Below are 57,195 nucleotides of genomic sequence, written 5' to 3' on the forward strand. Positions count from 1 at the left end.
CCGGCGACGAGCAGTGGCTCGGGGGCCACGCCGCCGACCGGGAGCACCTCGGGCTGGAACCTCCGTTTCGTCGACAACTTCGACGGGTCGTCGCTCAACCGCTCCTACTGGGGCACCTACAGCGCCGGCGCGGGCGGCGGTAACAGCAACCGCCTGTGGCGACCGGAGAACGTCCAGGTCGGCAACGGCAAGCTGACCATCGTCGGTCAGGCGTCCGGCGGCACCATGGCCACCGGCGGTATCTCCAACAGCCAGTACGCCCAGACGTACGGCAAGTGGGAGGTCCGCATGCGGATGGACCAGGGCTCGGCGGTCAAGTACGTCGCCCTGCTCTGGCCGACCTCAGGCTGGCCGCCGGAGATCGACTTCGCCGAAGGTTTCGGTGGGTCGTACGGCAACCGCATCGGGACCAACGCCTTCCTGCACTACGGCGCCAACAACTCGCAGGTCGCGAGCAAGCTGGCCGGCGTCGACATGTCGCAGTGGCACACCGTCGGGGTCGAGTGGACGCCCGGCAAGGTCGTCTACACGATCGACGGCTCGCCGTGGGCAACGGTCACCGGATCGATGGTGCCGTCGCAGCCGATGTGGCTTGCCCTGCAGACCGAAGGGTACGGCGGCACCAACGCCGGCCAGGTCAACATGGAGGTCGACTGGGTCGCGGTGTACTCCCGCGCCTGATCGATCTCACCCGCACACCGCACTACCCGTTCCCAGCGAGGCTGGTCACCCCCGGGGTGACCAGCCTCGCTGGCGTCCTGGTACCCGGCGTACCGGAAGTGCGCGCCGTGAGCGGCCGTTCCGGCGCCACGGGGCACGATGGGCCAGCGTGACCGCTTGTCCCCGAACCGACCGGAGGCGCACCCCATGATCGACGGCGGCCTGTCGGTCCTGCTGCTGCACGCCCACCCCGACGACGAGTCGCTGTTCACCGGGGCGCTCGCCCGGCGACTTGCCGATCGCGGCCACCACGTGCACCTGCTGACCGCGACCGGTGGCGAACTGGGCACGGCGCGCCGCCGCCTGGTGAACCGCAGCCGGGTCAGGCGCCGGCGGCTGGGGGAACTGCGGCGCGCCGCAGCCGTTCTCGGCATCGAGTCGGTCGGTCTGCTCGGCTACCGCGACTCCGGCATGCCGGGCGACCCGGCACACCAGCACGCCGAGGCATTCGTGGGGACAGACCTCGCCGCTGCCGCCACCCGCGTCGTGGCCGAACTCGACCGGGTCCGCGCCGACGTGCTGGTCCACTACGACGACACCGGGATCTACGGGCACCCCGACCACCTGATGGTGCACCGCGTCGGCCGGCTGGCTGTCACGCAGACCGCGATCCCGTCGTACGAATGCGCCCTGGAACGGGAGTACCTCGCCCAGCACGGTCCTCACTACGTCGAGGGCCCCCGGGCTGCCGGCGAGCCGGTCGTGGTCGGGCGGCCTCGTGCCGAGTTGACTGCCGTCCTCGTGCCCAGCCGGGAGGAGGTGGCGGCCAAACGGGACGCGCTGCGGGCCCACGGCAGCCAGCTGGGGCCGGCAGTCGTCGACTACCCGGACTTCGCCGCGCGGTACGGGCCGGAATGGTTCGTCCGGTGCGGTGAGGCGGTCTTCGAGCAACGGCACATCGTCGAAGCCTGCTAGCGGACTTCGGCCGCCACCGGTGACCCGGCCGGGGCACGCAGTCCCCGCCCGTCGAGGATCCGCCGGACACGTATCGCGGTGGGCGGCAGGCACGCCAGCCCGCTGGCGATCGTGGTCGACAGGAACGCCACGCCGACTCCGTTGATCCCCCACGGCTCGATGAGAACCGCGGTGAGCCCGAGCAGGGCGCCCGTGGTCACCAGCTGGATGACCACGAGCAGCCACACCCGACGTTCCAGCCAGACGAACGTCGAGTAGACGACCTCGATCGTCACGAACGGAATGCCCAACATGATCAACCGGAACAACGTGGTGCCGTTGTCGGCGTACTCCGGACCCACCAGCCGCAACAGGAACGGCGCCAGCACGATCCCGGCGGCAGCTCCGCCGATCGACAACACCGCGAGGATGCGCAGGGTGCGCAACAGCAGGCCGCGTAGCGCGGCAGGGTCGGCCGCAGCATGGACCCCGAAGGACAGCGCGACGGAGAACAGCACGCCCATCGCGGTCGTGCCGACCAGCCACGGCAGGTAGAAGTAGGCGCTCTGCGTCGACCCGAGCACCGACAGCACCACCAGCGGTAGCAGCAGACTGCCGGCGGACTCGATCAGGCTGTTGGCGTACTCGGCGACCACGAAGCCCGCCGCCGGCCGCCGCGCCGGCAGCTCGTGTGTGCCACCGCTGGCCCGTTCATGCGCGGGAAGGATCCGCCAGAACAGGACGGCGTTGACCGCCAGCACGGCCGCCAGGGCGGGCAGCAGATAGGCCAGCACCAGCGGATCCGTTGCGGCCGTGGCGCACAGCAGCGGGACCGCGGCCAGTCGGAGTCCCGCCGTGGCGGCGTTCTCGACCATCACCCAGAACGACTCCCGCAAGGCGGTGAGCGCGGCGTCCTGCAGCGCGAACACGGTGAGAATCGGCACTGCCAGAATGAAAGTCGCGATCTCGGCGCCGCCGTGCAGGAAACCCGAACCCCAGCCGACCGCGACGAAGCCGGACGCGACGACGACGGACAGCGCGGCGGTGGCGGCGTACCCCAGCGCGACCAGGCGCCGCGACCGCGGCCCGGCGACCGGCAGGAACCTCGGCAGTATGGTGCCCAGCGACAGCTGCGACACCTTGCTCAGCAACAGCGCCGTCGAGATCTCGGCCGACGCGTCGCCGACCGCCGAGACCGGCAACAAGCGACCGGCGATCGCCCAGAAGACCAGTCCGGCCGCCGCCGTGACGATCGTCGTCAGCATCAGCGAGAAGGCGTTGACCAGGAACGAGGCCCGCCGGACCCGCACCGGTGTCGTCACCGCGGCATCATCTCGCGCCCCGGCCCCGTCATGCCCGTTGCGCGACCGCCCGGGTGAGGAGCGCTTCGGTGCCCTCGACGGTGCGCGACAGCGGATAGCGCGCACGTACCACGGCCGTGCAGCTCTCGCCGAGAGCCGGGTCGGCGCTGCGCCAGGCCAGCAGGTCGGCGATCGCGGTGGCCAACGCCTCGGGGTCACCCGGTTCCACCAGGAGCCTCGACAACGGCCCATCGAGGATCTCCGGGATGCCGCCCTTGCGACTGGCGACCACGGGGAGCCCGGTGGCCATCGCCTCGATCACCACGCGGCCGAAGGACTCCTCCGCCAGCGTGGGAACCGCGACCAGGTCCGCTGCATGCAGGAAGGTCACCGGATCGCGACGCGGGTGGTACCACACCACTCCGGCCGGGGCGGTGTCGCGCAGCGGACCGAGGTAGGACCCTCGATCGGCCGGGTCCGGCGCACCGAGGACGACCAGGACATGGTGCGCCGGATCGAGCCCGAGCCGCCGCCACGCCTCCACGAGAACGTGGACGCCCTTCTGGCGGATCACCCGGCCGTAGCAGAGGACGACGAACGCGTCCGGTGGCAGGCCCAACTCACCTCGGGCCTTCAGTCGCATGCTCTCGTCGGCGACGGCGTACTCGTCCGGATCCACGCCGTTGGGGATGATCGTGATCCGGTCGGGCGACAGCCCGAGCGCGACGTAGCGTTCCTTCAGGAACTGCGAGACCGCCGCGATGTGGTCGACCCCGCTCAGCAGGCGGACCAGCAGGTCCGGCGCGTAGCCGGTCACGTGGTGCAGGTGGCACACCAACGGGATCCTGGCAAACCGGCTCGCCAGCTGGGCCCAGACGATCTCTTCGATCCGGCTCAGGTACAACACGTCGCCGTGCCGGTCGCGGACCCGAGCCACGGCCGGCGCGATGCGCGCGAGGTCGATCACCGCCGTACGACGCGCCACGTCGAAACTCGGCACCACGCTCACCGAGCGGGCCAGCTGGTGGTACTGCGCCGCGAACGGGCCGGTGTCAGACCGGCACAGCACGTCCAGGTCGTGCCCCCGCAGCGCCAGTTCCCGCGCAACCTGGAACAACTGCACCTCGATGCCGCCCAGCGGTGCCAACTCGCGGGTATTCAGGACGATCCGCAATGCTCACCCCCCGGCGCGCCGTTGCGCCGTTGCGCCGACCGTCCGCTGGTCGACCGTCGCCCTACTGAGTCCTACAAACACCAGCGGCTGAGATCTTTCTCAGGACCTGTCGAGCCTAGGGCGCGGTTCGGGATGGTCAACCCACCGTTAGGACGATCGAGCGCTCACCGGTCCGGCCGGTGACGCCGGACGGCCCCGGGCCACAGCGGACGCCGGGCGGTCCAGGGATTGCAGGACGCGCTGCGGCGGCCTGCTGGGCCCTGGGCGAGGCCGGACGCCAGCGGCCGCCGGGCTGACCGGCCGCGCGCGCTAGGACGGTTCGACGACGGTCGCGCGATCGGTGTCCGGCTCGGCACTGACCACGTCGGCCGGCGGCCGGCGCCACAGCTGGCGCAGCCGCTTGCTCACCGGGTAGATCGACGCCAGGCCGAGGAACGTCCAGGTCACGAACAAGGCGATACCGACGGCGTTGATGCCCTGCGAGCCCATCAGCAGGCCGCTGATCGCCAGGGTCGCTCCGGACGCCACGGTCTGCAGGCCCAACAGCCACCAGACCCGCCGCTCGATCCAGGCAAACGTGACGTAGAACGAATAGATGCCGATGAACGGCAGGGCGGCGAGGATGAGGCGGAACAACGTCGTGCCGTTCTCGGCGTACTGCGGACCGAGGATCGACAGGAAGAACGGTGCTCCGATGATGCCGATGACGGTCGCCGGGACGGTCGCCCCGATGATGAGACGCATGGTGCGGCGCGCCAGCGTGCCGGTCTGCTCCGGATGCGACACCGCTTCCACACCAAAGGACATCGCGATGTTGACCAGCAACAGGTTCAACGTCGAGCCGATCAGCCACGGCATGTAGAAGTACGCGCTGGCCTCGCTGCCCAGCACCGTCAGCACGATGAGCGGCAGCAGCAGCGTGCCGAGGCTCTCCACGATGCTGCTGGCGTACTCCGCGGTGACGAACGACGCCATACCGCGCCGGTCCGGCAGTTCGTGTTTGCCCTCACTGCGCGCCTCGTGCGCGGGTATCAGTCGCGAGGACATCAGGACGTGGACCACGACGAAGGCCACGACCAGCGGGATCATCCACGACAGGAAGATCCCGGAGTCGGTCGCCAGCAGGGCGAGGACCGGCAGGAGCAGGAGTTTCGCCACCGAGAACACGGTGTTCTCGACCATCACCCAGACCGACGCCCGCAGTCCGATCAGCGCCGCGGCCTGCAAGGCGAACAGCGTCATCATGGGGACACCGATGACGAAGATGACACGGTTGAACGTCGAGGGCAGGAACTCGTCGCCCAAGCCCACGACGACGAAGACCGTCCCGACGATCGTGCCGAACGCGGCGGTCACGCCGTAACCGCCGATGATGAGCGCCTTGGTCCGCGGTCCTGCCACCGGGACGAAGCGGGCGAAGATCCGGGTGAGATTGAGCTGCGTGAGCGTCGCCAGCAGCGTCGCTGTCGAGATCTCCACCGAACTCTCACCGATGGTGGTGACCGGATAGACCCGGGCTGCCAGCGCCCAGAAGGCGAGCCCGAGGACGGCGGTCAGGATCGTGGTGGCCATCAGGGAGAAGGCATTGACCAGCAACCCCGGTCGCAACCGCGGGATGCGGCTAGGCGTCATCGCCGTCACCCGGCCACGGTGACGAAACGCATGCCGATCAGGAACACCACGCCGGCGGTGCCGAGCAGGGCCAGGCCGGTCACTGCCCACCGCAGCCCCCGCCGCCGCGAACGTGCCTCGCCGAGCGCCATCGCCAGCAGCAACAACGCGAGTACCAGGACCACCGCGGCGACACCGGCCGCTCGATTCGATAACAGGTGCGCCAGGACCGAGTCGTCCACGACCTCGCCGTTCACCGTTGCTCACCGGGCTGCAACTGGCGATGCCCGTAGCGGGCGAAGACGGCTGTCAACGACTGTGCCGGAAGGCCTTCGCGGATACGCCGGCGGTTGGCACGGTCGGTACGGCGGGTGACCTCCGCCGCGATCAGCACCACGACCACGCAGGCATCCAGTACCCACTGCGGCGACCAGACCCCGGCGTAGAGCACGACCAGGCTGGCCACGATGAGGAAGGACGGCCCGACCATGAGCGCCGCGACCACGGCGACCGGGCCCCGCAGTCCCAGCGCGGTCGCCACGGCGATGCCCGGACCCAGTAGGGCGAACGCGGCCACCACCGGCAACCGCAGCACCGGCCCGGCCGAGGTCAGATCGACCAGCACCGCGGCGATCCCCCACACCGCCACCAGGCCCGCAACCAGGACGCCGTGCTGCCGCGGCAACACGATCGGCACCGGCTGCGACCCGGGCTCCGGAACGGCAGCTGAGGCATTGCCGGGCTGGCCACCGGCCGGCGGCGAATGGTGACTGTGCACCGAGGAGTGGTCGTCAGCCACCGCTGGCCTCCCCTGCCGTCGATCGTGCGGCAGTCGATCCGGCGGCCGTGGCCCCGGTCGCCGTCAAGCCGGCCGCCACCGGTCCGGCGACCGGCGCGGTCGCTGCCGCGGCCTGCGCCGGTGTCGACCCGGGCGCCGGGCGCACGTACACCGCGCCGTCGGGGTTGGCGTAGACCTCCTTGAAGCCGGCCTGCGACTCCAGCCTGGCCAGCACCGCGTCGATCTGCTCCGGCGTGGTGTTGGCGTTCTCGTGGGCGAACGCGATGCCGCCGCGGGTGACCACCAGCACGATCTCGGTGGGGATCGTCTCGATCAGCTCCCGCAGCTTGGCCTCGTCGTCCAGTCCGACGTCGAGCAGGCCGGCATAGGTGTGGTCGGCCACGTCGCGGTAGCGCCACGGCATGTACGTCGTGATCCCCGCGATCATGCTGCCCTGCGGCGCGACGTCGTACGCCACGTCGATGGCCTCCAACTCCAAGGCGGTCACCCGCTCGAAGGACTCGTTGCCGTACTTGGCGAGCATGAACCCGGGAGTGAGGGCGAGCAGCACCGCCGCGAGCGCGGCCGCCGACCACCGGCCGAGCACCCGGACCGGGATGAACAGCCGCGCGACCAGCAGGCCGGCACCGGCCAGCGAGAACAGGAAGACCCGCAGCAGTCCTTCGCCGCCGTAGCTCTGCGCGGCGATCATCATCATCGGGGTCGCGAACAGGACCGCGGTCGCCAGATCGATGCTGCCGGCGGACCGCCAGCGCCGCAGGAAGCCCAACGACGCCAGGCCCCAGATCGCCAGCGTGAACAGAATCCGCACCCGGGCGATGTCCAGGTGCTCGGGGCTCCCGACGACGCGGTTCTGGACGCCCTGGTCGATGACGTTCCCCACCTCGCCGACGCCGCCGAAAATCTCGTCGATGTGCCCGACCCAGAATGCTTCGGCGCCGAAGCTGATCCACGCCAGCGCGATGAGGCCCGCGGCGACCCCGAGCAGCCAGGGCCGCAGCCGGCCCACGAACGCCAGGCCGCACAGCGTCGCCGACAGCAGGATCGGCGTCAGCTGGTGGCTGGCCGCCATCGCTGTGAAGACCAGCAGCAAAACCGCCAGCAGCCAAATTCGCGCCGGGGCCGACAGCGGCAGGTCGGCGCGGTCCCGGGAGCGGCCGAGCCAGCCGCTGATCTTGGGAATGCGCGACGTGACCGGTGCGGTCAGCCGGGTGATCCAGCCCGGATCTCGCCGTCGGAAGTACGTCAGGACCAGTGCCATCACGCTCAGGTAGAGCAAGAGGTTCACCGACTGCGGGGCGAAGTAGTCCTGCCCCACCCAGTTGGCGAAGATGAACACCACGACCGCAAGCCAGGCGGCCCGCCAGCCCTCGCTGAGCGCGCGGAACAGGACGTAGACGGCCGGCAGGTAGGCCAGCACCATGGCGATCGGTGCCCACCGCAGCCACGCGGTGGAAGCGTCGAACCCGGCCAGTTCGGTGAGGGCTCCGGCCGCGGAGAAGAAACCCGGCCAGCTGAAGCGGGCGTCCAGCTGGGGCAGGGTCTGGCCAGTCTGGCCGATGTAGTCGGCGAACCCGGCGTGCAGGAAGGCGACGGGGAATCGCGCGACGTCCTCGGCGATGTTGGCGGCGGCATGCAGCAGCACCGCCAGCGTGGTCACGACCAGGACCAGCAACACCGTGGCCTGCGTCGAACGCCGCAGCGCCCAGACCAGCACCACCACCGGGACCGCGATCGTCGGCCAGTAGATCCGCGGCAGCGCATCGACCAGTCCCCGGCCCGCGATCGCCTCCGGATCAACCCGGGTCAAGGCGACCACACCGACCAGGAGGGCCGCCACGACCAGGACCCCCGCGACGGTGGTCGCCCGGTAGCGCAGCCAGCGCAGCACCGGCGCGAGATCCAGGGCTCGCGAACCCGAGGCCGCCGCCGCGGCCGAAGCGGCGGGCGGTGCCGAGGTATCCGGCGCTGCGGTCACGGTCAGGCCGCCGCGCCCGCCGTGGCACGGTCAGGCCGCAGGCCCCGCCGCCGGGCATCGACCCGGGCTCGCACGTACAGCGCGGGGCCGGCCACGAACCCGAACAGTTCCAGCCGGGTCAGTTCCCGGGGGTACTGCGCGCCCTTCTTCTCGTTCTTCGTCGAGCCCGGATCCAGCAACCGCTTCACTCCGGCAGGAACCCGGGCGGCGATCGTGCCGAGTTCGCGCGGCGAGGTCAGGACCCGCTTGGCGAGCATCGCGGTCAGCCCGATGCCGTAGTTCTTCATCTGGGTGCGCAGGGCGTCGTAGTCACTGCGGTGGTAGTGCCGGACCATGGCGCGCGGCTCGTAGACCAGTACGCCGCCGCCCAGCAGCACCGTCAGGTAGGCGTCGAGGTCCTCGCCCCCCTTGGCGAGACTGCCGGCACCCAGGGCGACGTCGAACCCGCCCATGGCCACGAGCACGTCACGCCGGAACGCCATGTTGTTGCCGGAGCCGTAGTAACCGGCGGAGTACGGGAACACCGGGCCGCCGTCACCGGCGGGACCGAGCGCGTCGGTGGGGCCGGTGAGCCGGGGCAGCCGCCATACCAGCCGCTGGTAGCCCCGATCGAAACCGCCGAACTCCTCGAACCACGCCTGCGCCTGGGTCGCAGCCTCGGCCGGCAGGACCAGACCGGTCACGCACGCCACCCGCGGGTCCTCGGCGAACACCGCCGCCACGGTGCGCACCCAGCCGCGGTCGGCGATGGCGTCGTCGTCGGTGTAGGCGACCAGCTCGCCGCGCGCCGCGGCCAATCCGGTGTTGCGGGCCACCGACAATCCGCGACGGGTCTCCGGTACATAGCGCAGCCGGGGGTCGGCCAGTTGCTCGACCAGGGTCCGGGTCGTCGGGTTGTCCGGGGCGTTGTCGACCACGACGACCTCATACGGCTCGTAGTCCTGGGCCAGCAGGGCACGCAGCGAGTCCGGCAGCCGCTTCTCGGTCCCGATCGTGCAGACGACCACGCTGACCAACGGCGCCGGCGTGCCCGGCTCGAGCCGCCGCTGGCACGTGCTCACATCCGATGCCCGGCAGGCCGCCGACAACAGCGCCCAATCTCCCCGGCCGTCGACGGTCGTCCCCTCGACCGGCAGGCCGTCAGCTCGCAGGTGGGCGGCGATCTGCCGGGCGTACGCCGCGGCGATCCGCTCGGCGAGCAGGTCCGCCGGGTCGCCCGCCGGCAGGTCAGCGACTGTCACGCCGCCCAGCGGCTCGCCGTGCAGCCGGACCAGGACCTGCAGGTCCCGGGTGCCGTCGGTCGGCAACTCCGGCCACGGTTCGCTGAGCTCGAGGTCGAGACAGTCGATGGGACGGAACGCCGGCGCAGTGCTGCCGGCGCCGGCCGCCTCGGACGGGGCCACAGTCGCTCCTCTACTGTCGTCACGCAGTCTGGTCTGGTCACGCGGCTGCGTGCCGCGCTACGGCTGTCGTGCAGCTGTCGTGTCGCGCACGGTCCGCGCCACGCCGGAATCGAGCGCACGGCCACCGGTCACTCGGCAGAGCCGATCCTGCCACCGGACCGGAGCCGACGCCGGGCATGTGTCGCTGGCCTGGACGAACGACGGCCAACGGTGATTCCCGGGTCAGGTCCGGATCGGTGGAACGGCCGGCTGCTGCGCCGTACGGCGGAGGCCGCGGTTGCCCGCCACTCGACGATGCTCCGAGCTGTGGCCCTCAGACCCGGGCGGAGCGGCGCAACGTCGCGCTGGCGTAACCGGTCGCGGTCACCACGAGGCCCACCGGGATGGCCGCGGCGCGGGCCAGCCCGGACAGGTCGCCGCGCCGGATCGCGCCGGCGTGGCGCAGCGTCCCGCGTGGCAGCACCTTGGTCGCGTAGCTGCGTTCGGACGACAGGCCGTCGGTGGCGCCCACGGAAGCCGACAGGATCGCCTTGGACCGGCCCTCGTGGTAGCAGCGGCTGACGAAGTAGCGGAATCGGCGGCGGGCAGCCGGCACCCGATGCCGGACCACGGCGGTGGTGTCCCGGACCACGGCGGCGGCCGGCATGGCCTGCCGGACGCGGATACAGAGGTCGGTCTCCTCGCAGCCCACCGGCAGTGCGCCGACCCGGCCGACTGCATCGGAGAACCCGCCCACCGTCTCCAGCGCGGTTCGCCGGATCGCCATGCTGGCGCCGATCGGGTTGCGGATCTGCTCGCCGTCCTCCGGCAGCCCGACGTAGTCGCAGCCCACGACCCAGCCGAACTCCGCCGGGAACCAGCGCGGTGCCGAGCCGGTCTCCCATTCCGCCTCGACCGCTCCCCCGACGGCCACGACATCGGGATCGGCGAACCGGACCCGGAACGCCTCCAGCCAGCCCGCTTCGGGTACGGCGTCGTCATCGAGGAAGACGACGACGTCGCCCCTCGACTGCGCCACACCGGTATTGCGTCCGCCGGACAGCCCCCGCGTCTGTTCGTTGGGCACGATCCGGGTCGCCGGCAACTCCGCCTGGGCACGGGCCAGCAGGTCGTCGTTGTGGTCGATGACCACGACCAACTCGTCCGCTGGCCCCAGCTGCTTGGCCACCGCCGCCGCCGCGTCGGACAGGTCCGCCCAACGACGATCGGTATAGGCACAGACCACGACCGAGACGGTCGGCTGGGTCATCCGGCGAGCTCCTCCAACGGCTGAAGCCGCAGCGTAGCGCCATCGGTGAGGTCGATGACCTGTGCCGGAGCGGGTGCCGGGGTGAGGACCGGACGGGCAGCGGTACGACGGGCCCGGCGCTTCTCGGACAGGATCGTGCGCAGCACGCGCAGTCCGTCGCTGACGGCGTTGAGGTTGCTCTCGCCGTGCACCCGGAGCCGCTCGACGCTCGGCACCTCGCTGATCGTGAGGCCGGCCGCGGCGACGCGGCAGTTGATCAGGGTCTCGATCTCGAAACCGTCGCCCCACAGCATCTCTCCCGCGGCCGCCGGCACGTCGGTGGCCGGCAGGTCCAGGACTGGGATGATGTCGGCCCAGAAAGCGTTGTAGCCGTAGCACAGATCGCTGTACCGGGTACGGAAGAGCACGTTGGTCGTCGTGTTCAGCCCGTAGTTGCCCAGCCGGCGCAGCACCGTGATGTCCTCGCTGCCGCCGCCGTCGCAGAACCGGCTGCCCTTGGCGAAGTCCGCGCCGCAGACCAGGGCATCGACGTACCGCTTGATCTCGGCCGGATCGGCCGAGCCGTCGGCGTCGAACATGACCACGATGTCGCCGGTGACCGCGGCGAAGCCGCACGCCAACGCGTTGCCCTTGCCCTTGCGGGTCTGCTGCACCACCTTGATGGACGGCATCACCCGCTGCGCGGTCGCGATCGTGTCGTCGGTGGAGTGCCCGTCGACGAGGATCACCTCGTGGACATCGGGCAGCTCGGGGAGCACGAGCTCGAGGTTGCGCGCCTCGTTGCGCGCAGGCACCACGACGCTGACGCGCGGCGCGTGGACATTGCGAAGACCGGACGCCTTCCAAACCTTGCGTGACACGACGAACCCCCAAACATTGTCGGATCTCTGGGATCCACCCCTCGGAGGCCGCTCATGTCCGCCCCTCAACGGACATTGGCTGCCGCCCCGAACCGGCCTGCCCGACCGCTAGGAACACTAGGGCATTTGCCGTTACCCCTGCGTAAAACGCGAGGGCCTCGGGGTCGTCCGAACGGGTGAAAAGCCACCACAGCGGGTGAGCGCCACGCCGGTACGCGGCCGAGTGTTGACAGAAGGTGACCGGCAGGCCGCGTTGTCGTTGCGCCGTACGGGTGACGGGCGTCACCTCGGTAACCAGCGCGGAACGAGGGCGTGGCGAAACGGCGAAATCGACTGCGCTGGAAGGGAGTTAGCCGTTCGGTGCTATCGCGGGGGCCGAACAGCCGCGGCGATCAGCCGTTCGGAGGAGGTACGGCTAGGCCGTACGTCGGACGGCAGCCGCCTCGAGCAACTCGGCCGGCTGCTGCACCACACGCGATAGTGCTTGGGCAACAAGGGATCGCTGAAATGTGGACTCGTGGAACGACATCGTGACGTGGAAGTTGGCGCCGTCCTCATGGACCGCGACCATCATCGCTTCCGGCGCCGGGGCCTCGCCGGCGACCAGCCACCACCGGTCCGACTCCGGCGCCGACCACGGCACCGCCGGCCAGGCACGGACGCGGCCCATCGAATTCAGGGAGAGTTCCGGCGCGGCCGGAACCGGGACCCGATCGACGATCCCGGCTTGCGGACGCAGCCGGCTCACTATCGGACGCAGCCGCCATTTGACCGCATCGATGGCGATCCACTCCGCGGCAGCCAGCAGCGGCAGCCCGGACTCCCCTTCGGCCTGCAGATCCTGCTGCACCGCGGCCGGATCGGTGAGATCGGTGAAGCGCCGGCCCGAGGCGGACACCATGTTGCCGTCGACCCGGACCCGCTGGCCGACGTAGCGGCGCAGGTCGAACAGGCTGCCGGCCCGGTCCCAGGCCGGGGCCAGCCCGACCTCGACGAGCGCCTGGCACACCGCCACGTACAGCAGGGACGTGATCGACACGCCGGAAGCATGATCACGCCGCCACGCCTTCATCGCCCGCAGCGCCGGCGCCTGACCGGAGACGGTCTCCACCGCGTACGACGGCTGCCACGGCTGGGACGGCCGCCGTGGCGCGGCGGGCCGGTTACGGGTGGCACGAACGGCCTGGATACGACGCAAGTCCCGGCCGAAGGTCCGGGTCAGCGCCGTCCGCATCGGCTGCGGCTCGCTGGGTTCGAGCAGTGCGCTGGGCGTCCCGTCGGTCGCGGTCGCGTCCAGGATCGCGCCGAAGATGTCGTACGCGGCACGGACGTCGCCGAGCGAGTGAGCGATCCGGAAACCGAGGATGCCGTCGGCCAGCGCGATCCGGAAAGGCACGTCGTCCAGGGGTGCGCGCATCAGGTCCTCGGCGGCGCCGGCAGGTGACGCGGTATCCAACCGGACCACCATCGCCGCCAGGTGCGCGCTGCGCCGAGCCGGCGGAACCGGCACCCACCGGCCCCGATCGCGGTCCAACCGGCAAACGAGCGGATGGTCCGGGTCGGCCGCCATGAGTGCGGCCAGCGCGGCACGGTAGGACGCGGGTTCGGTCGCGGTGACCGGGCCGACCAGCGACACCCATTGGAAGTCACGCCAGACCCAGTCACGCGCCGCGACGGCACGAGACGGGTGCGGGTGGCGCGGCATCGCCGTATTTTAAGCACGCACCACCATCGCCGCCCGGGCTGAAGGCGAACCGCACCAGCCGGTGTCGCCGGCGCCGGAGCAGGGGCTTCCGGACGGCCGGCTCCAGGATAGCTAGCGTCAGAACAGGGCGTTGGCCAACGCCACTCGGGTCGGGGCGACCGCCGGGTGCTCGGATCCCACGACCTCGAACAGCTCCAGCAGTCGCGCCCGCAGCGCGTCTCGGTCCTCGCCACTGGACCGACGTACCGCAGCCACCAACAGGTCGAAGGCCTCGGCCACGCTGCCGGATGCGAGCAGTGCGTCTGCGGCGGACAGCTGCGCCGTGAGGTCCGCCGGCGCGGCCAGCGCGGCGTCACGGGCTTGCTGCGGGTCGAGTCCCTCCGCGCGCCGCAGCACGCCGACCAACGCGCGACCGGACTGCGCGGTCTTGTCGCGCGGGTCGGCGGCCAGCATCGCGGCGTACGCCGCATCGGCAGCATCCCAGTCGCCCCGGTCCACCGCGTCGAACGCGGCCTCCAGCAGCGGGTCGGCCGGCGGCTCCACCTCCGCGGTGGCCGCCGGCGGCGTACCGCCGGCGGCCGCACTCGCCACGACACCGTTCTGTTCGGCCACCCGCAGCAGTTCATCCAGGTAGGCGCGGACCTGCGGCTCGGGCAGTGCGCCCTGGAAGAGCGGGATCGGCTGTCCCTTCAGTACGGCGAACACGCTCGGGATCGACTGGACCTTGAAGGCCGCGGCGATACCGGGCTCGGCGTCGACGTCCACCTTGGCCAGCACGAAGCCGCCCGCGTACTGCTCGGCGAGCCGTTCCAGCACCGGCGACAGCGCCGTACAGGGGCCGCACCAGGTCGCCCAGAGGTCGATGACCACCGGCGCCAGGAACGAGCGGTCGATCACCTCGGCCTGGAAGGTGGCCTCGGTGACGTCGAGAACGACTCCGGCGCCGGCTGCCGGATCCGCGGCGGCGGTCCTGGCCCTCGCAGCTGCTTGTTCCTGCGCCTGCCGCGCGGCGGCCATGGCACCGAGGTCGACGGCGCCTCGCATCGAGAACTGGTTGCTCACCCGGCCATCCTCCCCGATGGCCGCCGGTCAGCACAGAACCGGGACCCGCCGTCCCGGGCGACCTGCCGCCACATCGTGGATTTTGCGTAGAGACCACGTTCTCGCTATTGTCCACTGACCTTGTCTACAACATGTCGATCTGGAGGCGCCCCGATGTCCCGACGAAAGCTCATCCGTTTGGCCGGCGTTGCAGCCGCGGCATCCGCCGTGCTCGCCGTCGCCGCCTGCGGCTCGTCCGGGAGCACCGGTGCCACGCCGACCCAGTTGTCGCTGGTCGGGTTCGCCGTCCCGAAGGCCGGCAACGACGCAGTCCGGGCGCTGTGGGGCAAGACGCCTGACGGTGCCGGAGTCACCTGGACCACGTCGTACGGCGCCTCCGGCGACCAGAGCCGCGCGGTCGCCGCCGGCCTCAAGGCCGACCTGGTCCACTTCTCGATCACGCCAGACGTGACCCGGCTGGTCGACGCCAAGCTCGTGGCCGACACCTGGGACGACGGGCCCACCAAGGGGATCCTCACCGACTCGGTGGTCGTGCTAGTCGTGCGCAAAGGCAATCCCAAGAACATCAAGGGCTGGGACGACATCGTCAAGCCCGGCGTCGGCATCGTCACCCCCAACCCGGGCTCGTCGGGCGCCGCGCGGTGGAACATCCTGGCCGCCTGGGGTCACGTGACCGCCAACGGCGGGAGCGAGGCCGATGCGACGGCGTTCCTGACCAAGTTCTTCCAGAACACCGTGGCGCTGCCCGGCAGCGGTCGCGACGCGACCACCGCGTTCCAGGGCGGCACCGGTGACGTGCTCATCTCGTACGAGAATGAGGCGATCCTGGCGCGCCAGAACAACGCCGACTTCGACTACATCATCCCGGACACCACGTTGCTCATCGAGAACCCCGCCGCCGTCACCGTCGGCAGCAACCCGAAGGCGGCGACCTTCCTGACCTACGCGCTCAGCAAGGACGGGCAGACTGCCTACGCCGAGAAGGGCTTCCGCCCGCTGGACAAGAGCGTGTCGGTCACCGTGACCGGAGCCAACGACCCGGCCAACCCGTTCCCGGCGCCCAAGAAGCTGCTCACCATCGACACCGACTTCCAGGGTTGGTCCGCGGTCAGCAAGAAGTACTTCGACACCACCAACGGCATCATCACCAAGATCCAGCAGCAGACCGGCAAGTCGTGACGACCCAGACGGCTGCACCTCGTGCCGGCCGGAAGGTGCCTCGGCACCATCCGGCCGGCACGGTCGGCTTGTCGCTGCCGTCCCGTGTCGGCCTCGGCGTCGCGCTGATCTGGTTCAGCATCCTCGCGCTGATCCCGCTGGCCGCCGTGCTGGTACAGACCTCCAAGGGCGGCTGGGAGCAGTTCTGGGCGACGCTGAGCAACCCGCAGACACTCTCGGCGTTGCAGTTGACCATTGCGGAGGCCGGCCTGGTCACCGTGATCAACATCGTGATCGGCCCACTGATCGCGTGGGTCCTGGTCCGCGATCATTTCTTCGGCAAGCGAGCGCTGGAAGTCCTCATCGACATCCCGTTCGCCCTGCCGACCATCGTCGCGGGACTGGTGCTGCTGTCGTTGTACGGCCCGCAGAGCCCGATCGGCGTCAACGTCGCCAACACCCGCGCGGCGGTCTTCCTCGCCTTCCTCTTCGTCACGCTGCCGTTCATCGTGCGCACCGTGCAGCCGGTCCTGGCCGAACTGGACCCCGAGGTCGAGCAGGCGGCTGCGTCGTTGGGCGCCAACCGGTTCACCACGTTCCGCCGGATCATCCTGCCGGCGCTCGTTCCCGCGATCGCCGCCGGTGCCGCGCTGTCGTTTGCCCGCGGCGTGAGCGAATACGGCTCGCTGGTCCTGCTGTCGGGCAACCTCCCGATGCGTACCGAGGTCGGCTCGGTCCGCATCCTCACGTACCTGGAGAACGGCGACACCGCCTCGGCGGCCGCCGTGGCGACGGTGCTGCTGGCGGTGTCGCTGCTGGTCATCGTGGTGCTCGACGTGATCCAACGAAGGGTGGCCAAGCGTGGCTGACACCATCGCCGCGCCCCGGCCGCAGGCCGATCGCCCGGCCCGGCGTACGGCGCGCACCCGCCGCCGCAGGGGACCGTTGGCCTACCTGTTGCGGGCGATCGTGATCGTCTATCTGGTCATGCTCGTGGGCTGGCCGGTGCTCATGATCGTGCAACACACCTTCGCGACCGGCCTCGCGCCAGTGTGGGAGGCGTTGACCGACCCGACCGTGCTGTTCGCCTTGCGGCTCACCGTGTTCGTCTCGCTGGCGGCCGTCGCGCTGAACACCGTCTTCGGCGTCGGCATCTCGATCCTGTTGGTGCGCTACGACTTCCGTGGCAAGCGGACGCTGAGCGCCCTGCTCGACCTGCCGCTGTCGGTCTCGCCGATCGTCGTGGGGCTGTCGCTGATCCTCGTCTACGGCGGCCGGGACGGCTGGTTCGGTCCTGCGCTGGAAAGCGCTGGCTTCCAGGTCATCTTCGCCATCCCCGGCATGATCCTGGCCACCGCGTTCGTCTCGCTGCCGTTGGTCATCCGGGAAGTCGTACCGATCCTGCAGGAGATCGGCACCGAGCAGGAGCAGGCTGCGACCAGCCTCGGCGCCAGCGCCGCGCAGACGTTCCGCCGCGTGACGCTGCCGGCGATCAAGTGGGCTGTGGTGTACGGCCTCGTGCTCACCCTCGCCCGCTCGCTGGGTGAGTTCGGTGCGGTCAAGGTCGTGTCGGGCAACTTCCAGAACCAGACGCAGACGGCGACCTTGCTGGTCGAGGAGAAGTACCAGGACTTCCAGCAGGGCGCGGCCTACTCCGTCGCCTTCCTGCTCGCGGCGGTGTCCGTCGCGTGCATCATCGTGGTGTCGTTCCTGCGACCGGACACGTCGAGGCAACGATGAGTGCCGTACCCGGCGGCAGGACCGGCCACAGCCACACCGACCAGCGCCGTACCGATCAGCCCAGCAGCGACCAGCCCAGCAGCGACCAGCCCCGCACCGGCCAGCGCGACAAGGAGCAACCATGAGCATCGAGGTCACCGGGGTCGGCAAGCGCTACGGCGACTTCGTCGCGCTGGACGACGTGTCGGTCTCCATCCCCACCGGCCAGCTCACCGCGTTGCTGGGTCCCAGCGGCGGCGGGAAGTCCACGCTGCTGCGCATCATCGCCGGACTTGAGGACGCCGACCACGGCACCATCGCGATCGAGGGCCGCGACGCGACCAAGGTGCCGGCTCGCAAGCGCAACGTCGGCTTCGTCTTCCAGCACTACGCGGCCTTCAAGCACATGTCCGTCGCCCGCAACGTCGCGTTCGGCCTGGAGATCCGCAAAGCGCCCAAGGCCGAGATCCGCGAGCGCGTGCAGGAGTTGCTGACACTCGTCCACCTGCAGCAGTTCGCCGACCGGCTGCCCGCGCAGTTGTCCGGTGGCCAGCGGCAGCGGATGGCGCTCGCCCGCGCGCTCGCTGTACAGCCCACCGTGCTGCTGCTGGACGAACCGTTCGGCGCGCTGGACGCCAAGGTGCGCAAGGAACTGCGCGAGTGGCTGCGCCACCTGCACGACGAGATCCCGGTCACGACCGTCTTCGTGACGCACGACCAGGAGGAGGCCATCGAGGTCGCGGACGAGATCGTCGTGATCAACGAAGGCAGGATCGAGCAGGTCGGCAGTCCCGATCAGCTCTACGACGAACCCGCCAACTTCTTCGTCATGAGCTTCCTGGGCGCCGTCACCCGGCTCGACGGTCATCTCGTGCGACCGCACGACGTCGAGGTTCATCCGTCGCCGGTGCCGGACGCCCTACCCGGGCGGGTGGTCCGGGCGGTCCGGGTGGGCTTCGAGATGCGCTTCGACGTCGAGGTGGCCGGTGACGTCGTCCAGGTCGTCATGACCCGCGCCGAGGCGAGGGCGGCGGCGCTGGGCGACGGCTCCGCGGTCTGGCTGCGTGCCGCGGCCGGCTCGGTGACCATGCCGGTCCCGCCGGTGGCCACACCGGTCGAGGCGCTCGCCCCAGTTCCCGCCTGAGCGCGCCGCGGCAGGCAACGGTCGGTAGACCAGCCTGCAGCGGTCCGGCCAGCCGCCCGCTAAGACGAAGCCGACGGCACCGTGAGGACCAGCGCGATGCCCTGGCCGCCACCGCCGCAGAGCGCAGCGACTCCGGTGCCACCGCCGCGGCGGCCGAGCTCGAGGGCCAGGTGCAGCGCAACCCGCGCGCCGGACATGCCGACCGGATGGCCCAGCGCGATGGCGCCGCCGTTGACGTTCACGATGGACGGGTCGACGCCCAGCGCACGGGTGGAGGCGATACCCACCGCAGCGAACGCCTCGTTGATCTCCAGCAGATCGAGGTCGGCGACGTCGATCCCCTGCTTGGCGCACGCCTGGCGGGTCGCCTCTGCCGGCTGCTCCTGCAGCGAGTTGTCCGGACCCGCGACACTGCCGTGCGCGCCGATCTCGGCCAGCCACGGCAGGCCCAGCGATTCGGCCTTGGCCTTGCTCATCACCACCACGGCGCACGCGCCGTCGGAGATCTGCGACGCCGAGCCGGCGGTGATGGTGCCGTCGGCGGCGAAGGCGGGCTTCAGCCTGGCGAGCGACTCGACAGTGGTGTCCGCACGGACTCCCTCGTCGTGGGAGAACACGATCGGTTCGCCCCGCCGCTGCGGCACCGACACCGGCACGATCTCCGCGTCGAACAGGCCGTTCTTGGCGGCCGCGGCGGCCCGCTGGTGGGAGGCAGCCGCGAACTCGTCCTGCTCCTCGCGAGTGAAGCGGTGACGCTCGCGATTGACCCGATCGGTCAGCGCGCCCATAGCCACCCCGTCGAAGGTGTCGTCGAGCCCGTCGTAGTTCATCGCGTCGACCAGGGCGGCGTCGCCATACTTCGTGCCCTCCCGCGAGTTCAGCAGCAGGTGCGGCGTGTTGCTCATCGACTCCATGCCGCCGGCGACCACCACGTCGCATTCTCCAGCGCGGATCAACTGGTCGGCCAGCGCGATGGTCTCCAGGCCCGACAGACAGACCCGGTTGACCAGCATGGAGGGCACGGTCAGCGGCAGCCCGCCGAGGACGCCGGCCTTACGGGCGGGCATCTGGCCGGCACCGGCCTGCAGGACCTGGCCCATGATCAGGCGGTCGACCTGGTCCGCGGCGACGCCGGAGCGCTCCAGCGCCGCGGCGATGGCGATGCCGCCGAGTTCCAGCGCCGACTTCCCCTTGAGTGAACCGAGGAGCTTGCCGATCGGCGTACGAGCCCCGTTGACGATCACCGTGCCCGACATGAGCCCCTCCAGGTCCCGCAGCCGCGGGCTGAGACGATATCGACCGGAAACTGTACCGCAGGGTTGACCGACCACGATCCACGACGAGATCCACCGACCAGCGGGAGCAAGCAATGAGCGGGGCAGACGGCGACACCGGCGCAGACCTGGGCGGCACCCTCGGACCACTCGTGACTCGGCTCGACCATGTCGGGATCGCCGTGGCCGACCTGGACGCCGCCACGGCGTTCTATGCACGCGCGTTCGGCATGCAGGTCGTTCACGAGGAGGTCAACGAGGAGCAGGGCGTCCGCGAGGCGATGCTGGCCGTCGGGGACAGCGGCTCGTACGTGCAGTTGCTCGCGCCGCTGACACCGGACTCGACGATCGGGAAGTTCCTGGACCGCAACGGTCCCGGCATCCAGCAGATGGCGTACGGCGTGACCGACGTCGAGGCCGCCGCGGCCCGGTTGCGGGCAGCCGGCGTACGGCTGCTGTACGACACCCCGCGGCGCGGCACCGCAGGATCCCGTATCAACTTCGTTCACCCCAAGGACTGCGGGGGGGTTCTGGTCGAGCTGGTCGAGGCAGCCGCGGACGCTCACGGTGAACCGGGGTCCGCGGATCACGCTGCCGCTCCGCACGCCTGACCGCCCTGCCGGCGCTGGCAACGGGGAGTTCTCGACGTGAACGACAGGGTCAGGCTTCGGCCTCGACCGCAGGTCGAGGTGGCGACGCGTCTCGACGGGTGAAATCTGGCCGCGCCACGCCCGGGACAGTCGGTGCGGCCTCGTACCATGGGCCGCGCCGGAACCACACGGTCGCCCCGGCCGTCCTGGAATCCGGCTCCGCCATCGCCGTCAGCTGTGCTGCGAGTCCGTCGGCGCTTCGCTGAGCGGTGGCTGCCGCTGTCCGTCCGGCTCCGGCGTCCGGTGTCCCGCTGTCCAGCCCCGAGGAGGCCGCGTGACCGCGACCGGGACGGCCTCGACCGGGGCCTCGGCGACCGGGACATCGTCGAACGCGACCGGCTCGGCCACCGGGCCGGTCAGCACCGAGCACCGCGGACTGCGCTACCTGCCCGGACTGGACGGGCTGCGGGCTATCGCCGTGGTCGGGGTGATGCTCTACCACGGCGATGTCAGCTGGGTCCGCGGCGGCTTCCTCGGGGTCGACGTCTTCTTCGTCCTGTCCGGGTTCCTGATCACGTCGTTGCTGCTCACCGAATACGCCCGCCGGGGCGGCATCGATTTCAAGGCCTTCTACCTCCGCCGCGCACGCCGACTGCTCCCGGCACTGCTGCTCATGCTGTTGGTGGTCGGCATCGCCGCGGCGTGGTTCGTCCGGGATGCCGCATCGCAAGTGCGACAGGACATTCCGGCTTCTCTGGGCTATGTCACGAACTGGTGGTACATCCTCGCCGACCAGTCCTATTTCGAGGCGATCGGCCGGCCGCCGCTGCTGAAGCACCTGTGGTCGCTGGCGGTGGAGGAGCAGTTCTATCTGATCTGGCCGGTCATCGCGTTCGCAGCGCTGCGCTGGGGCGGCCGCCGCGCGGTGATGATCGTGGCCGTCGTCGGGGCGATCGCCTCGACGATCTGGATGGCCGTGGTGTCGGTCCGGTACGGCTTCCCGGTCGACCACGATCCCAGCCGGGCGTATTTCGGCACCGACACCCACGCGATGGGCCTGCTGGTGGGTGCGGCGCTGGCCACCGTCTGGCGCCCGGATCGTTTCCGGGAACGGCTGCAGCCCAGCGCCGCGGCGGCGATCGACGCCGTCGGCCTGCTGGCGCTGGCGGCCGTCGTGGCGATCTTCCTCAGCGTCGGTGAGTACGCGCCGGCGCTGTACCGGGGCGGCTTCCTCGTGCTGGCTGTGGTCACCGCGATCCTCATCGCGGCCGCCAGCCATCCCGGCGCGCAACTGGGCCGGTGGCTCGGCGTGGCGCCGATGCGCTGGATCGGCGAGCGGTCGTACGGCCTCTACCTGTGGCACTGGCCGATCTTCCTGGTGACCCGCCCCGAGCTGGACCTCCCGGTGGACGGCTTCGCACTGTTGGCCCTGCGGTTCGGGCTGACCGCCGTCATAGCCGACCTCTCGTACCGCTTCGTCGAACTCCCGGTACGGCGCGGGGTCCTCGGCCGCTGGTGGCACGCCGTTCGCGACAGCGACGCGGTCCGCCGGGCCGCAGCGATGCGCCGCGCCGCGGTGGTGGGTGTCGCCGGCTCGATCGCGGTCGTCGCGATCGCCGCCGGTCTCGCCACTGCTCCCGCCCCGGACGCCGCCGCGCTCGGCGGTGTCGATATCGAGTCGGTCAGCCTGGACGATCCCGCCGACCCGGGCAGCGCCGACCCGGGCAGCGCCGACCCCGGCGACAGTGATCCGGGCAGCAGTGATCCGGGCACCAGTGAGCTCGGCGGTCCGGACACCTCCGATCCGGGCACCGACCCGGGCAAGGGCGACCCGCCGCCCGGGACCGGTCAGACCCCGCACTCCGGACCGACCACGGCTCCCGCGGTGGGCACGGTCACCGGGATCGGCGACTCGGTGATGCTGGGCGCCCGGACCACGCTGCGAACCCAGTTCCCCGGCATCGCCATCGACGCCGCCGTCGCCCGGCAGACCGGCACGATCCTGGCGCGGGTGCAGAAGTTCGCCGCCGCGGGCAAACTCGCGCCGGTCGTCGTCATCCACACCGGGACCAACGGCGTGGTGCCCGAGGACATGCTCTCGACGATGCTCACCACCCTCGCCGACCGCAGCCGCGTCGTGATCATCAACGATGCGGTCCCCCGCTCCTGGCGCGACGACAACAACGCCACGATCGCCGCCGTGGTCCCCCGCTTCCCCAACGCCGTCATCGCCGACTGGCGTGCGGTGTCCACCGGGCATCCGGAGTACTTCGTGGCCGACGGCGTCCACCTGACCGGGCCGGGCATGCACGCATACGCCGAAATGATCGCCGCCGCCATCGGTTCCTGACCCGCCCGGTTCGTCGCCGTACGGCGGGGTCCTCGACGTACGTCGGGTTAGACGTACGGCGGGCGCAGCGGGCCGATGAACCCGGCGATCGCGGCCGTGACGGCCTCGGGCGCCTCCAACGGGCTGAGGTGCCCTACGCCGGGCAGTGCGACGGCCGTCCCCCGGCTGAGGACGCCCAGCATGGCTGCCTGCTCCGCCTGCGGGCTGACCACGTCGTCCTCACCCCAGAGCACGAGCGCCGGCACCCCGAGCGCGGCCAGCACGTCGAGGGAGTCCGGCCGGGTCGCCATGGCCCGCTGCGCCCACGCGACCGCCGCGGGGCTCGCGGCGGCGATCCAGTCGCGTACCTGGTCGACCAGCTCGGGACGCTGCGACCGCGTCACCGGACCGAGCAGCCGCGAGGGCAGCGACTGCGCCAGCAGCTGCGTCGAGCGAGACCCGTCGACGGCGTCGGCTTCCTGTCGCCGTACCGCCGCGGCGTCGGGGCTGTCCGCCGTGGCCTTCGTGTCCACCAGCAGCAGGCCGGCCACCACCTCGGGCGCCTGCCGCAGCATCGCCATGGCGACGTAGCCGCCCATCGACACCCCGCCGAGCACACAGCGGTCGATCCGCAGCCGTTCGAGCAGCGCGAGGACGTCGCCGGCGAGGTACGGCAGAGCGGGTTCGTCGTCGCCCAGCGCCGATTCGCCGAACCCGCGCAGGTCCACCGTCAGCACCCGCCAGCCCTGCTGCGCCAAAGCGTCGCGCTGGGCCTGCCAGATCTGCCGGGGAAAGGGAAACGCCGGCAGCAGGACGACGGCCGGGCCGGTACCTACGTCGTCGTACCCGAGATCGACGATCACCGCTGCAGGCTAGCCGCCGTCGATCGCCGCCAGGTCGTCCCATCGCGTCGCCGGCCCGTCCCACTCGCGCGGCAACGGCGCCGAACCCGGGACGACCACGTCGGCGACCCGGTCCAGGACGGTCCGCACCGACGGCTCCCCCAGCCACAGATGCCGCGCTCCCGCGATGCCCTCCACGACAGCCTGCGGCACCCGCGCGAACCGCGCCCGCGCGTCGTCCGGCCGCAGGTTGTCGTCCAGTTCCGGCACCAGGCAGACCAGCGGCCGGCCGGAGCCGGCCCAGTGGTCGAGATCGTCGTCGGTCGACCATCGCAGCGGCGGGGACAGCAGGATGGCGCCGCGGACCGGGTCGCGGTCGCCGTGGCGGAGCACGACGTCGGTACCGAAGGACCAGCCCAGCAGCCACGGCGCGGGCAGGCCGCGCCGGCCGACCTCAGCGATAGCCGCGGCGAGGTCGAGTCCCTCGGCCCCCGAGGCGTCGAAGGTCCCTTCGCTGGTCCCGGCCGCGCTGGACGTCCCCCGGGTGTTGAAGCGCAGGACGGCGACACCGACCAGCGCGGGCAACCGCCATGCCGCCTTGCGCAGGACATGGCTGTCCATCATCCCGCCGGCGGTCGGCAGCGGGTGAACGCAGACCAGCGTGGCCACGGGACGGCCGGCGACCGGACTGGCCAGTTCACCGACCAGCCGTAGCCCGTCGCCGGTCAGCAGCGACAGCGGCTCGCGGTGAGCCGGCAGCACCGAGTTGGCGACGATGGGCGGCACGGCTGATCCCCTCCGGCTCGGCCGGCGCTGGACTAACGCGGGCGTCGGCGGTGGCGCGCCGACCAGCAGGGAGTGTGCCAGTGCCGCCGCAGCTGGGCGCCGTCAGGCCGGTCGGCCGGCCACGCCACCACGTGCGGCACCCCCACGGCGATCTCGTGATCGCAGCCCGGGCATCGGTAGACCTTGGCTGCCGCGGCGCCGCTCACCGGCCGGACCACCCAGCTGCCGTCGGGGCCTTCTTCGGTGACCGGCGCCGACCAGGCCAACGGCCCGGCGCCGCCGGACTCCGGTTGCCGCCGGTTACGTCGTCCCATCCGATCCGTCCCCACCGTCGAAGCGCTTCCCCAGCGCTGCAACCCGCCCGGCAACGCTAGCGTTCCGCCGTGCGACTCGTGATCGCCCGGTGCACCGTGGACTACTCCGGCCGGGTCTCGGCCCACCTGCCCGAGGCCACCCGGCTGTTGCTGGTCAAGGCCGACGGCAGCGTGCTGATCCATGCGGACGGCGGCTCGTACAAGCCGCTGAACTGGATGAGCGCGCCGTGCCAGCTGGTCGTGGATACCGACGCGGACGGCCGGGGCACCTGGACGGTGACCAGCCGATCGCTGGAACGGCTGGTCGTCACCGTCCACGACGTGGTCCACGACACCCACCACGAGCTCGGGGTCGATCCCGGCCTGCAGAAGGACGGCGTGGAGGCTCATCTGCAGCAGCTGCTGGCCCTGCACGTGTCGACTCTCGGGGAAGGCTGGACGCTGGTACGGCGGGAGTACCCGACCGCTATCGGCCCGGTCGATCTGCTGTGCCGTGACGCCGACGGCCGCAGCGTGGCCGTCGAGATCAAGCGCCGCGGCGAACTCGACGGCGTCGAACAGCTCACGCGCTACCTTGCCCTGCTCAACCGCGACCCGCTGCTCGCCCCGGTCACCGGAGTGTTCGCTGCGCAGGAGATCAAGCCGCAGGCGCGCACGCTGGCCACCGACCGGGGTATCCGGTGTGTCGTCCTGGATTACGAAGCGCTGCGCGGCACCGACGACCCGGGGCTGCGGCTCTTCTGACCGCGAGTGGCGCGATGCCGCAGGCGCTCGCCATGCCGCAGGCGCTCGCGATGCCGCAGGCGCGCCGAGCGCCTGACGCCGTCCGGCCGGGGCAACCCACGGCGGGTGTACCCGTGCTGCTGCGTCAGCCCAAGGCGGCCGGTGTCGTCACCAGACGCAGCAGTACCTCGCGCAGCAGGTCCTGCTCGGCGGCGCTCAGCCCGTCGACGGCCTCCGCCTCCCGATCCGCCCGCGCGACCTCGACGCGCCGGACCACGCCGCGCCCGGCGTCGGTGACCTCGGGGATCCGTACCCGCCGGTCATGCGGGTCGGGGCGGCGCCGTACCAGACCGTTGCGTTCGAGCCGGTCCAGCACCGCGGTCAGCGTGGTCTTGTCGACACCGACGACGCGTCCGAGCGCCAGCTGGGTGGGCTGCTCGGAGTCGGCGAGGACCGCCAGCACCACCCAGTCCCGGCTGTCGCCCAGCCCGCAGTGCCGCGCGATGCGGTCCATCCGCAGCCGCATCGACTGCGCAGCGCGGTACAGCAGCAGCGCCAGGTCGTCGGGGGCGATCACACTGTCCGGCAGGTCGGGCCCCTCCTGCTCGGGCTGCTGCCGGGCCGGTCGAGCCGACACAGTCTGTTCAGCTTCGACAGCCCCCTCGACCGAGGCCTGTTCCGCGGCGACGCCCACCATGCGAGGAGGGTAGATCAGGCAGGGTCGAGCACGAGCGATCCGACGGGCCCCGAATCATTCCGAGGGCAGACGATCGGCCCCGCTCCCGCTCGTACCGTCCTGGACGGTGACGCTCGCCCCGAGTTGCCGTAGCCGCTCGGCGAACCGGTCGTACCCCCGGTCGATGTGGTGCGCTTCGTGCACCACGGTCACCCCGTCGGCCACCAGACCGGCCAACGCGAGCGCGGCTCCGGCGCGGATGTCGGTCGCCTCGACCGGTGCCCCGGACAGCCGGTCCCGGCCACGCACCAGCGCGTGATGCCCGTCGGTGCGGACGTCGGCGCCGAGCCGGGCGAGTTCGTGCACGAAGCGGAACCGCGCCTCGAAGAGGTTCTCGGTCACCATCGCGGTGCCCTCGGCCACGGCGTTGAGCACGATGAACTGCGGCTGCAGATCGGTCGGGAATCCCGGATAGGGCAGCGTGACGATGTCGACCGCGGTGGGCCGGCGGTCCATCCGGACGCGGAACCCGTCGTCGACCAGCTCGACCTGCGCGCCGGCGGTGGTCAGCTTGTCCAAAGCGATCTCCAGATGGGACGCCGTCGCGTCACGCACCACAACATCGCCCCCGGTCAGCGCGGCGGCGACCGCCCAGGTGCCGGCGACGATGCGGTCCGGCAACGTCCGGTGCACCACTGGGCTCAGCGCATCGACACCGTCGACCTGCAGTGTCGAGGTCCCGATGCCGTCGATCTTGGCGCCCATCTGTTCCAGCATCCGGGCGATGTCGATGATCTCCGGCTCCCGGGCCGCGTTGTCGATCACCGTGGTGCCCTGCGCGGTGACCGCGGCCATCAGCAGCGTCTCGGTGGCCCCGACGCTCGGGAAGTCCAGCCAGATCGACGCGCCGCGCAGCCGGCGCCGCCGGGCCGCGACGAGGTACCCGTGCTCGCTGCGCACCTGCGCACCCATCCGCTGCAGGCCTGCGACGTGCAGATCCAGGCCGCGCGAGCCGATGTTGTCGCCGCCCGGCATCGCCACGTCGGCCTCGCCGCATCGGGCCAGCAGCGGACCGAGCACACAGATCGACGCCCGCATCCGCCGGACCAGGTCGTAGTCGGCGCGGTGCGAGAGCCGCTCCGGTACGTCGATGCGGACCTCGCCGCGGCCGGGGTCGTGGTCCACCGCGCAGCCCAGCCGTCGCAGCAGCGCGGACATGATCGTGACGTCGAGGATGTCCGGCACCCGGGTCAGCGTCGTACGGCCCTGCGCCAGCAGCGCGGCGGCCATGAGCTTCAGCACGCTGTTCTTCGCTCCGGGGACGCTCACCTGCCCGGCCAGGCGCGAGCCGCCGACCACGCGAAGCGCAGCCGCGCGGACCTCGGTCATGCCGGGAATCGTAGGCCGGAAGCCAGGCGGCGCCGCGCAACCGGAGTGCGCCGAATGGGGCAACTCCGGCGGTCTACGCTGCGCGCATGGTCAACCTGACCCGCATCTACACGCGGACCGGCGACGACGGCACGACGGCGCTCGGGGACATGAGCCGGACGTCGAAGAACGACAGCCGGCTGGTCGCCTTCGCCGAGGTCGACGAGGCAAACTCCCGCATCGGCGTGGCCCTCGCACTCGGCGAGCTGGAGCCGACCGTGCGGGGCCTGCTCACCCGGATCCAGAACGAACTGTTCGACGTCGGCGCAGACCTGTGTACGCCGGTCGTCCCGGACCCCGCCTTCCCGGCGCTGCGCGTCCTGCCGTCGTACGTCGATGCGCTCGAGGCCGCCTGCGACGACCACAACGGCCGGCTGACGCCGCTGCGGTCCTTCGTGCTGCCGGGCGGCTCGCCGGGCGCGGCTTTGCTGCACGTCGCGCGGACCGCCGTACGCACCGCCGAGCGGGCGACCTGGCGGGCACTAGAAGAGCACCGCGAGAGCATGAATCCGCTGACCGCGACCTACCTGAACCGGCTGTCCGACCTGCTGTTCATCCTCGCCCGCGGCGCGAACACCGACGGTGCCGGCGACGTGCTGTGGCAGCCCGGGGGCGATCGGACAGCCGCCGAACCGGGCTAGCTGGTCGAGGAGCCTGTCGACTCGGCTGCGGCCGCCAACGCCGACACCGCGTCGGCACCCAGATCGTGCTCGGTGAGCAGTGCCGTTGCCGCGGCGAGGTCGGAGGCCGCGTCCAGATCCAGGCGCGCCTTGAGCTCCGCCCGGTAGAGCAGAGCCTCGAACCGGTCCGCCGGCGGGGCGTCAGGGTGCCGGAGGAACCCCGCGTCGAGTACGGCGATCGCCTGCGCGGCGTCGCCGCGGGCGTCCCCCTGCCGCGCGGCGACGTCGATCACCCGGCCGAGGCCGGATCGCCGTTGCGCTGCTTGGTCATCGGCTGAGCCCGTGCGGTAGAAACGCAGCCAGTTGCCACCGACGTCCACTATCGAAAACCCGGTCGCGGTGCCCGATTTGCGCCGCGGCGGGAGCAGCCGCGGAATCCCTTTGACCGGAACCCTGCCGAATCGTGCCCGCAGCCCCGCCTTGAAGGCGGCGTGGCGCTCGTCGGGCTCGGCGACGGTGATGATCGTGCTGCCGTACGAGGTCGCCGGGTCGAAGCCGTCGATGGCGGACAGGTGGATCGCGATGTCGTCCAGCTCGACCACCGCGTAGGGGTTGGGACGACGCTGCTGGAAGCTGACGGTGAAGCCGAGGGCGGCGTAGAACGCCAGCGCCTCATCGAGGTCCGCGCAGGGCAACACCGGGTACGTGCGTTCGCCGGCCATCCGCTCCCCCTGCTTCGTCGGGCGCCGTGATCGCCCGTGGCTCAGTGCCCCAGCGCGCCGGCAGCTCGCAGCTGCGACTCGGCGCGGCGGACCGCCGCACCACCGTCGTCGTCGGTGGCGGCTCGGGCCGCCGCGAGCGCCGCCTCGGCGCTCGCCACGTCGATCTGGCTGCCCAGCTCGGCGCTCTCGGCCAGCACCGACACGACATCGGAGTCCACCGAGAAGAAACCCTCGTGCACCGCCACGGCGATCGTCGCTCCGTCCGGAGTCTGGATCCGCAGCACGCCGTCAGCCAGCAACGCGAGGACCGGTTCGTGCCCCGGCAGGATGCCGATGTCGCCCTCGATCGTCTTGGCGACCACCATCCGAGCGGCACCGTCCCAGACGCTGCCGTCGACGGCGACCACCTCGACCTGAAGTTCGGCCACGACGACCTCAGCCCGCCAGCTTGGCGGCGTTGCGCTCGACGTCCTCGACCCCGCCGCACAGGAAGAACGCCTGCTCCGGCAGGTGGTCGTAGGCACCCTCGGTCAGCGCCTTGAACGAGGCGATGGTCTCGTCGACCGGGACGAACGAGCCCGGCTGGCCGGTGAATTGCTCGGCCACGAACAGGTTCTGGGACAGGAACCGCTGGATGCGGCGTGCCCGGCCCACCAGGACCTTGTCCTCCTCGGACAGCTCGTCGATACCGAGGATCGCGATGATGTCCTGCAAGTCCTTGTAGCGCTGCAGGATCTCCTTCACCCGCGCCGCGACGGCGTAGTGCTCGTCACCGACGTACCGCGGGTCGAGGATGCGCGACGTCGAGTCCAGCGGGTCGACGGCCGGGTAGATCCCCAACTCCGAAATCGGCCGCGACAGCGTGGTCGTGGCGTCCAGGTGGGCGAAGGTGGTCGCCGGCGCGGGGTCGGTCAGGTCGTCGGCGGGCACGTAGATCGCCTGCAGCGAGGTGATCGCGTGACCGCGGGTGGAGGTGATCCGCTCCTGCAGCTCGCCCATCTCGTCCGCCAGCGTCGGCTGGTACCCCACCGCCGACGGCATCCGGCCCAGCAGCGTCGAGACCTCGGAGCCGGCCTGGGTGAAGCGGAAGATGTTGTCGATGAACAGCAGCACGTCCTGCTTCTGCACGTCGCGGAAGTACTCGGCCATCGTCAACGCCGACAGCGCGACCCGCAGCCGGGTACCGGGCGGCTCGTCCATCTGGCCGAAGACCAGCGCGGTCTTGTTGATGACGCCGGACTCGGTCATCTCACCGAACAGGTCGTTGCCCTCACGGGTGCGCTCACCGACTCCGGCGAACACCGAGACACCGGCAAACTGCTCGGCGACGCGGTTGATCATCTCCTGGATGAGCACGGTCTTGCCGACGCCGGCGCCGCCGAACAGGCCGATCTTGCCGCCCTTGACGTACGGGGTCAGCAGGTCGATCACCTTGATGCCGGTGACGAAGACCTCGGTCTTGGACTCCAGCTGGTCGAAGGACGGCGCGTGAGCGTGGATCCCCCGGCGCTCGGTGATCTGCAGCGACGACTCCGGCACGTCCAGCGGCTTGCCCAGCGCGTTCCACACGTGCCCGAGGGTCACGTCGCCGACGGGGACCGAGATCGCCGCACCGGTGTCCACGACATCGGCACCGCGGACCAGGCCGTCGGTGGGCTGCATCGAGATCGCCCGCACCATGTTGTCGCCGATGTGCTGCGCCACCTCGAGGGTGAGGGTGCGCGCGGTCGCCTCCTGCTCCCCGCTGGCGAACGACACCTCGACGGTGAGCGCGTTGAACAGCTCGGGCATGGCCTCGACGGGGAACTCCACGTCGACGACCGGGCCGGTCACCCGGGCGACGCGCCCGACACCGGTGGCGGACTGGGTCGTTGCGGTCATGGCCTTCCTCAACTTCCTGCGGTGGCGGACGCCAGAGCGTCGGCGCCGCCGACGATCTCGCTGATCTCTTGGGTGATCTCGGCCTGACGGGCCTGGTTGGCCTGCCGGGTGTAGGTCTTGATGAGCTCCTCGGCGTTGTCCGTCGCCGACTTCATCGCCCGGCGGCGAGCGGCGAGTTCGGACGCCGCGGACAACAGCAGCGCGGTGTACACGACGTTCTCGATGTACTTGGGCAGCAGGGCGTCCAGCACGGACTCGGCCGACGGCTCGAACTCGTACAGCGGGAAGATCGGCTTGCCGCCCTCCGGACCATGGCCGGCCGGCGAATCGTGGGTGTCGACGACCTGCTCGACGACCTCCAGCGGCAGGATCCGCCGCACGGTCGCCCGCTGGGTGACCATCGACTCGAACATCGTGTAGACGACGTGGATCTCGTCGACGCCGCCTTCGGCGGTGGGCAACAGGAACCGCTCGAGCAACGTGTCGGCGATGAGTTTGGCGTCGGCGTACGACGGCTGCTCGGAGAAGCCGGTCCACTCCGCGGCGACCTCACGGTCCCGGAAGCGGTAGAACGCCACCGCCTTGCGCCCCACCAGGAACGGGACGACGGTGAGCCCGCGTTCCTCGCGCAGGTGCCGGGTGAGCGCCTCGCCTTCCTTCAGGGCGTTCGCCGAGTACGCACCGGCCAGACCGCGGTCGGCGGTCACGATCAGCACGGCCGCCCGCGTGGACTGCCCGTGCGGGGCGATCAGCGGATGCCGCTCGATGCCCGCGGTGTGTGACGCGGCGGCGCTGATCGCCGCGGCCAGCCGCTGGGTGTACGGCAACGCCGCGGTGACCCGTTGCTGCGCCTTGACGATCCGGGACGAGGCGATGAGTTCCATCGCCTTGGTGATCTTCTTCGTCGCCTGTACCGAGCGGATCTTCCGCCGGAAGACGCGTTGCTGCGCACCCATACCGGCCGCTCAGCCCTGCCGCACGACGCGGGTGATCTGGGTCGGGTCGATCTGCTCGCCGGCCAGCGCCTCGACCGGCTCGTCGTTGACCAGGGTGTGGCCGGCGGTCGTGGTGAACTGCCGCTTGAAGGTCGCGACCGCCGACTCCAGCAGCGCCACGGTGTCGCTGGACAGGTCCCGGGTCGAGGCGATGGTCTCGAACACCCCGGGCTGGTGGCGGCTGACGAAGTCGAGGAACTCCGCCTCGAAGCGGCGGATGTCCTCGACCGGGACGTCGTCGAGCTGGCCGGTCGTGCCCGACCAGACCGACACGACCTCGCGCTCGACCGGGAACGGGCTGTACTGCGACTGCTTGAGCAGCTCGACCAGCCGGGCACCGCGGCCCAGCTGGGCCTTGCTGGCCGCGTCGAGGTCGGAGCCGAAGGCGGCGAACGCCTCCAGCTCACGGAACTGCGCCAGGTCCAGCCGCAACCGGCCGGCGACCGCCTTCATCGCCTTGATCTGGGCCGAGCCGCCGACGCGGGACACCGAGATACCGACGTTGATGGCCGGGCGGACACCGGAGTTGAACAGGTCCGACTCCAAGAAGCACTGGCCGTCGGTGATCGAGATGACGTTGGTCGGGATGTACGCCGACACGTCGTTGGCCTTGGTCTCGATGATCGGCAGGCCGGTCATCGAGCCACCGCCGAGCTCGTTGCTGAGCTTCGCGCAGCGCTCCAGCAGCCGCGAGTGCAGGTAGAACACGTCACCGGGGTACGCCTCGCGGCCCGGCGGGCGGCGCAGCAACAGCGACACCGCGCGGTACGCCTCGGCCTGCTTGCTGAGGTCGTCGAAGACGATGAGGACGTTCTGCCCGTTGTACATCCAGTGCTGGCCGATGGCCGAGCCGGTGTACGGCGCGAGGTACTTGAAGCCGGCCGGGTCGTTGGCCGGCGCCGCGACGATGGTCGTGTACTCCATCGCGCCGTACTGCTCCAGGGCGCCCTTGACCGCGGCGATGGTGGAGCCCTTCTGGCCGATCGCGACGTACACGCACTTGACCTGCTTGGCCGGATCGCCGCTGGCCCAGTTCTCGCGCTGGTTGATGATCGTGTCGACGGCGACCGCGGTCTTGCCGGTCTGCCGGTCGCCGATGATCAGCTGCCGCTGGCCCCGGCCGATGGCGGTCATCGCGTCGATCGCCTTGATGCCGGTCTGCAGCGGCTCCTTGACCGGCTGCCGCTGCACGACGGTGGGCGCCTGCAGCTCCAGGGCACGCCGGCCCTCAGCGGCGATCGGACCCAGCCCGTCGATGGGGTTGCCCAGCGGGTCGACGACGCGACCGAGGTAGCCGTCCCCGACGGGGACCGACAGGATCTCGCCGGTCCGCCGGACCGTCTGACCCTCCTCGATCCGTGAGCCGTCGCCCAGCAGCACGACACCGATCTCGCGGATGTCGAGGTTGAGCGCCAGACCCAGCAGCCCGCCCTCGAACTCCAGCAGTTCGTTGGTCATGGCCGAGTGCAGGCCCTCGACCCGGGCGATGCCGTCACCGGTCTCGACGACCCGGCCCACCTCGTCGCGGGCGGTCTGCGGCGAGTACGACGCGACGTTCCGCGCGATCGCATCCCGGATCTCCTCCGGTCGGATCGTCAGCTCCGTCATGGTGTCCTGCTTCCTGGTCGGTCGGTCGCCCGGCAGGGCGGCGGTCGTCTCGGTCCTGGTCGGGGCGGTCAGTCGGTCAGCGCGCGGCGGGCCTGTTCAAGGCGGGTGGCGACGGTGCCGTCGATGACGTCGTCGGCGACGTGCACGGACACGCCGCCCAGCACGGCCGGGTCAACGGTCACGTTGAGACGCACCTGCCGGCCCTTCAACACACTCAGTGCCGCCGCGAGCCGGCGGGCCTGGTCCGCGGCGAGGGGTACGGCGACCGTCACCTCGGCGACGACCCGCTGCCGCTGGGCGGCAGCGAGGTCGCACAGCTGCGCAACGGCGGTGTCCACGCGGCGGCCGCGCAGATGCCCGGCCAGGTCCTCCAGCAACAGGGCGGTCATCGGGGCGACCCGGCCGGCGACCAGGTCGCGAGCGATCCCGGCCTTCGCCGCACTGCTGAGTCCGGGGTCGGTCAAGGCCATCTGCAACTGCGGGTTCGCCGCGGCTGCCCGCCCGAACCGGAACAACTCCTCCTCGACCCGGTCGAGGCTGCCGTCGGCCTCGGCCAGGGTGAACGCCGCCTGCGCGCCGAGCTCTTCCAGGGCGCTCACCAGATCGCCCGGCTCGGACCACCGGGCGCGGACGACGTCGACGACCACGGCCAGCGACGTCGGAGCCAGCCGGCTGGCCAGCACCTCGTTCGCCAATGCCGTGCGCGCCTGCTCGCTCTGGCCGGAGTCGGCCAGAGCCGCGCGCAGCAACGTCTCCCGCGACAACAGGTCCGACACGGCCAGCAGGTCGGCCGGCACGCGGTCGAAACCGGCCTCGAGCCGGCGGGAGTCCAGTGACTCCCGCAAGGCCGCGAGGCTGTCGCGACTGGCTCCGATCATCAGCGCACGGCCCCCTCGGCGGACAACTCCGCCTGCTGCTCGAGGTCGGCGATGAACCGCTCGACCGTCGCGGCCGCGCGGGTGTCGTCGGACAGGCTCTCGCCGACGACCTTGCCCGCCAGCGTGACCGCGAGGTCCCCGACCTCGCGGCGCAGCCCGTTGAGGATCGAAGCGCGCTCGGCCTGCAGCTGCGCCTCCGCGCGGGCCGTCACCGCCGCCGCTGCCTCGGCCGCTTCGGCGCGGGCCGACTCGATGATGGCCGTCTTGTCCGCCTGCGCCTGCGCCCGGATCGCGGCGGCCTCGTTGCGAGCCTCGGCCAGCTGCGCCCGGTAGTCCTCGGCCAGCCGGTTGGCCTCCGCCTGCGCTTCCTCGGCGCGCCGGATGCCGCCCTCGATCGCCTCGGTCCGCTCGGCGAGCGTCTGCTTGATCTTGGGCAGCGCGAACTTCGCCAGCAGGCCGAAGACGACGAAGAAGGAGATCAGCCCGATCACGAGTTCGTGCACGGGCACAGCAAGAACGTTCGGCACGTCGGAGTGGGCGCTGGCCGCCAGGAGGTTCTGCATCGTTCCTCAGCTCGTCGAGGTCGCCGCGAAGAAGCGGTTCGTCACTTGCCGAACACGAACGGGGCGACGAAGCCGATGAGCGCGAGCGCCTCGGCCAGCGCGAAGCCCAGGATCATGTTCTGCCGGATCACGCCGTACGCCTCGGGCTGGCGGGCGATGGCCTGCACACCCTGGCCGAAGATGATGCCGATACCGATGCCGGGACCGATGGCGGCCAGACCGTAGCCGACCGACCCGATGGAGCCGGTGACCTCGGCGATGAGCTCCGTCATGTCCTGTCCTTTTCTTCTTCGGCCGGCGGCCCTTCCGCCGGTCTGGGGGAAACCTGGTGAGCAGTGCCCGTCAGTGCTCGGCGTGCAGCGCCGAGGAGATGTAGACGGCGGTGAGCAGGGTGAACACGTAGGCCTGCAACGCCTGGATCAGCATCTCGAAGCCGGTCAGCGCGATCGTGACGACGAAGGAGGCGGCTGACCCGAGGATGCCGATGATGCTGGCCGACAGCAGATACCACGCGGACACCGTGAAGATCGTGATCAGCAGGTGACCGGCGAACATGTTGGCGAACAACCGGACCGCGTGCGTGAACGGCCGGACGATGAGGTTGGAGAGGAACTCGATCGGGATCAGCAGGACGTACAGCCCCTTCGGCACGTCCGGCGGCATCGTCATCGACTTGAAGAACCCGCCGACGCCCTGCGAATAGATGCCCAGTGGCACCCACAGCAGATAGACCAACGCGGCGAACGCGACCGGGATCGCGAACATCGACGTGACCGGGATCTGCAGGAACGGCACGATCCCGACGAAGTTCAGGCCCCAGATCAAGAAGAAGAGCGTGAACAGCAGCGGGACGAACTTGTCGCCCTCCTTGCCGATGATGTCGCGGGCGATGCCGTCACGGATGAACAGGTACCCGACCTCGCCGACGTTCTGTGCGCCACGCGGAACCAGCCGGGGCCGGCGGAACGCGTAGAGGAAGAAGCCGGCGATCACGACGACGACCCCGAACAGCACGATCAGCGGCTTGTTGATCACGACGTGCTGGCCGAAGAGCGTGAACTCCCACACCGCGCCGAACGTGAAGATCTCCGTGCCCGGCGCCGGGAAGCTGCACCCGTCGAGGTGGCAGTCCAGTCCGGCGGCCAGCAGGACGTCAGCAGCCACCGCGAACTCCTTGCGGGCAGGGCGATGGCAGGACGCACAGTGCTGTGCTCATGGCCGCGACAACCTCCAGGCAGCAGACCGTCATCGGTCCTGCTGCCGCGTCTCAGGCTCGGGCCGTGGGGCTCCGAGTCGGGCGTACACGAGGTAGATCGCGAGGGCCGCTCCGAGAAGCGCGCCCCCGGCGACGAAGACGTCGCGGAATCCCAGCCAGCCGCCGAGCAGCCAGCCGCCGCCGGCGTACAGCAGGATTCCGGTGATGATCAGTCCGACCACGGACCAGGGGTCGACTGCCTTGCGGCGGGCCTCGTCCGGATCGATCACTGTCTTCGTGGCGCCGAGACCGTACCACCCGCCGCCCCAGCCGAATTGCGGTGGGCGGCTCATCGCGACGCCCCCGGCTGATGACCGTCGACCGGATCGACGTACAGCGGCTTCGCGCGGGTGTGCTGGACGACCTCGGCCGTGGTCCAGGCGAGGGTGCAGGCGACGACGGTCAGCGCGAAAGCCTTGGTGTCGAAGGCCGTCGTGTCCTGGAAGAGCAGCAGCAGCACGAACAGCACGGCGATCTTGACCGTGTACAGCGCGACCGCGACGGTCAGGCTGAGCTCCGGCCGAGTCGCGAGCACCCGCTGCAGGGCCAGTTGGCCGGCGGAGAAGAAGACGAGGACGACGGCCGTACCGATGACCGCCCCGAGCGCACCCTTGCCGGACGCGGCAATCGCGGAGACGATGATGGCGACCAGCCCGACGATGACGGTCGGCACGGCTGCGCCCCGCAAGGTCGCGGCGTCGGTGCTGCGCATGCAGGGGGCCTGCCTTCGGGTCGCGGTCGGCGAAGCTGAGAACGCCGGCCGTGCTCGGGTGCGTGCAGGCTAACAGAACTCTCAGGTCGGGCTGACTGCCGCCCTCCGTCTCCCGGGCCACCTCGCCGCGACGACGTCCCGGCCGCCCGTCCCCACCGGGCGCGCTGGTCGCCTGCGGCGGATGCCGCTGGCCGCAGACGATGTGAGGTCAGGCGGCCTGCCGTGCCGACCAGCGCAACCAGGGCCGGCGCAGCACGGCGATCAGCAGCGTCCCGATCCCGACGCCGCCGACGGCCAACGCGAGCCAGACCGGGACGAAGGCCATCGCGACCACGGTCCCGGCGATCAGCGCGGTCCAGGCGTAGAGCAGCAGGACGGCGCGGCGCTGCGAGTGGCCCATCTCCAGGAGCCGGTGGTGCAGATGGAGTTTGTCCGGCGAGAACGGCGAGCGCCGGGCGCGGGTACGCCGGACGACGGCCAGCAGCAGATCCAGCAGCGGTACGGCGATCACCGCCACCGGGACCAGCACCGGCAACAACGCCGGCAGGAAGATCGAGCCCTCCAAGGCGGTCGGGTCGACCTGGCCGGACAGCGTGATGGTGCTGGTGGCCAGCAGCAGGCCGATGAGCATGGACCCGGTGTCCCCCATGAACAATCGCGCCGGGAAGAAGTTGTGCGGCAGGAAGCCCGCGCACATGCCGGCCAGGCACGCCGACACCAGCGTCGCCAGCGTCGCGCGTTCGAATCCCAGCTCGACCGACAGCAGGTAGGAGTAGGCGAAGAAGGCCAGTGCCGCAATTCCGACGATGCCGGCCGCCAGGCCGTCCAGCCCGTCGACGAAGTTGATGGCGTTGATCGTCACGACCACGACCAGCACGGTGAGCAGCACGCTCATCACCGGATCCGGCGCGAAGGCGCCGCCGAACGGCAGCCACACGATGGCGATGCCCTGCAGCGCCATCACCCCGGCCGCCAGCACCTGGCCGGCCAGCTTGGTCGCCGAGTCCAGCTCGTACCGATCGTCGGCCATCCCCAGCGCCACGATGAGGACGACTCCGGACAGCAGCGCCACCGGTTCCCGGGAGCCGCCGGAGAAGACGTCGCTCATCATCGGCAACTGCCGGGCGAGCAGCAGCCCGGCGATGAGACCCGCCGCCATGGCCAGGCCGCCCAGCCGCGGCGTGGGGGTGTCGTGCACGTCGCGGTCGCGGACCCCTGCCATCGCTCCCCAACGCAGGGCGAGCACCCGGACCAGCGGGATGGTCAGGTAGGTGACCGCCGCGGCGGCGACCAGGCAGAGCAGGTACTCGCGCAACCGCCCGGCCCGTCAGGCGCGCGGATACGCCGGGTGCGCAGCGACCAAAGCGGCCACCTGCTGACCGACATCGGCAGCCGCGGAGCCGTCGGCGTCGCGGACCGCGCGCCCGATCAGCGCGGCGATCTCCTTCATGTCCGGCTCGGCCATGCCCTGCGTGGTGACCGCGGGCGTGCCGACGCGGATACCCGAACCGATCGACGGCGGCTGCGGATCGAAGGGGATCGCGTTCTTGTTCAACGTGATCCGGGCCGCGTCGCACCGGGCCTCGGCTTCGGCGCCGGTGACGCCGACCGGCTGCAGGTCGATCAGGGCGAGGTGGGTGTCGGTCCCGCCGCTGATCGGACGCATCCCCTCGGCGGCCAGGCCTTCGGTGAGCGCCCGTGCGTTGGCGATGACGGCCTGGGCGTAGTCGCGATAGGCCGGCGTCGCCGCCTCCTTCAGCGCGACGGCCTTGGCCGCCACCGCATGCATCAGGGGGCCGCCCTGCATCATCGGGAACACGGCCTTGTCGATGGCGGCGGCGTGCTCGGCACGGCACAGGATCATGCCGCCGCGGGGACCGCGCAGCACCTTGTGCGTGGTGAAGCAGACGACATCGGCGTAGGGCACCGGGCTCGGGATCGCCCCGCCGGCGACCAGGCCGATGAAGTGCGCGGCGTCGACCATGAGGATCGCGCCGACCTCGTCGGCGATCGCCCGGAACGCGGCGAAGTCGATGAGCCGGGGGTACGCCGTGGCACCGCAGATGATCATCTTGGGCCGGTGGGCCAGCGCCAGCGACCGGACCTCGTCGTAGTCGATCAACTCGGTATCGCGGCGCACGCCGTACGAGACGATGTCGAACCACTTGCCGGAGAAGTTCACCTTCGAGCCGTGGGTGAGATGGCCGCCGTGCGGCAGGCTCATGGCCAGCACGGTGTCACCGGGTCGCACGAAGGCGCCGTACGCGGCGATGTTCGCGCTGGCGCCCGAGTGCGGCTGCAGGTTCGCATGGTCGGCACCGAACAACGCCTTGGCGCGCTCGATGCCGATGAGCTCCGCGCGGTCGACCTCCGAGCAGCCGCCGTAGTACCGCCTCCCCGGGTAGCCCTCGGCGTACTTATTGGACAGCGTCGACCCCAGCGCCGCGAGGACCGCCGGCGAGGTGAGGTTTTCACTGGCGATGAGCTGCAGGCCGGACCGGAGCCGATCCAGTTCGCCGAGCAGAACGCCGGCGATCTCCGGGTCGGTCTGCTGCAGCGCGCCGAAGTCCGGTCCCCAGAACGGTACGTCGCCCATGGCATCTCCCTCGGGTGCGGCGTCCGGGCCGTGACGACCCGCGGCGACCGACAAGTGGCCGGTCGCGCCGACGGCCGAGTCTACCGGCGCGACCGGGATCGCCCCGCTGATCGGCACACCCGTCTCAGCCCGACACGTCCTGCAGCGTCGGGACGACCTCGCGCAGCAGGTCGATGGCGAACGGGCCGGGTCGCAGCAGCCGGGGCTCGGGCCCGGTGACGTCGACGACGGCGCTGCCGCCCCCGGGAAGCGCCGGACCGCCGTCGAGATAGACCTCGACCGCGGTGTCCAGCTGTTCGCGTGCCTGCGCCATCGTGGTCGGTACCGGAAGGCCAGCGCGGTTGGCGCCGGTCACGGCGAGCGGGCCGGTGCGGGCGAGCAATTCCAGCGCCACCGGGTGCAACGGCATCCGCAGCGACACCGTGCGGCCGTCGCCCACGGCCCAGTCGAGACTGGGCTGCTGCAGGGCGACGAGCGTCAGCGGACCGGGCCAGAACGCTGTCATCAGCGCGTGCGCCGCAGGCCGCAGGCCGCTCGCCAGGGCCTCCGCGCCGGCGAGCGTGCCGACCAGCACCGGCACGGGCAGGTCGCGGCCGCGGGCCTTCGCCGTACGCAACCGTCGCAGACCGGCGGCAGTGAAGGCGTCGGTGGCCAGGCCGTAGGCGACGTCGGTGGGCACGACCGCCAGACCGCCGGCCCGCACGACCGATGCGGCCGCCTGCAGGCCCCGCTCCCGCTCACCGGGAACCGCGCAGTCGAAGGTGCGCGAGCGGGAGTCAGGCACGGGTGGCGACCGTGAAGCGCGGCCGGCGGTTCAGGTCGGCGCGGTCGACGACGCGTGACCAGACCGGTTGCCCCGGCAGGCCGTGCTGCGCCAGCGCCAGCTCGTCGTCGACCACCATGGCGCGCAGCAGTCCGGGGACGCCGGACAGCTTCGCCGCCTCACCTTGCTCGTCGCCGTGTTCGAGCACGAAGCTGCCGCCGGCCGGCAGCAGCAACGCTGCAGTCCGCGCGATCCCCCGCACGGTGTCCAGGCCGTCCGGCCCGCCGTACAGCGCCGCGGCCGGGTCGTGGTCGCGGACCTCGGGATCCCGCGGGACGGCGTGGTCGGGAATGTAGGGCGGGTTCGACACCACCACGTCGACCCGACCGCACAGCCCGGACAGCGGGCCACCGGGGTCGGCCGCGGTCGTGGCATCGGCCTGGTGCAGCTGCACCTGCGAGCCGCTCACGGTGAGATCACCGGCCAGTTCCGCCACGTTGCGTCGCGCCCACGCCATCGCTGCCGGGTCCCGTTCCACGGCGTGCACGACGACGTCGCGGCGCTCGACGGCCAGCGACAGCGCCAGCGCCCCCGAGCCGGTGCCCAGGTCCACCGCGACGCCGCCGACGGGCAGCAGCCGCAGGGCGGTCTCGGCCACCAGTTCGGTCTCGGGGCGGGGAATGAACACGCCGGCCCCCACCCGCAGTTCGATACGGCGGAAGGCGGCCACCCCGAGCAGGTGCTGCAACGGCACCCGGGCCGCCCGGGCGATCAGCAGCTGCTCGAGCCGGACACGTTCGGCGTCGCCGAGGCGATCCTGCAGCCGCAGCCGCAACCGCGGCACGCCGATCACGTGGGCCGCCAGTGCCGCGGCGTCGTACGACGGCGACGGAACGCCGGCCCGGGCCAGCCGCTGCTCGGCGTCCACGAGGACGTCGCGCAGCGATTCGCGGCCACCGCGGGTGCTGCCACCGGGACGCGCGGTGGCGTCGAAACTGGCCGTCATGACACCGCGCCGGCAGCGCCCACACGGGCCGCCGCATCGGCCTGCAGCAGCGCGCTGATCACCGCGTCCAGGTCGCCGTCGAGCACCTGGTCGAGGTTGTGAGCCTTGTAGCCGACCCGATGGTCGGAGATGCGGTTCTCCGGAAAGTTGTACGTCCGGACCCGTTCGCTGCGGTCGACGGTACGCACCTGGGACCGCCGTACGTCCGCGGCCTGCTGGGCGGCCTCGGATTCGGCCAGCGCCAACAGCCGGGCACGCAGGATGCGCAGGGCCTGGTCCTTGTTCTGCAACTGGGACTTCTCGTTCTGGCACGAGACCACGATGCCGGTCGGCAGATGGGTGATCCGCACCGCCGAGTCCGTGGTGTTGACGCTCTGGCCACCGGGTCCACTGGAACGGAACACGTCGATCCGCAGTTCGGCCGGGTCGACCGACACGTCGAGTTCCTCGGCCTCGGGCAGGACGAGCACCCCGGCGGCGGACGTATGGATGCGGCCCTGCGACTCGGTCACCGGAACCCGTTGCACCCGATGGACTCCGGCCTCGAACTTCAGCTGCGCGTATGGCGAACTCCCCACGCCCGCACCGGCCTTGGCCTTCACCGCGACCGCGACGTCCTTGTAGCCGCCCAGATCGGACGGCTCAGCCTCGATGATCTCGGTACGCCAGCCGTGGCGCTCGGCGTACCGCAGGTACATCCGCAGCAGGTCACCGGCGAACAGTGCCGACTCCTCGCCCCCCTCGCCGGCCTTGATCTCGAGGATGACGTCCTTGTCGTCCAGCGGATCACGCGGCGCCAGCAGGGCCGTCAGGTCCTCCTGGAGATGCTCGCGGCCGGCGCGCAGCTGGGCGGCCTCGGCAGCGAACGAGGGATCGTCGGCGGCGAGCTCGGCAGCGGCCTGCTCGTCATCGAGCGCCCGTTGCCAGTCCCGGTAGGCCTGCACCACCGGACGAACCGCCGCGTAGCGGCGGCCGACCTCACCTGCCTGCCGCGGATCGCCGTGCAGGGCCGGATCGGCGAGTCTGGCCTCGAGGTCGGCCAACTCGGTGACCCACTCTTCGCACGCCTCGAACACCGCAGCCCCTCCCGGACGCACCACCGCGCCCGAGTCGTCCCGGCGCGGACCTCCCGCGGACCCGGGCAGCTACTTGCCGGCGTCCGCGGCGGCCTTCGTGCCGAAGCGCTTCTCGAACTTCGCGACGCGGCCGCCGGTGTCGAGGATCTTCTGCTTGCCGGTGTAGAACGGGTGGCACTGCGAACACACATCCGCGTGGATGGTCCCGTTGCGCGCGGTGCTGCGCGTGGTGAACGTCGCCCCGCAGGTACAGGTGACGGTCGTCTCGCCGTACGCCGGATGAATGTCGGGCTTCATGAGGACTCCTTGTCGGCGGTCCGGGTCGTGGGTCGGTGAGCCACGTGAACCGGACCTGTCCCGGCCGAACCGGGACCGGCCCCGGAGTATTCCATCGGGGACCGGCCCGGCCAAACCGGCGTCAGTCCCCCGCGGTCGGTGCCGTCTTCTGGACCTGCAGCAGGAACTCGTAGTTGCTCTTGGTGTCACGCAGCCGGGTCAGCAGCAGTTCGATCGCCTGCTGGGAGTCCAGCGCGTGCAGCACCCGGCGCAGCGTCCAGACGATCTTGAGCTCCTCGGAGGACATCAGCAGCTCCTCCTTGCGGGTCCCGGACGGGTCGACGTCGACTGCCGGGAAGATCCGCTTGTCAGCAAGGCGCCGGTCGAGCTTGAGCTCCATGTTGCCGGTGCCCTTGAACTCCTCGAAGATCACCTCGTCCATCCGCGAGCCGGTCTCCACGAGCGCGGTGGCCAGGATCGTCAGCGAACCGCCGTTCTCGATGTTGCGGGCCGCGCCGAAGAACTTCTTCGGCGGGTACAGCGCCGCGGAGTCGACACCACCGGACAGGATCCGGCCGGACGCCGGCGCAGCGAGGTTGTATGCCCGGCCCAGCCGGGTCATCGAGTCCAGCAGCACCACGACGTCGTGGCCCAGCTCGACCAACCGCTTGGCGCGCTCGATCGCGAGTTCGGCCACCGACGTGTGGTCTTCGGCCGGACGGTCGAAGGTGGAGGCGATGACCTCACCCTTGACCGACCGCTGCATGTCGGTGACCTCTTCGGGCCGTTCGTCGACCAGCACCACCATGAGATGGCATTCGGGATTGTTCCGGGTGATCGCATTGGCGATCGCCTGCAGGACCATCGTCTTGCCGGCCTTCGGCGGTGACACGATCAGGCCGCGCTGCCCCTTGCCGATCGGCGCCACCATGTCGATGACCCGCGTGGTGAGGTTGCCCGGTTCGGTCTCCAGCCGCAGCCTCGACTGCGGATACAACGGCGTGAGCTTGCCGAACTCGGGGCGGTGCCGCGCCTGGTCCGGATCGGCCGCGTTCACCGTGTCGATGCGGACCAACGGGTTGAACTTCTCTCGCCGCTGTTCGCCCTCGCGTGGCTGCCGGATCGCTCCGGTGATGGCGTCGCCCTTGCGCAATCCGTAGCGCTTCACCATCGACAGCGAGACATAGACGTCGTTGGACGCCGGCAGGTAGCCGGACGTCCGAACGAACGCGTAGTTGTCCAGGACGTCGAGGATGCCGGCGACCGGCTGCAGCACCTCGTCGTCACCGACCTCGGGCTCGGCGTCGTTGTACGGCCGGGTCCCGGAGCCGGTGGCAGGACGGTCGCGGCGGTCGCGGAAGCGATCGCGGCTGCGGCGACGGCGGCGGCGGCCGCCTCGTTCGTCGTCGTCCTCACGCGAGCCGCCGTCCCGGTTCCCGTCGTACCGAGCCTGGTCCGGGCGGGACGACTCCGACCCGGCGGAGTTGTCCGACCGGTTCTGGTTCTCGCCCCGGTTCTGGTTGGACCGGTTCCGGTCTGATCGCGCCTCGTCGGTCCGGGTCCCGGCCTGGTCACCTCGGGGCTGGTCGCCTCGGGGCTGGTCGCTGGGCTGGTCGGCACGCGAGGTGTCGGTTCGTGGCGGACTTGCCGGCGGCAGTTCGCCGGCCGACGCGGCCGCCGTCGTGGTCGCGGCCGGGGCAGCCGTCTCCGCGGCGTCGCGACGAGGTGCCCGTTCGCGACGGGGTGAACTCTGGCCGGCCGCGGGGCCAGCAGGGGCGCCGGCCTGCATCGCCGAGATCGCGTTGAGCAGGTCGCCCTTGCGCATCCCGCTGGAGCCGGCGATTCCGAGCTGGGCGCCCAGCGCCTTGAGTTCGGGAAGCAGCATCGCCGACAGGCCCGATCCGGACTTGCGGCGTCGTGGCGCCTCGCCCGTGGCCGTGTCGGAGATGGTGGTGTCAGTCACTCGGTTTCCTTCCGAGTCGGATCTCGTCTCCCGTATCAGGTCGCACGGGAGACGTCGGTCGGCGGCCCGACTGGGCCGCACATCGCTCCGGGACGAGGACCGGGGGCACGAGCGCGATCCACCCGAGGTGGTGCGGCTTCGTGCCTTCCGTGACCGTGTCGAACGAGGGGTCAGCCACCTGACGCGACGGGAGTCGTGACGTTCAGGGGGCGGGCGCTGCGCGCTCGGCGCGGGCGAGCCCGGCGAATGTGGAGCTGCCGGGACGAACCTGCGCTGCCCTGGAGCAGGCTGACCATAACACCTGCCGGCCGCGGATGCTGCGCTGCCCCGGCGGCGGGTCGCGGTACGGCGGCAGCGCGGTACGGCGGCCGGCGATCGCTCGCTGCGGTCAACCGGCGCTGCGCGGACCCGCGCTCACCCGGCAACGGCCCGGGCGCCGTCGTGGTCGATCTCGGTGACGATCGCCTGGAAGGGGCCCCGGCCGATCAGCGCAGCCGCCCGACCGGCCGTGTCCGGGGAGGCCAGCACCAAGACAGCCGGTCCGGCGCCGGAGACGACGGCCGGCAGGCCGCTGTCGCGCAGCGCTCGGACCAGCGCCAGCGACTCGGGCATGGCCGGCCCACGTTGCCGCTGGTGGAGCCGGTCCTCGGTCGCCGCGAACAGCAACGACGGGTCCCGGCCGAGGGCGTGCACCAGCAGCGCGGCCCGGCCGGCGTTGAACGCTGCATCGGCGTGTGGCACAGCCTCGGGCAACAGCCCTCGGGCGGTCGTCGTCGGCAGGTCGTGGCCGGGAATCGCCACCACCGGCCGGACGTCGGGATGGACCGCCGCCACCGCGGCGTGGGCGCGCGTGGTCGGCCCTGCCGTGTCCGTCCAGGCGATGGTGAAGCCCCCCAGCAGCGCGGCAGCGACGTTGTCCGGGTGCCCTTCCAGTTCGGTGGCCAGGTCGAGGATCCGCTCGACCGGCAGGCGATCGGCACCGAGGAGTTCCCGCGCCGCGACCAGTCCCCCCACGATCGCCGCTGCCGACGAGCCGAGGCCGCGGCGATGCGGGATACCGTTGCGGCAGTGCAACTCCAGCCCGGTCCAGGTCGCCCCGGCGGCCCGTAGACCGCGGCACAGGGCGGCCGCCACGAGGTGGTCGGCGTCACTGGGCAGCTCGTCGGCGCCTTCGCCGGCGACGCTCACCCGCACGCCGGGCACGACGGAATGGCGGACGCTGTAGTGGTCGGCCAAGCCGACGGCGAGTCCGAGGGAATCGAAGCCCGGGCCGAGGTTCGCGCTGGTCGCCGGGACCCGGACCTCGGCGGTGCGACCCTCGGCCAACCCGGTCGGGTCAGCCATCGAGGCCGAGCGCCGCCGCGGCGGCAGGCAGGTCGGCGTCGACCACCACCGGGTCGCGTGCACCCGCCAGGGCCCAATGCGGGTCCTTCAACCCGTTGCCGGTCAACGTGATCGCGATGCGCTGGCCGGGGTCGAGTTCGCCCCGGCCGTGCACCGCCAGCAGCCCGGCAACGCCGGCCGCGCTGGCCGGCTCGCAGAAGACGCCCTCGCGGGCGGCCAGCAGCCGGTACGCGGTGAGGATCTCGTCGTCGGTCACCGCCTCGATCCGGCCCCCGCTGTCGTCGCGGGCGGCGAGCGCGAGTTCCCACGACGCCGGGTTGCCGATCCGGATAGCCGTCGCGATCGTCTCGGGCATCGCCACCGGCTCGCCTCGGACGATGGGCGCGGCCCCGGCCGCCTGGAAACCCCACAGCTGTGGGCGTCGGCTGGCCGGACCGGAGTCGGCGTACTCGGTGTAACCGCGCCAGTATGCGGCGATGTTGCCGGCATTCCCGACCGGCAGCAGATGCACGTCCGGGGCGTCGCCGAGGGCGTCCACGATCTCGAACGCCGCGGTCTTCTGCCCTTCGATCCGAACCGGGTTGACGCTGTTGACCAACACGACCGGGTAGGAGTCGGCGAGGTCGCGGGCCAACCGCAGGCAGTCGTCGAAGTTGCCCCGGATCTGCAGCAGCGTCGCGCCGTGCACCACGGCCTGCGCGAGCTTGCCCATCGCGATCTTGCCCTCGGGCACCAGGACCGCACCGACCATGCCCGCCCGGACCGCGTACGCCGCTGCACTGGCGCTGGTGTTGCCGGTCGAGGCGCAGATCACCGCCTGCGCACCTGCCTGTGCCGCAACGGAGATCGCCATGGTCATGCCCCGGTCCTTGAAGGATCCGGTGGGATTTGCTCCCTCGACCTTGAGCCAGACGTCGCATCGGGTCAACTCGGACAGATGCGCGGCGTGGACCAGCGGCGTACCGCCCTCCCCCAGGCTGACGACCGGAGTCTCGGCGGTGACGGGCAACCGGTCGCGGTACTCGGCGATGATTCCCCGCCACTGCCGGGCGGCTGCGACCTGCACCTGGCTCACCTCACGACCCCGTCTCGCCCTCGACCCGCATGACGCCTACCACGTTGCGTACCACCGGCAAGGTCCGCAACGCGTCGACCGTCGCCCGCAGCGCCGCGTCGCTCGCCACATGGGTGCGCACCACCAGGCCGGCGTCGTCGCCGAGGCCGTCCTGCCGCACGGTCTGGATGCTGACCCCCCGCTCGGCAAACGCCGCCGCGATCGTGGCGAGCACGCCGGGACGGTCTGCCACATCGAGGTTCACGTAGTACCGCGTCCTGGCCTCGCCGACGGCGAGCACCTCGAGATCGGCGTACGTCGACGACCTCGGGCCGAGGCTGCCGGCCACCTTGTGCCGGGCGACTGCGACGAGATCGCCGAGGACAGCGGATGCCGTCGGCGCCCCCCCGGCACCCCGGCCGTAGAACATCACCTGCCCCGCGGCGTCCGCCTCGACGAAGACGGCGTTGAACGCGTCGCGGACGCTGGCCAGCGGATGGGACCGGGGCACCATCGCGGGGTGGACCCGGACACACACCCCGCGCTCGTCGGCGGCAAGTTCGGCCACGGCCAACAACTTGATGACGAAACCCATGTCGCGGGCCGCGGCGATGTCCGCCGGGGTCACCGCCGAGATGCCTTCCCGGTGCACGTCGGCCATCGTCACGCGGGTATGGAAGGCCAGACTGGCCAGGATCGCCGCCTTCGCCGCGGCGTCGTAGCCCTCGACATCCGCACTGGGATCGGGCTTCTCGGCATAACCGAGGTCCTGCGCCTGGGCGAGAACCGTGGCGTAGTCCGCACCCTCCTCGTCCATCTTGGTGAGGATGAAGTTGGTGGTGCCGTTGACGATTCCCAGGACGCGACGGACCCGGTCACCGGCCAGCGAGTCGCGCAGCGGCCGCAACAACGGGATCGCCCCGGCGACGCTGGCCTCGTAGTACAGGTCGACGCCGTACTTCTCCGCCGCGGCGTGCAGCGTCCCGCCGTCCTCCGCCAGCAGCGCCTTGTTGGCGGTGACCACGCTGGACCCGGCTGCCATCGCCGAGAGCAGCAGGTCGCGCGCCGGGTCCAGGCCACCCATCACTTCGACGACCAGGTCCGCTCCGCTGGCCGCCAGCGTCGCGGCATCGGTGGTGAGCAGCGCCGGGTCGATACCGGGCCGGGGACGGTCGGCGTCACGAACGGCGACGCCGGACAGCACCAACGGTGCACCCACGCGCGCGGCCAGGTCGTCGGCGTGCGCGGTCAGCAGCCGCGCCACCTCGGAACCCACGACGCCGGCGCCGAGCAGGGCGACCGTCAGCGGGCGCGGGCTGGCCAGGGATCCGGTCATGGTCGGGCAAGCCTGTCAGACATCGGCCAGCGGACGGGAACCGGGCGAACTCCGAAGCGGCGGGCCGGCGCCGCTAGAGGCCGGCGTCCAGGCCGAGGACCTCGTCGATCGTCTCGCGGCGCAGCACCGTGGTGTGCTGCCCGTCGCGGACGGCCACGACTGCCGGCCGGGGGGTCAGGTTGTACGACGATGCCATCGCGCGGCAGTACGCCCCCGTCGCGGCAACGGCCACCAGGTCACCGCGTCGCACGTCGGCCGGCAGCCAGGCATCCCGCACCACGATGTCGCCGCTCTCGCAGTGCTTACCGACCACCCGGCACTGCATCGCCGGCTGCGTGGACACCCGGCCGGCCAGCACCACCGTGTAGTCGGCGTCGTACAGCGCCGTCCGGATGTTGTCGCTCATCCCGCCGTCGACCGAGACGTAGGTCCGGGTCTCACCGTGGCCCAGGTCCACCGGCTTGACGACGCCCACCTCGTACACGGTGATGCCGGCCGGCCCGATGAGCGCCCGGCCCGGTTCGACGGCCAGCCGGGGTAACGGCAGCTGCGCTGCCTCGCATTCGCGCCGGACGATGTCGCGCAGGGCTGCGGCCATCTCCGCCACGTCGATCGGGTCGTCACCGTCGACGTACGCGATCCCCATGCCGCCGCCGAGATTCAGCTCGCCGACCGCCACGTCGGCGTCGCGGAGCGCCGCGGCCAGCCCGACGACCCGGTGGGCGCTCACCTCGAAGCCGGCCGGCTCGAAGATCTGAGATCCGATGTGGGAGTGCAGGCCCACCAGTTGCAGACCCTCCGCCGCCGCGACCCGGTGCGCGGCGCGCAGCGCGTCGCCGGAGGCCAGGGAGAAGCCGAACTTCTGGTCCTCGTGAGCGGTCGCGATGTACTCGTGCGTATGGGCTTCGACCCCCACGGTGACCCGGACGAGGACGCCGGCAACGGTACGGCGGGCCAACGCGAGGCTGTCCAGCAGCTCGATCTCGTCGAACGAGTCCACGACGATCCGGCCGACGCCGACTTCCAGCGCACGGTCGAGCTCGACGGCGGACTTGTTGTTGCCGTGGAACAGGATCTGCGGTGCGGCGACCCCGGAGCGCAGCGCGAGTTCGAGCTCGCCGAGCGTGCACACGTCGATGCGCAGCCCCTCCGCGGCGACCCACCGGGCCACCCCGGCAGCAAGAAAGGCCTTGGCCGCGTAGTACACATCGGCCGGCAGCTGCGGGTCGTCATACGCCGCGCGGTAGCGGCCGGCACGAGCGCGGAAATCCGCTTCGTCCAGGACGAACAGCGGGGTCTGGTAGGCCGCCGCCAACTCGTCGACGCCGACACCGCCCAGCGTGAGGATGCCCGCCGCATCCCGGCCCGCGGTGAGCGGCCAGATCAGCGGGTCGAGCCGGTCGAGGTCGTGCGGCGGCCGCAGCGGGTGCCCGGCCGGGACCACGTCGCCGTGCCGAGGACCGGCAGGATGGGCACGCATGGGCCGGAGGCTACTCGGGCTCACATCCGGTCGGGCGCCTGCACACCGCACAGCGCCAGCCCGTTGGCCAGCACCTGGCGCGCGGCGGCGCACAACCACAAGCGGGCGATATGGCGGTCGGCCACCGGCTCGTCGCCCAGCGGCAGGACGCGGCACGAGTCGTAGAAACGGTGGTACGCCGTCGCCAGATCCTCCAGGTAGCGCGCGACCCGGTGCGGTTCGCGCAGTTCGGCTGCCGTCGCGACGGTGCGCGGCAGGCCGGCGATGGCTCCCAGGAGGTCGGATTCTCGTTCGTGATCGAGCCTTGCCGGATCGAAAGGCGCTGCCCGCCAGTCGATGCCGAGATCGGCGGCATTCCGCAGGACCGAGCTGATCCGGGCGTGGGCGTACTGGACGTAGAACACTGGATTGTCGTTGGTCCGCTGCTTGAGCAGGTCCAGGTCGAGAGTGAGCGGCGAGTCGGCCGGGTAGCGGATCAGGCTGTAGCGCGCGGCGTCGACACCGACCTCGTCGACGAGGTCCTCCAGGGTGACGATATTGCCGGCACGCTTGGACAGTTTGACCTCCTGCCCGCCCTTCATCATCTTGACCAGTTGGCCGATCAACACCTCGATGGTCCGGTCCGGGTCGTCGCCGGCGCACGCGGCCACGGCGCGCAGCCGGTTGACGTAGCCGTGGTGGTCGGCACCCAGCAGGTACACGCAGCGGTCGAAACCACGCGAACGCTTGTCGACGTAGTAGGCGGTGTCGGAGGCGAAATAGGTCAGTTCGCCGTCCGCCTTGACCAGAACGCGGTCCTTGTCGTCGCCGAAGTCGGTGGTGCGCAGCCAGATCGCGCCGTCGGCACTGAACACGTGTCCCTGTTCGCGTAGCCGCGCGAGCCCCCGCTCCACCGCGCCGCTGGTGTGCAGCTCCCGCTCGGAGGTCCAGACGTCGAAATGGGTCCGGAACTGCTCGAGCACCTCCCGGTGCTCAGCCAGTTGCCGCTGGTACGCCGCCTCCCGGTAGGCGAGCAGCCGCTCGTCCTCGGGCAGGTCGGCGAACTGCGGATGGGCGGTGACGATGTCGGCGGCCAGGTCGGCGACATAGGCACCGTGGTAGCCGTCGTCGGGCACCGGGCGGCCGGCCGCGACTGCGGCAACGGACGCCCCGAACCGGTCCAGCTGCACCCCGCGGTCGTTGATGTAGAACTCGCGGGTCACCTGCGCACCGGCCGCGGCCAACACGCGGCCGATGGCGTCTCCGACTGCCGCCCAGCGGGTATGGCCCAGGTGCAGCGGACCGGTGGGGTTCGCTGAGATGAATTCGAGGTTCACCGTCGTGCCGGCCAGGGACGTGCTGCCACCGTACGAGTCACCGGCCAGCACGACCGTGCGCGCAAGCTCGCCGGCTGCGGCCGAGTCCAGAGTGAGGTTGATGAAGCCGGGCCCGGCGACCTCCGCAGCGGCGATGCCGGGCAGCCGCGCCAGTCCGGTGGCGACGAGGGCGGCGAGATCACGCGGCGGCTGACCGGCGGCCTTCGCCAGCGTCATCGCCACGTTGGTGGCCCACTCGCCGTGCTCCCGACCACGCGACCGGGTCACCTGGACCTCGTCCGGTACCGACACCGAGATCGTCCCGGCGGCGACGAGTCCGGCGATGACCTCACGCGTCGCGGCCGCGATCTCCTCCGGTGTCATGTGACCGGATCCTACGGTGGCGGCCACGGTCCCCCGGCCGACGATTCCCCGCGGGGATCGGTCGTGCTAGGCAGGACCATGACCGACGACCTGCGGGTTGCCCTGCTCGGCTACGGCCTGGCCGGCCGCGTCTTCCACCGGCCGCTGATCGCCGCGACACCAGGCCTCCGGCTGACCACGGTGGTCAGCGCAGACCCGACCCGGACCGCGCAGGCCAAGGCCGACACGGCCGGCATCAGGGTGGTCCCCGACACCGAGACGCTGTTCGCCGGACGGCTCGACGTCGACCTGGTGGTGGTCGCCTCGGCCAACGCCGCCCACGTCGCTCAAGCGCGGCTCGCGATCGAGCACCGCCTGCCCGTCGTCGTCGACAAGCCGATGGCGCCCGACGCTCCGACGGCGCGGGACCTGGCCGACCGAGCGGAGGCCGCCGGCGTACCGCTGATCACCTTTCACAACCGGCGGTGGGACGGGGACCTGCTGACCGTGGCGGCACTGCTGCGCGACGACCGGCTGGGGCGGGTGCACCGGTTGGAGTCGCGGTTCGAACGCTGGCGCCCGGTGCCTCGCGACACGTGGCGGGAGAACGGGCCGCCGGAGGCCTTGCCCGGCGTGCTGTTCGACCTGGCCCCGCACCTGGTCGACCAGGCACAGGTGCTTCTCGGGCCGGTGACGTCGGTCTATGCGGAGGCCCGCACGGTGCGCCCCGGTTCGCGAGCGCACGACGACGCCTTCCTCGCCCTGACCCACCGCAGCGGCGCGGTGAGTCATCTGTGGTGTTCGGCGGCCGCCGCCGCCCAGGGGCCACGTTTCCGGGTGCTCGGTGACAGCGGCGGCTATCTGAAGTACGGGCTGGACCACCAGGAGCAGCAACTGCGCACCGGAGCCGATCCTGCCGCCCCCGGCTGGGGTATCGAACCTCCCGAGACCTGGGGGCGGCTGCTCCCCGGTGCCGGCGGGGACGGCGTACCGGTGCCGACCGCGGCCGGGGCATGGCCGCAGTTCTACGCCGCCGTCGAACGCTGCGTGCGCCACAATGGGGCCAATCCCGTTCCGCCGCAGGACGTCATCGCGACGACGGCAGTGATCGACGCAGCTCGGGCGTCCGCGGCCAGCGGCGGCGTCGTCAGCGTGGCAACTGGGTGATCTCCACCGACACGCCGAGGGCTTCCGACCTGCCGCCGGCGTAGATGCCCTTCAACGGCGGGACGTCGTTGTAGTCACGCCCTCGCGCGACCGTGACATGGGCCTCGGCGACGTCACGCCGGTTCGTCGGATCGAAGGCCTCCCAGCCGCCGTCCCAGACCTCCAGCCACGAGTGGCTCTCGCCGACGACCGTCTCACCGACCGCGTCGTCCTCGTGGTGCAGGTAGCCGCTGACGTACCGCGCCGGGATACCGACCGCCCGCAGCAGCGACAACGCGGCATGGGTGAAGTCCTGGCAGACACCGTGTCCGACCGTCCACGCCTCATGAGCCGTGGTGAGCACGGTCGTGACGCCCGGGGTGTAGGTGAGCCGATCGTCGACCGCGCCCAGCGCGGCATCGACGGCCTCGCGGGGCGTGGGCAGCGCACGCAGCTCCGCTACCAGGTCCGACCGGTCCGGGTCCGCCGCAGCGTCGTCGACGTACGACGTCGTCGTCAGGAACTCGCACCACCGGTCGATCACTCCCGTGGCAGCCAGCTCGCCCCAACTCAGTCCGGGGGCTTCGCGGTGCCGCGACACGGTATCCACGGTCGAGGTCGACACGACCTCGAGTTCTCGATGCGGCGTGTGCGCGTCGAACGACTCGACCAGCGCGCCCCAATAGTCGACGTACATCTGCACCGGGGAACGCGGCAGGACAGCAAGTTCGTGGGAGATCAGCACCTGGCCCTCGCCGTCCTGCGGCGTCATCCGAACCTCGTTGAACGACGCGGCGACCGAGGTCGCGTAGCGATATCCGGTGCGATGGCTCACCCGCAGCCGCCTGCCCGGCATCAGTGGCTCCACACGATCGTGCCGGCCTGCCGGAAGAAGCCCGAACTCACCACGTCCGAGGCCCGCTCGATGGCGACCTGCGCGTGCTCGGCGAGTCCGTCGATCTCCGCCGGACCGGGATCGACGGTGTACTCCAGCAACGAGCGCAGCATTCCCACCTCGCGCAGCAGATCCCCACCGTCGGTCGAACCCGCCCGTTCGAGGCCGCGGACCGCTTCTTCGGCGTCGTGCGCAGCCACCCGCATCGAACGCGGGAAGGTCCCATCGACGACCAGGAAGGCGCGTACGGCATTGCCCTGCAGCGGGTTACGGGTCCGGAGGAAGGCCGACAGCGCCCCGGCTGCGCGCAACGTGGCGACGGGTCCGCTCTGCGGCCACAACTGATCGTGCCGGACGCAGAGCATCCGCGCGGTCATGTCGATCCGTTCCAGCGAGCGGCCCAGCGCCAGGAACAGATACCCCTCGTCGCGCGACATGGTCCACTCGATGACGCCGTGCACCACCAGCAGCCGGTCGAGCACTCGGTACAACGCGACCCCGGGGCTGGCGGCGAACGCCGTACCCCGGGTCAGCGCCAGGTGAGTGGCGTTGAGCGCCTCGAACACGTCGCCGGACAAGGCATCCCGGATCGCACGGGCGTTCTCCCGCGCGGCGGTCACCGAGCCGGTGATGGTCGCCGGCTCCGTCGGCCCACCGACGAGCGCGCGCACCAGCGCGGTGCCGGTGTTGACGTCGACGTGCGGCATCGACAACGCGTCGAGCAGGACCGCGCACGCCACGTCCTCGTTGACGGTGCGGTCCTCGACGAGCAGCTGATGGTGCTCGGCCAGCAGTCGGGCGGTCGCCTCCGCGCGCTCGACGTACCGGCCGATCCAGAAGAACGACTCGGCGATCCGGCTCAGCATCGGCTCGACCCTTCGGCCGGGTCGCCCTGCTGTTGCTGTTGTCCCTCTTGCTGTCGCAGTCGTTCGTCGAGCGGGACGGGCGCGTGCGCCCGGGCGACCACGGACGCCGACACCCGCTCCACCCGCGGGACCGGTGCGGGAACCGGACGACCACCCGGCAGGGCGTCGTCCTCGAGGACCCAGGTGTCCTTGGAACCGCCACCCTGACTGGAGTTGACGACCAGGGAACCCTCGGGCAGCGCGACCCGGGTCAGTCCGCCGGGCAATACGAAGATGTGCTCGCCGTCGTTGACCGCGAACGGTCGCAGGTCCACATGCCGCGGGACGAGGCGCCCACCGTCGACGGCGGTCGGACAGGTCGAGAAGGTCACGATCGGCTGGGCGATCCAGTTACGAGGATCCGCGGTGATCCGCTTGGCGGCGGCAGCCAGTTCGATCTCGGTAGCCCGCGATCCGATGATCAGGCCGTAGCCGCCGGAGCCGTCGGTCGGCTTGATCACCATGCGGTCCAGTCGATCCAGCACGTGGGCGAGCTGATCGGGATCCTGCAGGTTGTACGTCGTCACGTTGGGCAGGATCGGCGCCTCGTCGAGGTAGTACGCGATGAGATCGGGAACGTACGGGTAGACCGCCTTGTCGTCGGCCACACCGTTGCCCACCGCGTTGGCGATCGTGACCCGTCCCGCCCGCGCGGCGTTGAGCAAGCCCGGTACGCCCAGCAGCGAGTCCGGCCGGAAATGGACCGGATCGAGGAACTCGTCGTCGATGCGACGGTAGATGACATGGACCGGTTGCGGCCCGTTCGTCGTACGCAACCAGACCTGATCGTCGCGGCAGAACAGATCGCGCCCTTCGACCAGCTCCACGCCCATCCGGCGGGCGAGGAAGGCGTGTTCGTAGTGCGCTGCGTTGTGGACGCCGGGGGTCAGCACGGCGATGGTGGGGTCGTCGATGCCCGCCGGAGCCGCCGCCTGCAATGCCTCCAACAGCCGTTCCGGGTACGCATCGACCGGACGCACCCGGTGCCCGCCGAACACCTCGGGGATGACGTGCGCCAGCGTGCGGCGGTTCTCCAGGACGTACGACACCCCGCTCGGGTTGCGCAGGTTGTCCTCGAGGACCAGGAACTCGCCACGTTCGTCGCGGATGAGGTCGATGCCGGCGATGTGGATCCGGACCCCGTTGGGGGGCGCGATGCCCCAGGCATCGCGGTGGAAGTGCGTCGAACTGGTCACCAGCCGGCGCGGCACGATCCCGTCGGCGAGCACCTCGCCCGGCCCGTAGATGTCGGCCAGGAAGGCCTCGAGCGCTCTGATCCGTTGGGCCACACCACTTTCGACTCGACGCCACTCTTCGGCGGTGATGATCCGCGGCACCAGGTCCAGCGGCAGCGGCCGCTCCCGTCCCGACAGGGTGAACGTGATGCCCTGCCGGTCCAGGTAGGCGTCACGCAGATTGGCGCGCTCGGCGAGGTCGTCGGGTCCGATGCCGTCGAGCGCGCGGGCCAGCGCGTCGTGAGCCGGTCGCACCGGCCCGGGCGTGCCGTCGGGCGCGGCCTGGTACATCTCGTCGTACGGCCGAGGAGGACCAGCCGGGGTGGGGACGATCCCGGGTTCGGTCACCGCAGTCATCCCACCCCCAGGCGTCAGTACGTCGGGCGTGCCCGGGGGCACCCTGCCGTTGTAGGGGAACAGCGTTTCGCGGGCTTTTCGTGGTGGTTACGGCTGTGTGCCGGCGGCTCGGCCTTCACGACCGGGCCGTTGGGGCGAACCGTGCGACGAGCGTAGTGCGCCAGAGCGATCTTGTCGCTGGTTCAGCTCGACCCCGGTCGCGGCCGCGGCCCGCCGGGGTTCAGGGCACCCGACGGACCGCGGCGCACCACCGGCAGTTCCGCGACGGAACGGGTGGCGCGAAGGGAGATCTCCCGCGAGAAGCCTGCCCGTCGGCAGGGGCCCGCCGCCACCGACCGAAGGTCGACTTCTGCCCACCGGATCGGTCTACCCCGGCCGGCCGTGCCCGTCGCGCTGCGGCAGATCATGATCACGCTGGGTCGGGGCGACCGGGTCCAGCCGGCCGAGACGAGGCCAGACATGCCGCAGGATGGAGGAGCCACACCGAATTGGCACCCGCGGTACCGAGGCATCCGAGGAGGAGCCATGGCTGGCGACGACGACATCGAACGGCTGCTGCGCGAGGTGGAGGCAGCCAACAGCGGGAGTCCCGCGGCGGTAGGCCGTGAGCCGGCCCGCTCACGGCCGAAGGACGCCGCGCAGCAGGCCGACTCGCCTGGCGGTGTCGGCCGGTTCCGCTTCGCGGTGATGGCGGCGCTCGTCATGGCGGTGCCGACCGGCTTGCTCGGCCTCTTCCTGCCCTTCGTCGGATCGTTCCAGCTCGCGATCGGCGGGGCGATCGGCGCCTTCGCGACCGCCGCAGTCGCCGGGCCACCGCGCTGGCTGCGCTGACTGCCGATACAGCGGTGAGCCACCGGCGGTGGTCCACCCGGCGGGGGCACACCGACATGTGGCCGTCAGGGTGCGGCGCGAGGGACTTCGCGTGGCTGAGACACGCGAGCCACTGCTGGAGGAGATTGAGGCGTCGCGGTTGTCGCGTTGGCCGGCTGCAGCGGAGCTGCTACCAACACGACCCCGTTGGAGACGCCAAGCGCGTCAACTGCGGCGAGTAGGCGACGACATCTCCCGCGGCGGCCCCCACCCCGCCGCCTGCGGCACCCACGAAGGCCCCGCCACCGCCCCCACCGACGAC

55 protein-coding genes (1 of these 55 cut by a window edge) are annotated in these 57,195 nt (G+C 71.1%); 12 read left to right on the forward strand and 43 right to left on the reverse strand.

The features are described from left to right. Both EPO13_02165 and EPO13_02170 read left to right on the forward strand, forming a co-directional pair. Positions 1-681, forward strand: the 3' portion of a protein-coding gene (locus EPO13_02165; GenBank protein ID TAK70693.1) for a glycosyl hydrolase family protein. It extends 360 nt beyond the left edge of the window; only the last 681 of its 1,041 coding nucleotides appear in the window; the start codon falls outside the window, past its left edge; its stop codon occupies positions 679-681. A 138-nt stretch (positions 682-819) separates the two neighbouring features. Further along, on the forward strand, positions 820-1,635 hold the full coding sequence (locus tag EPO13_02170; protein TAK70694.1) for a GlcNAc-PI de-N-acetylase: 816 nt from the start codon (positions 820-822) through the stop codon (positions 1,633-1,635). Here EPO13_02170 and EPO13_02175 read toward each other — a convergent pair. From EPO13_02175 to EPO13_02225, 11 genes are all read right to left on the reverse strand, one after another. Then, positions 1,632-2,936: a hypothetical protein gene (locus EPO13_02175; protein TAK70695.1), complete on the reverse strand. Its 1,305-nt coding sequence runs from the start codon at positions 2,934-2,936 to the stop codon at positions 1,632-1,634. The genes EPO13_02170 and EPO13_02175 overlap by 4 nt on opposite strands. 28 nt (positions 2,937-2,964) lie before the next feature. Beyond that, entirely contained in the window at positions 2,965-4,089 is a 1,125-nt protein-coding gene (locus EPO13_02180; protein ID TAK70696.1) for a glycosyltransferase family 1 protein, read from the reverse strand. A 309-nt stretch (positions 4,090-4,398) separates the two neighbouring features. Next, positions 4,399-5,721, reverse strand: a complete 1,323-nt coding sequence (locus EPO13_02185; protein ID TAK70697.1) for a hypothetical protein — start codon at positions 5,719-5,721, stop codon at positions 4,399-4,401. 5 nt (positions 5,722-5,726) lie between these two features. Beyond that, entirely contained in the window at positions 5,727-5,957 is a 231-nt protein-coding gene (locus EPO13_02190) for a hypothetical protein (protein TAK70698.1), read from the reverse strand. Then, positions 5,954-6,499 (reverse strand): hypothetical protein, encoded by a 546-nt coding sequence (locus EPO13_02195; GenBank protein ID TAK70699.1) that lies wholly within the window; start codon positions 6,497-6,499, stop codon positions 5,954-5,956. Before EPO13_02195 ends, EPO13_02190 begins: the two co-directional genes overlap by 4 nt. Next, positions 6,492-8,477, reverse strand: coding sequence for a hypothetical protein (locus EPO13_02200; protein TAK70700.1), 1,986 nt, complete (start codon positions 8,475-8,477; stop codon positions 6,492-6,494). The genes EPO13_02195 and EPO13_02200 overlap by 8 nt, the downstream gene beginning before the upstream one ends. A 2-nt stretch (positions 8,478-8,479) precedes the next feature. After that, complete coding sequence (locus EPO13_02205; GenBank protein TAK70701.1) at positions 8,480-9,907, reverse strand: glycosyltransferase family 2 protein; 1,428 nt, start codon at positions 9,905-9,907, stop codon at positions 8,480-8,482. A 286-nt stretch (positions 9,908-10,193) separates the two neighbouring features. Next, positions 10,194-11,129, reverse strand: a complete 936-nt coding sequence (locus EPO13_02210) for a glycosyltransferase family 2 protein (GenBank protein TAK70702.1) — start codon at positions 11,127-11,129, stop codon at positions 10,194-10,196. Continuing rightward, positions 11,126-12,058 carry a glycosyltransferase family 2 protein gene (locus EPO13_02215; GenBank protein TAK70703.1) on the reverse strand — a complete coding sequence of 311 codons (933 nt, stop codon included), beginning with the start codon at positions 12,056-12,058 and terminating at the stop codon, positions 11,126-11,128. Before EPO13_02215 ends, EPO13_02210 begins: the two co-directional genes overlap by 4 nt. Before the next feature lie 346 nt (positions 12,059-12,404). Beyond that, a complete protein-coding gene (locus EPO13_02220) occupies positions 12,405-13,694 on the reverse strand; it encodes a hypothetical protein (protein TAK70704.1) in 1,290 nt (429 codons plus the stop codon). A 117-nt stretch (positions 13,695-13,811) separates the two neighbouring features. Then, on the reverse strand, positions 13,812-14,738 hold the full coding sequence (locus EPO13_02225; GenBank protein ID TAK70805.1) for a tetratricopeptide repeat protein: 927 nt from the start codon (positions 14,736-14,738) through the stop codon (positions 13,812-13,814). A gap of 171 nt (positions 14,739-14,909) precedes the next feature. Here EPO13_02225 and EPO13_02230 point away from each other — a divergent pair, with 171 nt between their 5' ends. The 4 genes from EPO13_02230 (at position 14,910) to cysA (ending at position 18,777) form a co-directional block, all read left to right on the forward strand. Next, positions 14,910-15,935, forward strand: coding sequence for a sulfate ABC transporter substrate-binding protein (locus tag EPO13_02230; GenBank protein ID TAK70705.1), 1,026 nt, complete (start codon positions 14,910-14,912; stop codon positions 15,933-15,935). Between the two features lie 35 nt (positions 15,936-15,970). Next, complete coding sequence (gene cysT, locus EPO13_02235) at positions 15,971-16,783, forward strand: sulfate ABC transporter permease subunit CysT (protein ID TAK70806.1); 813 nt, start codon at positions 15,971-15,973, stop codon at positions 16,781-16,783. Continuing rightward, positions 16,776-17,654, forward strand: coding sequence for a sulfate ABC transporter permease (locus tag EPO13_02240; protein ID TAK70706.1), 879 nt, complete (start codon positions 16,776-16,778; stop codon positions 17,652-17,654). The genes cysT and EPO13_02240 overlap by 8 nt, the downstream gene beginning before the upstream one ends. A gap of 121 nt (positions 17,655-17,775) precedes the next feature. Continuing rightward, the gene (cysA, locus tag EPO13_02245; protein TAK70707.1) at positions 17,776-18,777 is read left to right on the forward strand and encodes a sulfate ABC transporter ATP-binding protein; all 1,002 of its coding nucleotides are present in this window, start codon (positions 17,776-17,778) and stop codon (positions 18,775-18,777) included. 59 nt (positions 18,778-18,836) lie between these two features. On the opposite strand, the gene EPO13_02250 is transcribed toward cysA, so the two are convergent. Further along, positions 18,837-20,033: an acetyl-CoA C-acetyltransferase gene (locus EPO13_02250; GenBank protein ID TAK70708.1), complete on the reverse strand. Its 1,197-nt coding sequence runs from the start codon at positions 20,031-20,033 to the stop codon at positions 18,837-18,839. Between the two features lie 113 nt (positions 20,034-20,146). Between EPO13_02250 and mce the strand changes: the two genes are divergently transcribed. Then, a complete protein-coding gene (gene mce / locus EPO13_02255; protein ID TAK70709.1) occupies positions 20,147-20,662 on the forward strand; it encodes a methylmalonyl-CoA epimerase in 516 nt (171 codons plus the stop codon). A 313-nt stretch (positions 20,663-20,975) separates the two neighbouring features. Next, positions 20,976-22,991 carry an acyltransferase gene (locus EPO13_02260; protein TAK70710.1) on the forward strand — a complete coding sequence of 672 codons (2,016 nt, stop codon included), beginning with the start codon at positions 20,976-20,978 and terminating at the stop codon, positions 22,989-22,991. Between the two features lie 47 nt (positions 22,992-23,038). Here the strand turns inward: EPO13_02260 and EPO13_02265 are convergent, their stop codons facing one another. Genes EPO13_02265 through EPO13_02275 form a run of 3 tightly spaced genes read right to left on the reverse strand, consistent with a single transcriptional unit; the run spans position 23,039 to position 24,912 of the window. Beyond that, a complete protein-coding gene (locus EPO13_02265) occupies positions 23,039-23,830 on the reverse strand; it encodes an alpha/beta hydrolase (protein TAK70807.1) in 792 nt (263 codons plus the stop codon). 12 nt (positions 23,831-23,842) lie between these two features. Continuing rightward, on the reverse strand, positions 23,843-24,598 hold the full coding sequence (locus EPO13_02270) for an alpha/beta hydrolase (GenBank protein TAK70711.1): 756 nt from the start codon (positions 24,596-24,598) through the stop codon (positions 23,843-23,845). A 32-nt stretch (positions 24,599-24,630) separates the two neighbouring features. After that, positions 24,631-24,912 carry a hypothetical protein gene (locus EPO13_02275; GenBank protein TAK70712.1) on the reverse strand — a complete coding sequence of 94 codons (282 nt, stop codon included), beginning with the start codon at positions 24,910-24,912 and terminating at the stop codon, positions 24,631-24,633. A gap of 69 nt (positions 24,913-24,981) precedes the next feature. On the opposite strand from EPO13_02275, the gene nucS reads away from it, so the two are divergent. Further along, positions 24,982-25,656, forward strand: a complete 675-nt coding sequence (gene nucS / locus EPO13_02280) for an endonuclease NucS (GenBank protein ID TAK70713.1) — start codon at positions 24,982-24,984, stop codon at positions 25,654-25,656. A gap of 124 nt (positions 25,657-25,780) precedes the next feature. Here nucS and EPO13_02285 read toward each other — a convergent pair whose 3' ends face one another. Continuing rightward, positions 25,781-26,161, reverse strand: a complete 381-nt coding sequence (locus tag EPO13_02285; GenBank protein ID TAK70808.1) for a MarR family transcriptional regulator — start codon at positions 26,159-26,161, stop codon at positions 25,781-25,783. 225 nt (positions 26,162-26,386) lie between these two features. Further along, on the reverse strand, positions 26,387-27,700 hold the full coding sequence (gene murA / locus EPO13_02290) for a UDP-N-acetylglucosamine 1-carboxyvinyltransferase (protein TAK70714.1): 1,314 nt from the start codon (positions 27,698-27,700) through the stop codon (positions 26,387-26,389). An 86-nt stretch (positions 27,701-27,786) separates the two neighbouring features. On the opposite strand from murA, the gene EPO13_02295 reads away from it, so the two are divergent. Next, positions 27,787-28,380 (forward strand): cob(I)yrinic acid a,c-diamide adenosyltransferase, encoded by a 594-nt coding sequence (locus EPO13_02295; protein TAK70715.1) that lies wholly within the window; start codon positions 27,787-27,789, stop codon positions 28,378-28,380. Here the strand turns inward: EPO13_02295 and EPO13_02300 are convergent. The 23 genes from EPO13_02300 to EPO13_02410 all read right to left on the reverse strand — a co-directional run bounded on the left by EPO13_02300 (position 28,377) and on the right by EPO13_02410 (position 51,546). Then, positions 28,377-29,081 carry a hypothetical protein gene (locus tag EPO13_02300; GenBank protein TAK70716.1) on the reverse strand — a complete coding sequence of 235 codons (705 nt, stop codon included), beginning with the start codon at positions 29,079-29,081 and terminating at the stop codon, positions 28,377-28,379. The two genes, EPO13_02295 and EPO13_02300, sit on opposite strands and share 4 nt — an antisense overlap. A 41-nt stretch (positions 29,082-29,122) precedes the next feature. After that, entirely contained in the window at positions 29,123-29,509 is a 387-nt protein-coding gene (locus EPO13_02305; protein TAK70717.1) for a F0F1 ATP synthase subunit epsilon, read from the reverse strand. 7 nt (positions 29,510-29,516) lie between these two features. Beyond that, positions 29,517-30,962, reverse strand: coding sequence for a F0F1 ATP synthase subunit beta (gene atpD, locus EPO13_02310; GenBank protein TAK70718.1), 1,446 nt, complete (start codon positions 30,960-30,962; stop codon positions 29,517-29,519). Between the two features lie 8 nt (positions 30,963-30,970). Continuing rightward, positions 30,971-31,918: a F0F1 ATP synthase subunit gamma gene (locus tag EPO13_02315; protein ID TAK70719.1), complete on the reverse strand. Its 948-nt coding sequence runs from the start codon at positions 31,916-31,918 to the stop codon at positions 30,971-30,973. Positions 31,919-31,927: 9 nt separating this feature from the next. Beyond that, a complete protein-coding gene (locus EPO13_02320) occupies positions 31,928-33,565 on the reverse strand; it encodes a F0F1 ATP synthase subunit alpha (GenBank protein TAK70720.1) in 1,638 nt (545 codons plus the stop codon). A gap of 68 nt (positions 33,566-33,633) precedes the next feature. Then, positions 33,634-34,443, reverse strand: a complete 810-nt coding sequence (locus EPO13_02325) for a F0F1 ATP synthase subunit delta (GenBank protein TAK70721.1) — start codon at positions 34,441-34,443, stop codon at positions 33,634-33,636. Beyond that, positions 34,443-35,006, reverse strand: coding sequence for a F0F1 ATP synthase subunit B (locus EPO13_02330; GenBank protein TAK70722.1), 564 nt, complete (start codon positions 35,004-35,006; stop codon positions 34,443-34,445). Before EPO13_02330 ends, EPO13_02325 begins: the two co-directional genes overlap by 1 nt. A 41-nt stretch (positions 35,007-35,047) precedes the next feature. Then, positions 35,048-35,278: an ATP synthase F0 subunit C gene (gene atpE, locus EPO13_02335; protein TAK70723.1), complete on the reverse strand. Its 231-nt coding sequence runs from the start codon at positions 35,276-35,278 to the stop codon at positions 35,048-35,050. Positions 35,279-35,348: 70 nt separating this feature from the next. Continuing rightward, a complete protein-coding gene (gene atpB, locus EPO13_02340) occupies positions 35,349-36,170 on the reverse strand; it encodes an ATP synthase F0 subunit A (GenBank protein ID TAK70724.1) in 822 nt (273 codons plus the stop codon). A gap of 81 nt (positions 36,171-36,251) precedes the next feature. Further along, entirely contained in the window at positions 36,252-36,443 is a 192-nt protein-coding gene (locus EPO13_02345; protein TAK70809.1) for a hypothetical protein, read from the reverse strand. 107 nt (positions 36,444-36,550) lie between these two features. Then, positions 36,551-36,973, reverse strand: coding sequence for a hypothetical protein (locus tag EPO13_02350; protein TAK70725.1), 423 nt, complete (start codon positions 36,971-36,973; stop codon positions 36,551-36,553). Between the two features lie 208 nt (positions 36,974-37,181). Next, on the reverse strand, positions 37,182-38,288 hold the full coding sequence (locus EPO13_02355; protein TAK70726.1) for an undecaprenyl/decaprenyl-phosphate alpha-N-acetylglucosaminyl 1-phosphate transferase: 1,107 nt from the start codon (positions 38,286-38,288) through the stop codon (positions 37,182-37,184). 12 nt (positions 38,289-38,300) lie between these two features. Then, positions 38,301-39,569, reverse strand: coding sequence for a serine hydroxymethyltransferase (locus EPO13_02360; GenBank protein ID TAK70727.1), 1,269 nt, complete (start codon positions 39,567-39,569; stop codon positions 38,301-38,303). A 124-nt stretch (positions 39,570-39,693) separates the two neighbouring features. Next, complete coding sequence (locus EPO13_02365) at positions 39,694-40,353, reverse strand: threonylcarbamoyl-AMP synthase (protein ID TAK70728.1); 660 nt, start codon at positions 40,351-40,353, stop codon at positions 39,694-39,696. Then, a complete protein-coding gene (locus EPO13_02370) occupies positions 40,346-41,338 on the reverse strand; it encodes a peptide chain release factor N(5)-glutamine methyltransferase (protein ID TAK70729.1) in 993 nt (330 codons plus the stop codon). Before EPO13_02370 ends, EPO13_02365 begins: the two co-directional genes overlap by 8 nt. After that, a complete protein-coding gene (gene prfA, locus EPO13_02375; GenBank protein TAK70730.1) occupies positions 41,335-42,414 on the reverse strand; it encodes a peptide chain release factor 1 in 1,080 nt (359 codons plus the stop codon). Before prfA ends, EPO13_02370 begins: the two co-directional genes overlap by 4 nt. 69 nt (positions 42,415-42,483) lie before the next feature. Further along, positions 42,484-42,711, reverse strand: a complete 228-nt coding sequence (gene rpmE, locus EPO13_02380) for a 50S ribosomal protein L31 (GenBank protein TAK70731.1) — start codon at positions 42,709-42,711, stop codon at positions 42,484-42,486. Positions 42,712-42,832: 121 nt separating this feature from the next. Continuing rightward, complete coding sequence (locus EPO13_02385) at positions 42,833-44,575, reverse strand: transcription termination factor Rho (protein TAK70810.1); 1,743 nt, start codon at positions 44,573-44,575, stop codon at positions 42,833-42,835. Between the two features lie 492 nt (positions 44,576-45,067). Beyond that, the gene (locus EPO13_02390; protein TAK70732.1) at positions 45,068-45,997 is read right to left on the reverse strand and encodes a homoserine kinase; all 930 of its coding nucleotides are present in this window, start codon (positions 45,995-45,997) and stop codon (positions 45,068-45,070) included. Continuing rightward, a complete protein-coding gene (locus EPO13_02395) occupies positions 45,990-47,063 on the reverse strand; it encodes a threonine synthase (GenBank protein ID TAK70733.1) in 1,074 nt (357 codons plus the stop codon). Before EPO13_02395 ends, EPO13_02390 begins: the two co-directional genes overlap by 8 nt. 10 nt (positions 47,064-47,073) lie before the next feature. Next, on the reverse strand, positions 47,074-48,387 hold the full coding sequence (locus EPO13_02400) for a homoserine dehydrogenase (GenBank protein TAK70734.1): 1,314 nt from the start codon (positions 48,385-48,387) through the stop codon (positions 47,074-47,076). A gap of 73 nt (positions 48,388-48,460) precedes the next feature. After that, positions 48,461-49,867, reverse strand: coding sequence for a diaminopimelate decarboxylase (gene lysA / locus EPO13_02405; protein ID TAK70735.1), 1,407 nt, complete (start codon positions 49,865-49,867; stop codon positions 48,461-48,463). A 20-nt stretch (positions 49,868-49,887) separates the two neighbouring features. Further along, the gene (locus EPO13_02410; GenBank protein ID TAK70736.1) at positions 49,888-51,546 is read right to left on the reverse strand and encodes an arginine--tRNA ligase; all 1,659 of its coding nucleotides are present in this window, start codon (positions 51,544-51,546) and stop codon (positions 49,888-49,890) included. Positions 51,547-51,624: 78 nt separating this feature from the next. Between EPO13_02410 and EPO13_02415 the strand changes: the two genes are divergently transcribed. Continuing rightward, positions 51,625-52,692, forward strand: a complete 1,068-nt coding sequence (locus EPO13_02415; protein ID TAK70737.1) for an oxidoreductase — start codon at positions 51,625-51,627, stop codon at positions 52,690-52,692. Here EPO13_02415 and EPO13_02420 read toward each other — a convergent pair. The 3 genes from EPO13_02420 to EPO13_02430 are packed head-to-tail and all read right to left on the reverse strand — an operon-like array spanning position 52,673 to position 56,063. Next, positions 52,673-53,527, reverse strand: coding sequence for a transglutaminase family protein (locus EPO13_02420; GenBank protein TAK70738.1), 855 nt, complete (start codon positions 53,525-53,527; stop codon positions 52,673-52,675). The two genes, EPO13_02415 and EPO13_02420, sit on opposite strands and share 20 nt — an antisense overlap. Then, positions 53,527-54,432: an alpha-E domain-containing protein gene (locus tag EPO13_02425; protein ID TAK70739.1), complete on the reverse strand. Its 906-nt coding sequence runs from the start codon at positions 54,430-54,432 to the stop codon at positions 53,527-53,529. Before EPO13_02425 ends, EPO13_02420 begins: the two co-directional genes overlap by 1 nt. Then, a complete protein-coding gene (locus tag EPO13_02430; protein TAK70740.1) occupies positions 54,426-56,063 on the reverse strand; it encodes a circularly permuted type 2 ATP-grasp protein in 1,638 nt (545 codons plus the stop codon). The genes EPO13_02425 and EPO13_02430 overlap by 7 nt, the downstream gene beginning before the upstream one ends. A 525-nt stretch (positions 56,064-56,588) precedes the next feature. Here EPO13_02430 and EPO13_02435 point away from each other — a divergent pair. Then, the gene (locus tag EPO13_02435; protein TAK70741.1) at positions 56,589-56,894 is read left to right on the forward strand and encodes a hypothetical protein; all 306 of its coding nucleotides are present in this window, start codon (positions 56,589-56,591) and stop codon (positions 56,892-56,894) included. Positions 56,895-57,195: the final 301 nt, after the last annotated feature.

The sequence above is a fragment of the Actinomycetota bacterium genome (genome assembly GCA_004297305.1).
Lineage (GTDB): Bacteria > Actinomycetota > Actinomycetes > S36-B12 > FW305-bin1 > FW305-bin1.

Excerpts from the sequence above, each read along its gene's own strand:
- EPO13_02170 (TAK70694.1), top strand. The coding sequence starts at position 820 with ATGGGCCAGCGTGACCGCTTGTCCCCGAACCGACCGGAGGCGCACCCC.
- EPO13_02185 (TAK70697.1), bottom strand. The coding sequence starts at position 5,721 with ATGACGCCTAGCCGCATCCCGCGGTTGCGACCGGGGTTGCTGGTCAAT.
- EPO13_02210 (TAK70702.1), bottom strand. The coding sequence starts at position 11,129 with ATGACCCAGCCGACCGTCTCGGTCGTGGTCTGTGCCTATACCGATCGT.
- EPO13_02220 (TAK70704.1), bottom strand. The coding sequence starts at position 13,694 with ATGCCGCGCCACCCGCACCCGTCTCGTGCCGTCGCGGCGCGTGACTGG.
- EPO13_02225 (TAK70805.1), bottom strand. The coding sequence starts at position 14,738 with ATGCGAGGCGCCGTCGACCTCGGTGCCATGGCCGCCGCGCGGCAGGCG.
- EPO13_02230 (TAK70705.1), top strand. The coding sequence starts at position 14,910 with ATGTCCCGACGAAAGCTCATCCGTTTGGCCGGCGTTGCAGCCGCGGCA.
- cysA (TAK70707.1), top strand. The coding sequence starts at position 17,776 with ATGAGCATCGAGGTCACCGGGGTCGGCAAGCGCTACGGCGACTTCGTC.
- EPO13_02250 (TAK70708.1), bottom strand. The coding sequence starts at position 20,033 with ATGTCGGGCACGGTGATCGTCAACGGGGCTCGTACGCCGATCGGCAAG.
- mce (TAK70709.1), top strand. The coding sequence starts at position 20,147 with ATGAGCGGGGCAGACGGCGACACCGGCGCAGACCTGGGCGGCACCCTC.
- EPO13_02275 (TAK70712.1), bottom strand. The coding sequence starts at position 24,912 with ATGGGACGACGTAACCGGCGGCAACCGGAGTCCGGCGGCGCCGGGCCG.
- EPO13_02285 (TAK70808.1), bottom strand. The coding sequence starts at position 26,161 with ATGCGGCTGCGGATGGACCGCATCGCGCGGCACTGCGGGCTGGGCGAC.
- murA (TAK70714.1), bottom strand. The coding sequence starts at position 27,700 with ATGACCGAGGTCCGCGCGGCTGCGCTTCGCGTGGTCGGCGGCTCGCGC.
- EPO13_02295 (TAK70715.1), top strand. The coding sequence starts at position 27,787 with ATGGTCAACCTGACCCGCATCTACACGCGGACCGGCGACGACGGCACG.
- EPO13_02300 (TAK70716.1), bottom strand. The coding sequence starts at position 29,081 with ATGGCCGGCGAACGCACGTACCCGGTGTTGCCCTGCGCGGACCTCGAT.
- atpD (TAK70718.1), bottom strand. The coding sequence starts at position 30,962 with ATGACCGCAACGACCCAGTCCGCCACCGGTGTCGGGCGCGTCGCCCGG.
- EPO13_02315 (TAK70719.1), bottom strand. The coding sequence starts at position 31,918 with ATGGGTGCGCAGCAACGCGTCTTCCGGCGGAAGATCCGCTCGGTACAG.
- EPO13_02320 (TAK70720.1), bottom strand. The coding sequence starts at position 33,565 with ATGACGGAGCTGACGATCCGACCGGAGGAGATCCGGGATGCGATCGCG.
- EPO13_02325 (TAK70721.1), bottom strand. The coding sequence starts at position 34,443 with ATGATCGGAGCCAGTCGCGACAGCCTCGCGGCCTTGCGGGAGTCACTG.
- EPO13_02330 (TAK70722.1), bottom strand. The coding sequence starts at position 35,006 with ATGCAGAACCTCCTGGCGGCCAGCGCCCACTCCGACGTGCCGAACGTT.
- atpE (TAK70723.1), bottom strand. The coding sequence starts at position 35,278 with ATGACGGAGCTCATCGCCGAGGTCACCGGCTCCATCGGGTCGGTCGGC.
- EPO13_02350 (TAK70725.1), bottom strand. The coding sequence starts at position 36,973 with ATGCGCAGCACCGACGCCGCGACCTTGCGGGGCGCAGCCGTGCCGACC.
- EPO13_02360 (TAK70727.1), bottom strand. The coding sequence starts at position 39,569 with ATGGGCGACGTACCGTTCTGGGGACCGGACTTCGGCGCGCTGCAGCAG.
- EPO13_02370 (TAK70729.1), bottom strand. The coding sequence starts at position 41,338 with ATGACGGCCAGTTTCGACGCCACCGCGCGTCCCGGTGGCAGCACCCGC.
- rpmE (TAK70731.1), bottom strand. The coding sequence starts at position 42,711 with ATGAAGCCCGACATTCATCCGGCGTACGGCGAGACGACCGTCACCTGT.
- EPO13_02385 (TAK70810.1), bottom strand. The coding sequence starts at position 44,575 with ATGCTGCTTCCCGAACTCAAGGCGCTGGGCGCCCAGCTCGGAATCGCC.
- EPO13_02390 (TAK70732.1), bottom strand. The coding sequence starts at position 45,997 with ATGGCTGACCCGACCGGGTTGGCCGAGGGTCGCACCGCCGAGGTCCGG.
- EPO13_02400 (TAK70734.1), bottom strand. The coding sequence starts at position 48,387 with ATGACCGGATCCCTGGCCAGCCCGCGCCCGCTGACGGTCGCCCTGCTC.
- lysA (TAK70735.1), bottom strand. The coding sequence starts at position 49,867 with ATGCGTGCCCATCCTGCCGGTCCTCGGCACGGCGACGTGGTCCCGGCC.
- EPO13_02410 (TAK70736.1), bottom strand. The coding sequence starts at position 51,546 with ATGACACCGGAGGAGATCGCGGCCGCGACGCGTGAGGTCATCGCCGGA.
- EPO13_02415 (TAK70737.1), top strand. The coding sequence starts at position 51,625 with ATGACCGACGACCTGCGGGTTGCCCTGCTCGGCTACGGCCTGGCCGGC.
- EPO13_02420 (TAK70738.1), bottom strand. The coding sequence starts at position 53,527 with ATGCCGGGCAGGCGGCTGCGGGTGAGCCATCGCACCGGATATCGCTAC.
- EPO13_02425 (TAK70739.1), bottom strand. The coding sequence starts at position 54,432 with ATGCTGAGCCGGATCGCCGAGTCGTTCTTCTGGATCGGCCGGTACGTC.
- EPO13_02430 (TAK70740.1), bottom strand. The coding sequence starts at position 56,063 with ATGACTGCGGTGACCGAACCCGGGATCGTCCCCACCCCGGCTGGTCCT.
- EPO13_02435 (TAK70741.1), top strand. The coding sequence starts at position 56,589 with ATGGCTGGCGACGACGACATCGAACGGCTGCTGCGCGAGGTGGAGGCA.